Raw genomic sequence first — 45751 nt, forward strand, 5'->3', positions numbered from 1 at the left:
ACATCAGATCGCGCATGGCGCGGATGTCGGTCTCGATGCGTTCCAGCCGGTCGGCGTCGCCCTTGCGGTCCTCGGCGCGCTGGCGGTCCACGCGGTTGCGCTCGGCGAGAAGTTCGCGGTCAAGCCGGACCAGCATCGCGTCATTTGTGAACGCTTTGCGCGTCACGGATGCCAGCAGGGCGATGATCCCGCCGATCAGCGCAGTGATAGCTGCGGTCAGGCCATTGTCACGGAAGGCTTGCGCGATGGTTTCAAAAAGGTTGGGCTCGTCACTCAAGGGGTGGCCTTCGCTATCGCGGTCCTGCGGTTCAATAATCGGTCTCGACGTAGACGCCGGAGCAGTCATAGGCGACGGCTGCAGCTGCCGCGCCGGTGTTCATGTAGTTGCGGGGGCTTAAGAGCTGCGTTGCGGCAGGCATGTCGGTCGTGATGGTGAACTCGACAGCCGCGCCGCTGACCTCTTCGACCACGCGCACGCCGATGTCGGAGCCATTCGGGGCGGAGGCGATGTAGAGTGTCAGAACGTTCGTCAGGCTGTTCACCGGGAAGCTGGCACCGAGGTCAGTCAGGCTTGGCGCGCCGGAGCCGTCGTTGCGCACCAGCTGCCAGTTGGTGTGGGTGCCGCGCTGAAAGCCAATCCCGACACAATTCACCACGGTTGCCAGCGTCAGCGTGGTGGCCAAAGCCGCGACGGACCCGTAAAGCCCGAAGAACCCCATGCCTGTGGCCTGCAACGTGGTCAGCGACAGCCGGTTGACGTAATTCCAACCGCCAAGCCCATCGGCATTGCCGCGCCAGCAGACCCATCCGGCTGAACGTTCCTCGGCCACCGCGTCCGCCGTCGCGGCACTTGTGACCCGCCAGCGCCGCATGCTGGTGGAGAGGTTGGTGGTGGCCAAGGTCGGTGTCGCAACTGTACCGACAGCCGTGCGCGGCATGCCATTGGTGTTGACCGTTGTGCTGGTCGAGGGCGCCCAAGTCGCAATCCGGTTCACCCCGAAATGTGGCTGCAGGGGAAAGAACCGCCCCGAGGGGCGCTGCACATCCAGCCAACCAGCTCCGGCGCGATCACGAGCGTAGACCGCGAGTTTTCCGGCTGGTGGCGGTGAGGGCGCTGCAGGCAGGCTGGGCATCAATAGCGGTTCGGGCAACTCAACCCGACCATTTGTGCGGTCGATCCGGATCGCGTCATAAAAGGTCGACCCATTCGGGCTGACCTTGAAGCTGAAATCGTCGCTGCCCAGAAGCCCGATCAGCGCCCGGGCCGAGAACCCAGTCTTGAAGGCAAAAGCGGCATCATTGCCGGGAGTGTTCTTGTTGAACGTCGCCTCGATCCCGGCGCCTGCGTTGTTGAACAGCATGGCAGGCGCGTTGATGGACAGGCGATTGTAGCTGTCGGCTGTCGCGCCGCCAAGGCCCAGCAACTGTGCCGTCAGGTTTGCCTGCGGCATGCCAACCTGCGTGACCGCATTGGCAAAGGTCACGGTTGGCGTATTGACCACTGTGGTCCCGCCAGCCCCGGATGTGGTTGAACCGATATTGACCACCGTGTTCGATCCTGAAACACCGCCAGTGCCAATGTTCAGGGTTTTGGAGAGGCCAGTGGTCGTGGCCCCGGTACCCACGCCATAAGTGGCAGTACTGGTCGCGGTGCCTATTGTCGCTGTTGCCCCGGACGTAGTCAGCGTTCCCGAGGCTGTCAGCGTTCCGGAAAACGTCTTGTTGCCGCTGAAAGTTTGGGTGCCTGCGAGGATTGCCAACTCGCTGGATGTGTTGGGCAGGGTAAAGGTCCGCGTCGTGCCAGTGCTGATCCCCGACAGCGAAAACAACGCCCTCTTCGTCGGATCGACGGCGTTCACAAGGCTGAAGATGGCGTCTGACACATCCTGCGGTACGCCAACGGGATCCCAAGCTGTGCCATCCCAGACACCAAAAGCCGCCTCATCCGCAATCCAAGCCAGCCACCCCGGGCGCGGGACAAGGCGCATCCAGACGCCATCGACCCAGAAGGCGACGTTCAAATCCCAGCCCGTCCAAAGGCCAGTCGCGCCCGATGCCACAATATGGCGGTCGCCGTCAGCTGGGCTTGCCGGTGGTGCGGTGCGGCTGCGGTCCAGCACAGAAAGCTGCACCATGGCGTCCAGCAGCCGCAGCGCCTCGTTGTGGGTGACATGCTTTTGGGCCTGCGATGCCAGGATATATGGCAGCAGGAGATGGGTGGTGATATCGGACATGCGGGTGCTTTCAGAAGGTTAGGGTGACAAATCGCTCAGCGCCCCGGCCGATCAGGGCCGAGAGCTGGTAGATGCGGATTGCAAGAGACTGGCCGGGCCCAAGGGGTGTGCCCCAATCGGCGATCTGCTGGGCGGCGGTGTAGAGAACGCTGGTCATGGCAGTGGTCAGGGTGCGCTTGACCGTCACGCCATCGCGGATTTCGACCTCATAGGCCTCGCTGTCTTCCGCCAGAGGGACATCGCCCGCGCCCCAGCTGTCCGCGGCCAGCGACCGCGACCGGCGGGTCCATCGGATGGTCATGTCGCCCGGGCTGCGGGCGGTGCGCCATGGCTGTTCGACATGGCCGATCGAGAAGGGCCGCAGCCCAGCGCCTTCAGGGATGAAACTGAGGGCGACAAAGGTATCATCGCTGACCGGGTGCTGCGCCGGTCCAATGCGCCAGTTCCACTGCAGGCCGAGATTGGCTTCACCAATTGGCAGCGATGCCAGCGTGGCATCCAGCACAACCGCGCGCGCACCGGTCGGGACAATGCTGACCATCGCCGCTTCGGTTCCGCGCTGGCCTCGCAGCAGCCGGGTCAGGCGATAGCGCCGCGGTGCGATCAGTTCCGCCGCGCCCGCCTGAACGATTTCCCATTGCCCAGCGCCGGTCTCGACGGCCAGCGCATTCGCTCCGCCGAACAAGGCGATATCGGTGACGCTTTCCAGCGTACCGGAATAGAGATCGACCACCAGCGTGTTGCCGAGATCGAAGCGGGAAACAGGCCCGGCATAGAAGTCTGCTGCGAGCACGCCGATCCGGGCGCGGCTGCCAAATGTCGTCAGCAACGCAAAACCATCGGTCGCGGCGCTGCGATAAACCGCCATTTCGCCGGGCCATGGCTTTGCATGGGCGGCCATAAAAGGACGATGTGCAGGTTGATCTTCGCGCAGCTGCGGTAGATCCAGCAGCATCACATCGGGGGCTCCGAACACCGTAGGGGTCGACAAGGATGCGGGACGCGGGTCGCCGGGCGGCAGATCGTAAACCGCGCGGTCCTGACGCACGGCGTCTATGCTGCGCAGATCAGAATCGGCAATGGATACCAGCCGCATTTCCGTCAGGCGGCCATCATGATCGAGCAGGATGACATCGCAAGGATCCAGTGCCAGCCGGGATGGCGGCAGGCGAAACACCGCGCTTTCCCTCCCGACCCACGCCTCCATCAGCGCACGGCGACAACGACGCTCAGCCTCCTCGGGTGGCACGGCCATCGGAAAGGCCTCGGACGCGATGCGCGTGGTATCAACGGTGATGCGCCGGGCCTCGACCTGCGCTGCGTCATAATCCTCGTCGGCGCGGGCGACCTGCCATTTCAGGGCCTGGGGCAGCTCGGTTTCCTGCGCCCGGGTCAATTCCATCACGTCGCCCTGCGCCGAAGTGGGCGTGACCATGCTGTCGGGCGTGATCGTGGTGCTAGCGATCCGACCGCGCATCAGAAACTTGATGCGCCCCTCGCTCTCGACAGCATCGAAGCCGAAATGCCGCGCCAAAGTGGAAATCGAGGCCCTTGGGGCTTCCAGCGCCGAGATGACGTAACCTTCGACCGCACCCCAGAGGCCGGAGACGTCGATCAGTTCCTCGGGCATTCCGGTGCGCAGACAGAGGTGACGGACAAGGGCCGCCAAGGACACCGCCCCTAGCCGCCCGGTCAGCCAGTGCCCCAGCCGCCAGTTCGGGCCGTCGGTCCACACATCGGTCAGCCCGGGGAAGAACGGATAGGGCCGGGCATCCCAAGTCCACGCCGCGCATTCTGGCACATGCACCATGCGATTGCCTGAGACCGATGAGGTCGGGTTATTCGCCGCGGCCACCCAGTACAGAAAACTGGCTTCCAGATAGGCGCGCTGGATCGCATCGTCGCGCCAGCCGCGTGAGAAATATGGCGTGAAGCTTTCCGAGGATTTCGGGTCAAAGAACACGTTTGGCTGATTGGTGCCGCGGTCGATGGCCGGACAGCCCAATTCGGTGAACCAGATCGGTTTGGATTGCGGCACCCACACGGTCGGCGTCCCGCTCTCCACGCCGCCCGGACGATTGAAGTGGGTGTTCTGCCACCAAGCGCGCAGATCCTTGAAGCGAAACACCCATGGTTTGCCTGCAGCACCATCACTGATCGGTGTGCGGTTTTGTGCCGTCCGGTCGGCAGGGCTGGCATAGAACCAGTCAAATCCCTCGCCGCCGGTTATGTTGGATTGCAAATAGGCGCGGTCGTAAATCGCCGGGGCCAGTGCTGCATCGGCATGATCAAACCCGTCGCGCCAATCCGACAGCGGCATGTAGTTATCAATCCCGATGAAATCGATATTGGCATCCGACCACAGCGGATCAAGGTGGAAATACACGTCGCCCGACCCGTCGCCAGGATGATGCCCGAAGTATTCCGACCAATCTGATGCATAGCCGATCTTGGGCTCAGCGCCGAGGATCGCCCGCACATCGCTGGCGAGAGCCTTGAACGCGGTGACAGCGGGATAGGTCGCGGCCCCGCTGCGGGTTGTGGTCAGACCGGGCATTTCCGATCCGATCAGGAAGGCATCAACGCCCCCGGCGGCTTTGCACAAATGCGCATAATGCAGGATCAACCGGCGCAGGCCCCATTCGCCAGCGGGGCCGGTCCAGCTCACTGTTTTGCCAGAAACCGCAAAGTTCGCAGGCGTGGCAGTACCGAACAAGGCAGTGACCTGCGTTGCTGCCGTTGCGGTTTTGTCCACGCTTCCGGCGAAGCCCGCTGCTGGGGAGCATGTGATCCGGCCGCGCCAGGGAAAAGTTGGCTGACCCATCCCGGAAGCATTGGCGCTGTAAGGATTAGGTTTGGTGTTGCCGGGCGGAACATCCATCAGCAGGAAGGGATAGAAGGTCACCCGCAGCCCCCGCGCCTTCATTTCCTTAATCGCCTGCACCACCGCGAAATCTGCCGGTGTTCCGCCATAGACAGGGCGGTCTTCGGCGTCGCGGCTGACCAAAAAGGCACTGGCGCGCGAGACGCCATTCACAACCCAAGCCAAGGGCGTCGTCGTCTTGGTGGCCACCTCGACGCCGGGACGGACCTTGCAGGATCCTGCGCGCAGGTCATCCCCGAACCACGCCACCACCAGCGACACGCTTTCCACCGCCGGGGCCATGGATTGCAGACGATCCAGCGCGACCACGATGTCGGCGGTGTCTGGAATCGCGTTCAGGTTTTCTGCGACGGTTGTCCCACCCGAACCGGTGGTCTTTTTGACCGGCACGGTCGCATAGGTGAACTCGCCCGAAGCCGGGATCATCGTCACAGCCTTGACCAATCCTTCGGCAGTGTCGGGATCCGTGAGTGGCCGGAACACCTCGAAACTGATCTGCGGCAGCCGGTTGCCGAAGGCGCTGAGGTCCAGTTCTTCGAAGACGACATAAGCCGTGCCGCGATAAGCGGGCGTGCTGGCTGCGCCCATCTTGGCGGCGATGAACGGATCGGGGGATTGGACCTCGTCGCCGGGATACCAGCGCCATGTGACGCCGGTCATGTCCATCGGCTTGCCGTCGGCCCAGACCCTCCCAATGCCGGTGATCTCGCCCTCGCACAGCGCCACGGCGAAGGACGCAAAGTAGAGATACTCGGTGGTGGTAACCTTGGGCCCGCTGCCCTTGCCGCCACCCTGGCTGGTCGTGTTGACCTCTTCGCGGAAATCCGTGGCCCAGATGATGTTCCCGCCGATGCGCATGCGACCGAACAGGCGCGGGATTACCGCCCCTTCGGTCGAAGAGGTGATGCGCAGGCTGTCCAGTCGCGCGCCTTCGATGCGTTGAGCCGGGGCCAGCGAAGAGACGATCCAGTTGTCGACCACTGACCCGATGGTCGAGCCGATGAAGCCGCCGATGGCCGCACCCGAAAAGCCGAGGATGGCACCGCCAAATGCGCCGCCAATAGCGGAGCCGACGGCGCCGAGAACAAGGGTTGCCATGGATGAAAATCTCAGATGCTGCTGGGGTGTGGAAACATGAAGGCAAAGGCGATCTTGCGCGCCCATGTCGGGGTCAGGGTTTCCTCGACGACGCCCAGCCGTTCATAGGCGTGGATGAAGCGGTCGTGCGCGGTCAGGATCCCGACATGCTTGGCGATGGCGCGAGGGGCCATGCGAAACAGGATCAGAGCGCCGGAGCTGGCATCAGCCGGGCTGATTTCCGGCATCATCTGGCGCGCGCCCTCGGCCAACACCTCGCGCGGGCCGGTCTCACCCCAATCCCGGCTGTAAGGCGGAATGGGGAAAGGCTCGTCGCCCACCACCTCGCGCCAGACGCCGCGCGCCAGCCCAAGGCAATCGCAGCCGACCCCGCGCAGGCTGGCCTGATCGTGGTAGGGTGTTCCGATCCAAGACCGCGCGACGGCGATGACCAAGGCGGGATCGGCGGTCATCACAGCACGTTTCCTTCATGGCCGCCGTCCTGGCTGGCATATCGCAACACCGCGTCCTGGCCGGGGATGTTGGGGAAGCCCCTGAAATTGACGACATTCGCAAACTTGGCACTGCAGGTCGCGATGCGCTTGTCACAACCCGCCCGGGCGATGAAGCCGTCACCCTCGGCGACGGCGCGCACAGGGGCTTCCAACAGGGTCAGGGTGGCGATGCTGCCATCCAGCCCATGCGCCAGAACTTCAGTGATGCGCCCAGCATTCGCGCCGCTCGTCCAGGTCAGGGTACCGGAGGTGAACCAGCCCGCGTCAAACCCGGCGAGGCCAGACGCCATGAACGCCCGGTCGCGAAGCAAATCGGTGACAACACCCGTGCCCTTGTAGATCCCGTTTTCCAGATCGATGCCGCAGCGCGCATCGCCAAGTGCCGCATCGCATCCCGCCTGAAACGTCCGACCGACAATCTGGCCGAGGACATGCGCGAGCGACCGGACTTCCGCGACAAAGGCCATGCGGCCGCGCCGGATTTGCCCAACCGCACCCCGGCGCAACAAAACGCGCTGGCTGGTGTCTGCCCAATTGACCCGCCATAGCTCCACCGCGGCGTTGTCCCAGCGCCCATCGAGGATGTCAGTCTCGGTGATGCGATCCGAAGTCAGCACGCCGGTCGCATCCTGCGCATCGACGGCGAGATCGGAGCCAGCGCGGATTTCCGAGGCGGCGAACCCGCTTTCGGGTTCAAACTCGGTGCCATCAAAGGCCAGCGCACGGTCATGATCAGTAAAGCCCAGCGCTACCCCATCTGCGCGGCTGATCCGCCAGCACCAGGACAAGGTCGTGGTGCCATCATCAAGATGGGCCTGCAGCGCAGGGGAGAGGAATTTCATCGGAAAGCTCCGGATTTGCAGGAGAAACAAAGGGGAAATTCACCCTGCGAAACGTTAGGCGACAGTCTGGTGGCTTGGATGTAGATTCGCTTCAAAACCAGCTTGGAGGCGCAAATGGCAAAGTTCTGGACCGATGAGGAATATGAGATCACCGACACTGCCTATCAGGATGCCGTTGAAAAGAAGAAGCGCGGTAGCCGCGTATTGCGCTCCGACATCGTCGATCAATGCAAACGCGGCCTGCCCAAACGTGACCCGGCTTCGATCGGTCCACATTTGGGGAACCTCACTTCAGCCAGAAGTGAGCTTGGACTGGCGGTGCTCGACGAGGTTGCGCCTTTTGCCAACCGCCCTGAGAAGCTCATCAGCTTTCTCAAGCAAAGGTATCGACTGAGATGAAAGGCTTCGTTCAGGCTGGTGGGCCAGCACCCGGACAAGGTTGTGGTGCCATCACCCAGATGGGTCTGCAGCGCAGGTGTCAGCGTTTTCATCTGCGGATCTCCAGAAGCGGTATGGCGGTGATCGATCCCAGCCGTTCAAAATCGAGGGTCACATCCAGCGTGTCGCTGTCGAACCGCACCGGCACATCGAATTCGAAACCCGCCCGCACGATGACGCCATTGGCGGGCGCGGTGGTGAAGGTGATGACGCCGGTGCTGGCATCCAGCGTCCAGCCCGACATCTGCTCGACCATGCCCAGCGCCACGCGGACGGTTCCGGTCACGGGTTTTGTGATGGCCCTGATCCATGTCTGCGCGCCGGAGGTGTAGCGTTTTGCAAGCTGGAAGGTTTGCAGGCTGCCGGTCCCGGTGCCGATCTGCTGGTCCGTCGCGGTGATCGCCTGCGACGGCAGGGCAGATTTGTAGTCCGACCAATCCTTGTAGCGAAACCCATGCAGGCGGCCATTCCGGGCTTCGAAGAAGGCGACGACCGCCGCCAAGTCGTCAGCGCGGCGAATACCATAGGCCACATCGTAGCGGCGGCGGCTGTTGGCCCAGCTGGCGTTGCGTTCCTCGTCGCCCGAGGCCAGTTCCACTACTTGCGTGCGCCGTTCAGGGCCGCCCCGCGCCCCGCGGCTAATGTTGTCGGGGAAGCGCACCTCGTGAAATGCCATCACATGCCCCTCCGGCCAAGGGACACCGCGCGTGCGATATCCGCCGCGACCTGCGTGCGCGATTGACGGAAGCTTTCGGCGTCGCGGGCCATGATGGTGACGGACACGTTCGGGGCTGCACCTTGCCCTTGGCCGTATCCCGCCGCCTCGCGGCGTGACAGAACCCGCTCCCCTCGTTGCAGGATCGCGGGCACCTCGTCGGGCTTGATCCCGGCCCAGCCGCCCGAATGCATGCGTGGGGCACCGGCGAATGCCATGGCCGGGATCATACGACCCGGGCCTGGCGATCCGACCATGCCACCGGCGTGCAGGATGTTGGCAAAGATGCCACCCGCACCGCCCAGCGCTCCTGACAGGGCGTTGGCGATGGGGCCGAGGATGAAGCGTCGCGCGGCCAGCTTGGCCAGATCGGCGATCATCGAGGTGACAAGGTCGCGGAAATCCAGCTTGCCGGTTTTGACGAAATCGGCCACGGCGTTTTCGGCGCTCTGGAATGCCCCGACCAGTGCCTGTCCGATATCGCTGCCAATCTCGCGGGCTTTCGCGGCGTAATCGGCGAGCGCCGCAGTGACGGCGGCCCAGCCGGTCAGGGCTGTTTCCGCGCCCTCTGCTGCCGCTGCCCCGGCGTCGCGCGCCGCGCTGCCCGCGCCATCGGCTGCGGTCACGGTGTTGTTCAGTCCTGCCGCGAGGGCATCGGCTGACCCGGCAGCATCCGCCAGCGCCGCCTCGGCCTCGGCACCGGTGCCGGTCATGGCATCCTTCAACGCCTGCCAGCTGGCCAGCGGTCGACCTGCGGCATCGGCCAGCATGCCCGCAGCCTCGCGGTAGCCATCGGCCCGGCCACGCGCGTCGTCTGCCATCGCGCCAAGCCCAAGGTCAGGCGGTTCCAGATAGGTGCGCGACAGTGCCGCCGAGAAGGCATCGGCGGCGGCTGCGCCAGCAGCTGTTGCGGCCCCCTCGAACGGGTTTCCGATCCGGCTGAGTTCCACCGGATCAAGGGTCCCGATCCGCACCCCACCTTCGCCGGTGGCCCATTCGGGCAGCAGCGCCAGCGCCGCGTTCAGGCCGTTGATGAAGTTGTTGATGCGCGTGACAACGCCGTTCAGCATCGCTTCGACACCCGAGATCAACCCGTTTGCGGCTTGGAACGCGAAATCGCCGATGGCGCCGGGCAGACTACCCCAGATCGCGACGGCCGCATCATACGCTCCCTGGAAGATTGCAGCCGTCCGGTCGGCGAAGCAGACAACGCCCGCAATGGTGCCTTCGAGGGCCGATAGCCCGGCCGCCTTCAGACCCTCCCAGCCAGCTGCCATGTTGGCGAATGCGGCGTCGAGCGACAGGCCGATGCGGGACCAGACCTCCTTCGCGAGATCGCCCAGCAGGCGGAAGGCTTCGCCCACGCCGCCAACCCGGGCCACCAACTGCGAAAACTGATAGACCAACTCGCCTGCGCCGACGATCAGCGCACCAATGCCGGTGCGGATCAACGCTCCACGCAAGATGACCAGCGCCGTGGCAAGGCCGCGCACTGACAGCGCTGCAGCCGCCAACCCTGCGACCCAGCGCCCGGCCATCACGGTGGCGAAGGTGGCAGCATAAGAGGCCAGCCGCCCGAGATTTCCGATCAGCGCATCAATGGCTGTCCGCAGTATCCCGCCATCGGACGCCAGGGCGACGAAAGCGTTCGCAAGCGCCTCGACAGAAGGTGCCACGGCAACGGCGATCCGGTTGCGCAGGCCCTCGAACACCAGCGACATGGTGCCGAGGGCGACCTGGGTGCGCCGCAGGGCCTCAATGGCGTCGGTGTCCAGCACCGCGCCGAGGTCGGAGGCCTGGTCGCCCAGCCGCGCCATTTCCGCCCCGCCATTGCGCAGGAGCGGCAGGAGGCGCGTGGCGTCCGAGGCCATGGCTTCGAGATGGAAGGTCATCTCCTGCTGGCTAAGACCAGCGCGTTCCAGTGTGTCGACATAGAGCTGCAGGGCTTCCGGCCCGGAGAGCCGGGCGAATTGGTCAGCAGTGACGCCCACCTGCGGGGCCACACTATCGAAGAAGTCCGCCATCGGCCCGCCGCCGGTCTGCAGGAAATCCCCGACCCGGTCGTTCACGTCCTTCAGGATGTCGGCGAGTTTCTCCTGCTCGATGCCAACCGTGCGCGCCCCGGCCGACCAGCGTTGCAGAGCTTCGGGCGTGGCATTGGCGACCTGTGCGAACTGACGGATTTGCGCGGCACTTTCGGCGGTGGACCGGACAATAAGGCCGAGCGAAGCCGTCGCGGCCGCTGCGGCCGCAGACATCGCAATGCCAGCCCGGCGCGCAAAACCTGCTAGCCGGGTGTTGGCCAGCTCCATCTCGCGCGACAGGCGGCCAAACCCCTTTGCCCCTGCCTCGCCGACACCTTCCAACTCGGCGCGTACTTGGCGGCCGCCCTCCGCCACGAGGCGGACGGATACGCGTTTTTCAGCCATCGCGGCCACCTTCCATCTGTTCGTTCAATTTGCGCACCATCACCGCCTCGATCTCGGGCAGCAGTTCGGCGGCGATCAGGGTGTTGACGCCCAGCGCCTGCGCCATCGCGAGTGCCGCGCTCATGTCCCAGCCCAGCACCGCGCCGGGGATCACGCGCAGCTGCCCACCAAGGCGACCGACCAGATCCCAGACCTGCCAGCCCTCCGGCGTCTGGGGCCGGTTCAGTCTTGCGGGGCAATCGGGGCAGATGCCCCCGCGGCCCTCGCAGGGTGTGCAGGCCGCGCAGTACCGGTCGCCCCCGCCGAAGGACCAGTCGGCAAGGGCGCGGAGGCGTTTTTTTCGGCGTCCAGCAGTAGACCGCGCGCGACGTATTGGGTCTGGAACGTCTCGAAGACCGGCCAGATTTCCAGGAGGGCGTCGATGCCTTCCTGCGAAACGGGGATGATATTGCCTGCATCATCGCCCACACCCTCCCAATCCAGTACCGCGCGCCGGGCCACGGATTTGGCCATGGCCAGCGCCATTTCCTCCTGGGGCGCCCCATCGGGCAAGTCATCAATGGCTGGATCGGCACGGGCTGACACCATGAGCGCGGTGGTCAGTGGGCCGACCAGCAAGCGCAGGCCGGGGGCGAGGTCCAGCCATTGCGGCGTCGCGGTCAGGTTCAGTCGGATCATCGGTGGGCCTTTCTCAAAACAAAAGCGACGTGCCGGGGCACGTCGCTGGGGAGGGTGGTCTACGAAAGAGACGGTCTGTTCAGGTCATTGGAGGCAGCATTTCTTGAACTTCTGGCCACTGCCACAGGGGCAAGGATCGTTTCGCCCGATCTTGCCGGTGAAGACGCCGTTGAACGGATCACCGCTGCGGGGCATCAGGGATGATACGACGTTCAAGCGCCCTGCCGCTTTCTTCGCCAGATACTCCGGCGTGAAGCAGTACCATGGCTCGAGTTCTGCAATGGTGTCAGTGATCAGCGTGTTGCTGGAAATCTCGGTAAACCAGTCGGGCCGACCAGCAGCCACCGTCGCCTGAAGGCGCTCGGTGAAATCTTCGAATCGGCTATGATCCGGGGTGATCAGACCACTGTCGAACGCGGCGCGCACTGCCGTGTCCATGTTTGCAAGGCCAAGAGCCGCGATGCATTCCGCCCAGGACCACCAGACTTCCTCGCCCGTCAGGGTGCCGGTGAGGTCAAAGAAGTCGATCAGGAACTGCGTGATGCTCGGCCGCAGCTCCGGGTTTTCCAAGGCAACGATGGCCAGCGTGTCGAACATCTCGCCACGCAGGAAGCCATCGGCGGCATCGTCCAACAGGATGTCGAACAGCGGCTGCAGATCGCCGTCAAACACCCCTGCCATGACACGCGCGGAGGCTTCGGTGATCGAATCCCCCAGAAGCGCATCCAGAAACTCGGGATCGCGCCGGAGCAGCTTTGCCAGCGGGCGATAGGCCCGTGTCTCACGCCATTCTGCCAAAAGGAAGAAGATGAAGACAAAGGCATCCATCCGCTCGAGGTCGTCGATCTTTGCCGTTTGCAGTTTGCCGATATAGTCCAGAAACACCGGCACCATGGCGTCGCGCGATTGCCCTGCCGCCTCCAATGCTTCGCGTGGCAAGGGGCCATAGGCCTCCAATGCAGCCATGATTTCGGCGGGTGTCATGTGCGGAACCTTTCATCGGGGAATCGATGAAGGGAATACCGCCTTTCCGCGCCCGCCTCCACTGTGCGGATCGTCCTTCATGCCGAATTCAATAGGTCGCAACAGTGTTGACGAGAACGGCGGTGCACATGCGGGCGGGGCTGGTGGCCTTGGCGGCCATCCAGTCGAAGGTCGCCTGCACCCCTTGCGGCCCGGCGATCTCGATCCGGGGGATCGGCAGAAAGACGGCGTGGGCCGTGAACGTGAAGCTGGCATTGGCGCCGAGGCTGTAAACAAACTCCAGCTCGCAGGGGCTGCCGTCGATGGCTTGGGTCACCAGCGTGCTGTCGGAAAACCGCACCTCAATCCGGCCGGTCAGCGCCGCCATGGTCGGATCGGCCCCATCGATGCGACCATCGCCGCGGATGGTCTCGATCCGGTCGAGGTTGTTGGAATAGGTGATCTCGGCAGAGACGACATTCCCGAGGGCTGTGCCATTGCGTTTCACCGTGCCGTTGAAATGGCCGAAGCGTTGCAGGCCCAGCGCGGTGGGCGTGCCAGCTGCTGTTGTGGCGGCGATGGTTTCGCCTTGGGCCACCAGCCGAGCGGTGGCGGTCAGCAGGCCGGATCGCTGCATCTGCCACGACAACTGATCCAGCACACAGCCGGAATACATCGCGAAACGCGGCACCTCCGGCATGGCTGTTTCAATCGCCATGCTGGGCAGCGTCCAGTTGCCCGACTGAAAGGTGTGGGTCTTGGGCGTGGTGCCGGTCGTGACCGGCTGGCCGAAGGCCGCTTTCAGCCAGAACCCGAAGGCCTCGACATCGATGGGGATCACCACCTCACCGTCGGCAGTGACCGCATCCTTGATCGGCGCCAGCGGATCGCGGCCATAGCCCAGCAGGTCGGACTCCAGCAGCGGCTGTTCCGACCCGAGCGTCGCCCGGGCAAAGGGCATCAGCCGGAACCCACTGACCGGCGGGGTGCCGTAAACCGTCTCATACGCAAGCGCCATCTGCGCCCGCGCGCCTTGCGCACGTGCCATGGGGGTCTCCTTTATGTGGGGGTGTCAGGCCAGGGGGCCGGTGGTGGTGTAGTGCAGAACGACGGTGATCAGCGCCGCCTTCAGCGCCGCTGCGCCCTCGACCGGCAGGTCGACCGATGCCGGGGCCTCGGGTTCGACCCAGTCGCAGAGACCGCCGAGGGTGCGGTCAGCTTCCAGCGCCGTGCCGATGCTGGCGATCAAGGTGTCGAAGGCGCTGGCCCGACCGGTTCCCGCTTGAACGACAACTTCCAACTCAGCCCGGTGCTGGTAGTGGTAGCGCAGGGGCGACAGCGTCACCTCCGGTTCGCCCGGCTGGCCATCGCGCAGGATGATCAGCCCCGCCGCCGGGATGCGTTCGGGAAGTATGTCGTCGCGCCGCACGGTCGCCGGCAGTGGCGAGAGACGGGCGTATAGTGTGGACAGAATGCTCTCGCGGAGGAGTGGCATGTAGGAGTGACCCCAGATTTGACTTGTGAAGTGGTTGTTTTCGCGATCATTTGTGCAGAATAGGAGATGAGGCATGCAAATCACGGACTTCGCGCGAGCAGTTTCGCAACTGGATCCTGCTACCCCTCGGCACCGGGACCTCGAGAGTGTCCTGCAGATTGGCGTTGGCTTCGGAAACCCGTGGTACCGATCCCAAAAGGAACACTGGCTGGGTTGGCTCGGCGACTACCACACGCCTGGTGCCTACAGTCGATCCCAGATGAGCCCAACCGAAGCTCGAACCGTGTACAATCGCATCAACTGTGCCCCGATGCTATTCTGGCTTTGCGAAGCAGCGGGCATTGCGGACTCCCGGCTAAAGGAGTCTTTCGACGCCGTTGCGCAGCTTTCCTCTGGTCGCGTCGCATCGCAGTGCGCCGCGCTGCGCAGGATCATCCCTTGGGCCGACGTTGAAAAGGTGCTGTTGCAGCGACCCGAAATTTCCGCAATCCGGATTTCAGAGGCTGACGAGGCCATATGCGCGGCTCGCGAGAGGCTGAGAGAGAAGCTAGGGCTACCGTTAGAATGACGTTGATTGCCGGAGTGGCCAGTTCACCCACTCAGCAACGATCATCCCCGGCACGCCGTCCACCGCCCGCTTTGCATCCCGTGCCAGATCCAGCCGCTTGCGCAACTTGACCTGCCGCACCAGCAGAAAAATCGGAACTGTCGTCACACCGCGTCCGGTCTTGGATTTCGACGCCACGGCCCGGCCCTTCGAATTCAGCCGACCCTCCGCGACCAGCAGGCTCGGCCCACGGCGGCGATAGATGAACCGCAGGCGCAACCCGGTGCGGCGCTCCCATTCACCGGGGGTGATTCGGCCGCCTTTCGTGCTTTTTCCGGCGGCCGGGGTGGGGATGGCCAGCCAGAACCCGTCCTTTGACCGGATCAGCGGCCCAGTGTCATGCGCGCCGATGATCACCGGCGCGTTGGACCAGACGAGGGCCGCCGCGTTCAGGCTGTCGCCGGATTTCGGGAAGCTGGCGAGGCGGATGCTGTTGCCGAGCCGGGTTCCGAGGCCCGCGCCTGTGATCTGGCTCCGCCAGGCGGACTTCAGGGAGGTGCCCGCTTCGCGCATTGCGGCAGACACAGCCTTTTCCCCGGCGGCGATTTCGGCTTGCATCAGGGCGACGAGGTCGGGATCGAAGGCGATCTTCAGCTTCATGATGGGCGCAGGTCCAGCGACCAGATCAGGCGTTCGCGATCACGCACCGGCTCGCCCTGAATGGTGAAGCTGTCGGCCCCGATGACAATCAAATCGCCGGGGTGCGGATCGGGCAGGTCGGACACACGGACATCCACCATCATAGTGTCGCTGACAAAGCGCCCAGCGCCGAATTCCGTGATCCGATCCGGGGCGCGCCGAATGACGCGGATGGGGCGTTCCTCCGAGTTGGTGGCAGAAATCCAGACTGCGGCCGCCGCCATAGACGGGTTGGCATAGATCCGGTCCATTGCGGCGGCGAAGACGGTCATGACGCGTCAGTTCGAGGTGTGGATGCGGATCGCAATGCGCGGCCGCTTGTTCACCGGCAGGATTGACGCCTCGGTCATCAGGTCGATCCAGCGGCCTTTCTCGTCGAGGTGCTGGCGGGCGTAGAGTGGCAGGCCGAGGGTATTGGCCGCCTCCAGCAGGTTGGCTGGGCCGCCGTAGGTGGTGAAGGTGTCCATCGTGCCCAAGGGGAACGCGATGCCTTCGTTCGCGGGGACCAGACGTTCGGTCGCCTTTGTGGAAAGTGTGACCGTGCCCGCATATTCCTCGAACACGATGCCCGCGAAGGGGAAGTTGCGCCGCACATCCTGGCGCAAAGGCTGCGCGCCGGTGGCGGCGTAGAACTTGTAGGCTTCTTCGGTCTTGGGGTGCGCGATCAGCTTGTCGAAGAATTCCCGGCTGACGAGGGCATGAACGTCCGACATGCTTTCGCCGAGGAGGTTGTCCTCGATTGCCCGCAAAACCTCGCGCACCTTGCTTTGGACAAGGGTCCCTGCCGTGCCCAGCAGGAAATCCACCGAGATTTGCGCGAGGCCAAATTCGGTGAAGTAGTTGTAGAGGGTCGTGCCAGCGCCATCTTTGACGATCCCGCGCAGGGCGTTCATCTCCATGTATTCGCGGGTCTGGGCATGCTTGCGGCGCATCAGCTGCAGCTTGCGGTTCATCACCTCGACCAACGGGTCGGCACCATCGAAGACGCCCAGAGCGGGTTGGCCTTGAATGTCGCCCGGTAGGATCACATCGTCATGCGGGATCCAAGGCAGGGCGAAGCTGCGCATCGAGCGGCCTTCCCGCGTGCCGACGGTAGCGGGGCCGCCCAGCGGAACCGAGGGCAGCAGGTTCAGCACGCCTTCGTATTGCTCGATGATCACCGAACGTTGGGTGACGCCCTCGAAGCGGAAGAGGCCGATCTGGCCAAGGCGGGTGTAAAGGTTGGGCAGGATGTTGATGGCCTGCGTCATCTCGGCCAGCGAGTAACCGCCAGCGTCAAAGGGATTGCGGACAAGGGTCATGGGGTGCTCCGGGGGATTGAGGGGATTGGACGTCAGACGCCGTCGCGGGCGATGATGCCGACGGCGGCCAGCTGGGCGATCTTGGCGGTGATCTTGGTGCTGTCATCGACGGTGGCGCCGTAGGCAAGGCCTGCGCGCGAGACGATGGAAGGGCCACGGGCGACGATAATGCCCACGGCATCGACGAGGGTCGCATCGACGGCATAGAGCAGCACGGCGTTGGCGACCTGCGAACCGTCCGCCCCGGTCGCAGGTGACAGGGTGTATTTGCCGCTGGCGGTGATCTTCCCCAGCACCGAACCGACCGGATAGGGCAGGCCTTGCAGCAGGGTGATCACCTCGCGGGTGTAGTTCGGGTTGACCTCATATTTGAGGACATCGCCCATGCTGGGCTGTTCCGTCAGGACGGGCATTGGTCAGTCTCCATGGTTTTGGGGATGGGGAAGGTATGGGAAGCGTGCGCTGGATCAGCGTTTCGCTTCGGTCGCTGCCTTTTTCGCGGCAGCGATGATCGGGCTGTCTTTGGCGGCGGCCGCAGCCGGGGCGGTGGCGATGATGCCAGCGGCATCGCTGCGGGCGGCAAGATCAGCCAGCACGCGGGCGCGCAGGGCCTCTGGCTTCAGCCCGCGCGTGACGGCGTCCGCCGCGTCGATGGTCACGCCGAGCCGGGCGGCCTGCGCGCAAACCTGCGCCACTTCGGCCGCTTCGGCGCGAATGGCGTCGGCAGTCATCGACGATGGATTGGCCGAAGTGGCAGCATCTACAGGCGGTACTGCCGGGGCTGCTGCGACTGGTGCAGGCGTTTCGATGGGAGTTTCAGGCGTGGTGGTCATCTGTGGACCCTTTCTGCTGGGGGAAGTGGTGCCGCGAGGCGCGGCGGCGAAGGCGTGGAAGGCGGCGACGGGATCGGCGAGATCGTCGGCCAGACCAGCAGCGATGGCGTCGGCCCCGCGGAAGACCGCAGCTTCGGTGGCCACCGCGGCTGCATGGGTCAGCCGATCACCGCGACCGGCGGCGACCGTTTCTGCAAAGAGGAAGCGCACCACCTCCAGCTCGCGCTGCATCTGGTCGTGCACCGCCTCGGGCAACGGCTGATACGGGTTCGCATCGACCTTGTGCGCCCCGGCATGGATCAGCGTGACGCAATCCCCTTTTGATCCAGCGCCCCGCTCATATCTGTGTGCAATGCGACGACGCCAATGCTGCCCACCGCCCCGGTGCGGGGAAGAATGATCCTGTCGGCCTGGCTGGCGAGGACATAGCCCGCCGACAGCGCATGTTCCGCCACGAATGCGATCCGCCAGATCGAAAGCGCCTGCGACTTCGCCGCCGAAGCTGTCAATGTCCAGCGCAATGCCGCGCACACCGGGATCCGCGACAGCTGCCTGCAACTGGGCGGCGATGCCCTCGTAGGAGGTCAGGCCAGAGGATTGCCCGATCCACGCGCCACGGTGCACAAGTGTGCCCGCAATTTCGATGACGGCGATGCCATCCACCACCATGTAAGGCTGGCCGCCATTGCGCTGATGGCGTTGGGCGAGGTCATTGCCAAATAGAGAGGCGCGGGCCGGAAGCGCGGCCTTGGCTTGGTCAAGCTGCTCGACATCAAACCCCTGGAAAGTGATATCCTGCCCGGTTATTCGCGGTCCTAGCCCCGACAAGAAGGCCAGCGCCTTGGCGGGATCAACCATCAGGGGGGTGTTGAAGGCGCGCTGGGCGATCTGGGCGTGATGCATCAAGCGTCCTCCTTGAGGTCGGGTTTCTCGTCGTCGGTATCTTCGGCCGCGTCGTCGTTCTCGCTGTCCTGATCCTGCTCTTTCGCCCCACCTTCGCCGGGCCCCTGCGCAGGCGACCCTGGTCGACGGAAGTCGAGGCCCAGCGCCGCTTCGCGTTTGCGCTCGGCGGCGATCTCTCGGTCAACCTGCTCGGCGTCATAGCCGCGCTCGGACAGGGCTTGCGTGCGGGATTTTAACCCTGCTTCGATCTGGACAATCTCGGCGGAGGCGTCCTTCATCGGATCGATCCAGTCCCACTTGGTCGGCAGCCAGGCGCAGGCCTGATACTGGCGGCGCTGCAGGTCGTAACTCGGCAGGTCCAGCGCGCCCGAAAGCACAGCCGTGTCCATCCAGCGCACCCAGACGGCACGACACAGCTGATAGACCAGCACGCCATTCTGCCAGGCTGATATGCGGCGGCGGAATTCGATCAGTGAAATCCGCGTGTTCGAGAAGTTGCCCTTGGCCGTATCGCCGGTCAGATAGCCGTAAGGCATGCCCAGCGCGGCCGCGATTTGCAGCAGGGTGCGGTATTGAAAAGGCTCATACGTGCCGCCAGAGTCTGGTGTGGCAGGGGTCGAGACATCCTCGCCGGGATCCAACCGCACCACCTGTCCGGGTTCGACCTCGAGATCCTCCTCGGTCGGTTCCAGTGGGGTTTCCGGGGCGGGCGAGGTGATGAACATCGCAAACATCGCCGCGATCTTCTTCCGCTCCAGTTCGGCATCATCATAAAGGTCCAGCGTAAACAGCTTCACGATGGCGGCGGCGAACCGCGACACGCCGCGCAGCTGACCCGCCTCGACCGGGTCAAGGACGTGGATCACGTCGCCAGCCGGGACGCGGACGGTTTCGCCGGATAGCCCCGGATCGGTCAGATCGCCGGGGTGGCGGCGCAGGAAGTGATAGGCGACGCGGCGACCGATGCCGTCAAACTCGATGCCCTGACGGATCAGCCCCGCCCCGGGCAGGGTGCGGTTCATATCCAAGGGCAGCATTTCTGCAGGCAGCATCTGCAATTGCAGTGGCACGGTCAGACCGTCTTCCGCGCGACGCGGCCGGATGCGGATGAACACCTCGCCCGACAGATACACTTCGCGCGCGGCCCGGCGTTGCAGCCCGTAGAAGTCGGTCAGGCCTTCGGCGTCGGCATCATCGGTCCAGGCGAGCCACAGCGCCTGCAGCTGTTCCTTCAGCGCTGCATCCGTGATGGAACTGGACGGCTTGATGCCATCGCCGACGACATTGCTGGCGAAAGATTCTACGGCGTTGGTGGCATAGCCGTTGTTCCGGACCAGCCAGCGGGCGCGGGCGGTGATCGTATCACCCGAGGCCGCGATCAGCGTATTCACATGGGCGCGGCTGGCTCGGAACCCGCGCAAGCGACGATGGGCTTGAGCCGCGTCAAACCCGCCGAGGATCGAGCCGATGCGCTGCCGGAACGCTTCAAATGCCATGGATCACAGGCCCTTTGACGCGACGGTGCCCCAGCGCCGACGACGCGGTGTGCCGGAGGTGGCGGTGGCAATCCGGGTTTCCAGATCGGCAATGGCGTTCGCCAGTTCGACGTCCGAACCATAGTTGATGGTCTTGCCATCATAGCTAACTGAGCGGACGCCCGCGTAGCGCGCCTCTTGTAGTGCTGCCAGCAAGGCGCGCATCCGTTCCAGATCCATCTCAATCCCTCATGAAGTTTGGTGTGTAAGCCCGGCGTTTGCGCCGTGGCGTGGTCGGTGTTCCGGCCTTGGGCGGGCTTGGCGCGGTCGGTTCAGCGACGGCTGAAGTCTGATGTGCAGAACGGGTTTCAACTCCAGCCTGCACCTCCAGCCGCCGCCAGGTCGCCTCGTCCCAGCGATCCGCGCCCATGATCCAGGCCGCCGCCCTTGCATAAACCCGGCAGTCCAGTGCCTCGTTGCGCTCGCGCATCTTTTGCCATTCGGGGTGGGCATAGCCGCGCTTGTTGCGCACGGTGACCAGTTGTTCTGCCACCAGCTGCTTCAGCCATTCGGTGTCGATCCAGTCGGGCAAGTGCACGGTGCCGGGGGCATCGAGCACGCCCAGCGCCCGGTCCTCGTCGCTCGGCCGCTCCAGCCGCAGGTAGCGATAAGTCTCGGTCTTGAACGTCGCCGTGGCCACCGACCAGAGCCGTGCGCCCCGGCGCAGACGCTTGCCGCCAATGGTCGCGTCGACAAAGGTCGGGCCCGACACCGGCGTGGCGCGGTTGAACCCTTCCAGACCCTTGATCGGGGCGACCTGGTCGAACCCTTGTTTCCGCGCCCATGCGTAGACGGCCGGGGCTTCATAGCCGGTGTCGATGGCGAGCTTGCCGATCACCATCACCGCGCCATTCGCGCAGGTCCATGTCCGACCGAGCAGGGCTGTCAGCTTGTCCCAGCAGGCCGGATCGTCCGGGCCACCGGCGATGACGATGTGATCGACCAGCCAGCTTTCCAATCCTCGGCCCCAGGCCCAGACATCGACCTCAATGCGGTCCTTCTGCACATCGACACCCGCGGTGAGGAACAGACCACCATCCGGGATCTGCGCACCGGCATAGGCTTCGCGCCGCTCCGCCAGCCGCCGCCATTCCGGGGCGTCGCCACTTTCGACCCATGTCTCGCCCAGGAGCGTGTTCCGTGCGGCACGCAGCATTTCCTCTGAGCCTTGTGCCGCCAGCCAGTCGCGCGCAATCTGCTGCCAGCTTTTCCAGCCCAAAGGAGAATAGAGGGCCGAGATATGGAAGCCGATGGAATGCGGGTCGGCGGACACGGCCGTCGCGCGCCATTCGCCCTTTTCCAGCATCTGCGTCTTGTGATGCTCGGCGATGGGTTTTTCACAGCCCTCGCAATGATAGGCGGCGGTGTCGGGCCGACCTTTGTCCCAGCGCAGGCGTTCGAACTGCAGCCACTGCATTGCGCCGCAATGCGGGCAGGGCACGAAATACCGGCGCTGATCGCTGGCATCAAACTCCCGTTCAATGCGCGACAAACCCCGGATCGTTGGGGTCGAGACCATGAACACCTTGCGCCGGTGCGAGAATGTGGTGGTGCGCGCCTCGGCCAGCGTGACCGGATCACCTTCCTCGTCGGCCGAGGCGGGATAGGCGTCGACCTCGTCGAGAAAGATGTAGCGCGCAGGCATCGACCTCAGGCCGGTGGCGGAGTTTGCCCCGGTCAACACCAGAATGCCGCCGGGAAATTCCTTCGACAGCATCGAATTGCCCGCGTCGCGGGATCGGGCCGGGTTCACCCGCTCACGAAGGGCAGGACTTTCCGCGATCAGCGGATCAAGCCGCCCGCGCGATGTGCGCTTGGCCAGTTCCAGGGATGGTAGCACCGCCAACATCGGCCCGGGCGCATGGTGGATCACAAAGCCGATCCAGTTGTTGCCAGCCTCGGTCGCGCCGACCTGCGCCGCCTTCATGAACGAAATCCGCTGAGCGGGGTGGCGCGGCGACAGTGCGTCCATGATCTCGCGCAGGTAGGGCGCGCGGGCGGTGCGATAGCGTCCCGGTTCGGCCGCACCGCGTGACGACAGCCAACGATGTTCATCCGCCCATTCCGACACCGTCAAGTCCGGGTCGGGGCGCATGCCCTTGCGCCAGCTGCGCAGGATGTCTTCGGCCCCGTCAAACTCGAGGTCGAGGTCTGCGGTCAGGTCATCGCTATCCGAAGGAAACTCGGAGGTCAGCGAGGGCGTCGAGGTGCTGTCTGACATGGGCTTCCAACACCCTTTGCAGGATCGCGGCCTCGATGATCACCGGCGTGCCGGTCTGTTTCTCCACTCCCAAGGCCACTTCGGCCGCCATCAATGCCGCGACGCGGGCTGGCCAGGTGACCCATGTGTCGCGTTCCTGTCGCGCGAGGCGAAACACCAAAGCTTCGGCCCGGGCGCGATCAACCAGCGTGCCCTTCTTCTTCTGGATGCCCAGCTGCTTGTCCTGCGCCTGGTAGACGGTCAGCGCGGTGCGGGCTTTCAGATAGGACGAGCTGTCTGCCGGACCGGAAAACCCGCTATCGCCACCGGTGCTGCGGCGCTGCTGATCCGGATCGGTCATGTCGGCCCGGCGCACATCAGATGCGGCGGCGTTGATCGATCCATCGCTGTAGACCACCAGACGCCCGGCCTTGCGTGCCTTCTGGATTGCGCCGCGCGACAGGCCAGAGTGGGCGGAATACTCGCGCTCGGACATACCTTCCATGGCGATTGAGTAGACCTCAACATATTGTAATTAAACAGAAATAATGATTTTATTCAGTTGATTACACTCCCGTGTAGAGCGAATCTGGGTCCAGAACAACGATGCAACTCAGCCACGGAGCTCACCCCATGACCGCCAAGACCGCCACCCCCGCCAAAGCCCCAAGCGACGCCCTGCTGCTAGAGATCGCGACGAAGCATTTCCACAGCATCGAGACGCTAGAGACCCAGAACAGCGACCGGTTGGATTTCCACGATGTGGCGGTTTGGGCGATCCGTGCAGCACTTGAAGCAGCCTACGCCGCTGGCGTCGCCGCCGCTGCGAAACGCTGAAGGTGGGCAGGGACATGACCATGGCCACCACCACCATCCGCATCGACATCGACACGCTGCCCGACCATCTCGACCGCAGCCGCCCCAACGTGGTGGCGGAGGTGATCGAAGCCGCACTGCGCGAGGGCGGGATCAAGGCCGACTGCTCGGACCTGTTCTCACACATCAAGATCGACCTGCCGACCGCGCAGCTGGCTGCTGCCAGCGCCGTGCTGGTCGATCTGCAGCTGATCTGAGGCGTCGCCATGAGCACCCGCGCGCAGATCGCCATCCAGATCGGCCCTGAGGTATGGGCGCATGTCTACGTCCATTTCGACGGCTATCCCGCCCACATGCTGCCCGCGCTGGCGCGCTGGAAGCCGGAAGACATCCTCACCGCCATTGAGATTCGGCAGGTCACGCCCAAGGCGCTGGATTGCTTCAATCCGCCCCGTGCGCCGCGCATCCTGTCCCGCCCGACGCGCGAATTCGTGCATCTCTACATGTGGATCGGATGCCAGTGGGTGCATGTGATGCCGCAAGCCGATGCGCCCGGAGTTTGATCAGAACGCACTGATATTGCTTGCATTTACCTACACTAGCCGCCCCATCAGAGCGATGGTGATTACGCGAACACGATGCAACTCAGCCAAGGAAACCCCCGCCATGACCACCCGCCGCGCGACCGATAATTCCAAAGCCCTCGACGCATTCATGACCACCAAGTTCCAGATCGACGCGATGCTGGAGCGCCTGAAGGCCCTGAGCGACGACCACTTCGATGCTCACCCCGACGAGATCAACTGGGGCCACGTCGGCACCCTGAACCAGTATGCCAGCCTGCTGCGCCAGATCACCGACAGCGCCTTCAAGGAGGGCGAGCATGCCGCTGATCCCGTCCAGCGTCACCAGATCAAACAGGAGCCCGTCATGACGAAACTCACCGAAACCCAGACCATCATCCTGAGCGCCGGGGCCCAGCGCCCCGACAACATCGCCCTGCCGCTGCCCAAGGGGCTGGCCGGGGCGGCGGCGAAGATGGCCGTCAACAGGATGATCGCGCTCGACTGGCTGCAGGAGATTGATGCCAACCTGCGCCGGAATGAGCACCTCTGGCGAGAGACCGGCGATGGGCATGGGACCACGTTGGTGGTGACGGACGCAGGGCTGCTGGCCATCGGGATCGAGCCGGTGGTGGTCAAGGCGACGGCGGCGATCCGCGAACATGCCACAAAGACGCCCGCTGCCAAGCCGCCGACGCAGCGCGCCGGAACCAAGCAAGCGCAGATCATCGCCATGTTGCAGCGGCCCGAAGGCGCCACCATTGCCGAGATCGTTGCGGCAACTGCGTGGCAGGCCCATTCGGCCAGAGGTGTGATTTCGGGAGTGCTGAAGAAGAGGCTGGGGCTGCCAATCTCCTCCGAGAAAGTCGAAGGCAGGGGGACGGTCTACTTTTTCACGTAAACACTCTGGTGTCCGTGTTCCGGCATCCACAGCAGCAGCAATGGACGACTATCCCTTCCCATAGCGCCACATTCGTCTGGCTTTCTGTAATCAAGCCCGCCAGTTCCAATAAGGATACTGCCAGTTAGGCTTCCCCTCCATCATTCCCGCAACGGCTTCATCAATCGTTAAACGGCGATTGTTCTGGCCTCGTCCAAAGTGGAATTCGGGTGATTGGTCAGGATATTCATCCTTCCCTTTTATGTCGAACCAGAAGGGTATGATTTCCTCGCAGTCAGAAACAAAAACGCCATGTTCTTTGTAATAGGCCTGATTTTCATAGCAGAGCGATTTACCAAGTCGATTGGCTACAGGCTTGAATGGCATGAACCAACAGATTGACACACTTGATTGAGAGTACCTCAGGGTACGTGAACGAAAGTCGGCTAAGTGCTGACTCGAGAACTGAATTTCAAAAGCAAACAGCTTGTCATCCTTGCGTCGCGCCAGAACGTCGGCGATCCATGCATCACCATTTGGAGTTTGACCCGAAACCTCAAGATCTGCCTGATACCCTGTTCGGCGAAGTGCGAGCGCGATTTCAATCTTCAGGCGTGTGTGCGCGTAGCTTTCTGGTGCGGGCAGTTTATCAGGGAAACCGGGACGATGGGCGAAGAAACGTAGGCCGCGAATTGAAGTCTTCGGAATGGCGGGCCAATTTGTTCGGGGCATCAACCATGTGCCAGCGGGAGATTGGCAGATATCTTGCCATACGCTATCTGGCGCTGAAAATGCCTCAGCCATTGCTCCTGTTTCAGCATGATAAGCTATCTGTCCCACGTGCTCCGCCCAGCAACTGAATCACCTCGTTCAGAGGCACTGAAAACACAGTATTGATTGTATGGCGGTCGGGGTTCAACCTAGAACAGGTCGATGCGTCTAGTTTGGAATATGTTGTGCAGACACAGTGGCGTCAGCGCCGTTTCGCACCGCCAAATTCCCCATTGCCATCTCCCACCGCCGCACGGCCACGTCGCAATAGACTGGGTCCAGCTCCATCGCGAAGCAACGCCGCCCAGCGCGTTCGGCGGCGACGATTTGGGTGCCGGAGCCGCAGAACGGCTCGTAGATCAGGTCGCCCGGATCCGAAAACGTCGCCAGCACCGCCTCGACCAGCGCCACGGGGAACACCGCCGGGTGCGATCCAGCGGCGCCCAAGCCCCCTTTGTGGCGCATGATCCGGAAGACAGAGTCCGGGATGCGGTGGCTCTGGATCGCGTTGCCTGTGCCGGTCTTGGCGTGGACGGTGCCGTCGGCCCCGCGCAGCCCACCGCCGCCGAGGGTTTCGCCCGCGTGCTTGGACGGGACCGTCTTGTGTGGTTTGCGGGGTGCGCGGTTGAAGTGGAAAATGAACTCGTGCGACGGGGCCAGGCGGCCGTTCCAGTCGCCCGGCAGGCCCGGGCCCTGATCCCACACATACCAGCCAAACCGCCGCCAACCAGATGCGCGCATCCATTCCACCCATCCCTCCCAATATGGCTGCCATTCGCTGTCGCGATGCACGAGGCCGAGGTTGACCAGCAGCTGCGCTTCGGCGGTGACCGGCGCTGCGGCGAACACGCCCTGCATCAGTGCATCCCAATCGCCGACCTTTTCCTTGGCGGCACCATAGTCGCGCTGCTGGGCGTAGGGCGGCGAGGTGAACATCAACGTCGCCCGTTCGCCCTGCATCAGCCACGCGACAGCGGTCGGATCGGTGGCATCGCCGCAGCACAGCCGGTGCTTGCCCAGCGCCCAGATGTCGCCCGGCTTGGTGATGGGTTCAGCGGGCGGGGCAGGGATGGCATCGGCGGTGTCGTCATCGATAGAAGCGCGGTCATCAGCATCGTGCAGCAGCGCGTCCAATTCATCCTCGGGAATCCCGATCAGCCCGAGGTCGAAATCCTCGGCGAGCAACGCCTGCAGTTCCTGCAATAGCAACGCCTCGTCCCAGCCGCCCAACTCGGTCAGTTTATTGTCCGCAATCCGATAGGCGCGACGTTGCGCCTCGGTCAGATGGCCCAGAACGATGACCGGGGCCTCGGACAGGCCAAGGTGGGCGGCAGCCAGGATGCGACCATGGCCCGCGATCAACTCCCCGTCGGCCGCCACCAGCACCGGCACCGTCCAGCCAAACTCAGCCATGCTGGCGGCGATCTTCGCGACCTGATCAGCGTCGTGGGTCTTGGCGTTGCGGGCATAAGGTTTCAGCCGGGCAAGGGGCCAATGTTCGATCCGGCCGGGCAGCAGCGGCACATTCATGCTGTAAGCCTTTTGGCCTTCAGGTCGGCGAAGGTCTCGCCGGTGTCGGCCAGCACGGCGTTGGCGCCGGTGAATTGCTGCCAGCGCTCGATGGCCACATCGACATAAGCCGGGTTCAATTCGATCCCGAAGCAGATACGTCCGGTGGTTTCCGCCGCGATCAGCGTGGTGCCCGATCCCATGAAGGGTTCGAACACCCCTTGACCCGGGCTGGAGTTGTTCAGGATCGGGCGGCGCATGCACTCGACCGGCTTCTGGGTGCCGTGCACGGTGGCGGCATCCTGGTCCTTGCCGGAGATGTGCCACAGCGTCGTCTGCTTTCGGTCACCCGCCCAATGGCCCTTGCCGGTCTTTTTGACGGCATACCAGCAGGGTTCGTGCTGCCAGTGGTAGTCGCCGCGACTGAGGACGAGGCGGTCTTTGGCCCAGATGATCTGCGACCGGACGGCGAAACCCGCTGTCCCCAGGCTCTCGGCCACGGTCGAGGAGTGCAACGCACCATGCCAGACATAGGCCACGTCGCCGGGGAACAGCGCCCACACCTCGCGCCAGTCGGCCCGGTCGTCGTTCAGCACCTTGCCGGTGCGCTTGGTCTTGGCCGCTCCTGCCTGGTTGCGCCAGCTTGGGTCATACTCCACGCCGTAAGGCGGGTCTGTCACCATCAGCAGCGGCTTCACATCACCAAGAAGACGACCGACCACATCGGCGGATGTGCTGTCACCGCAGGCCAGCCGGTGCGACCCAAGCTGCCACAGGTCACCCGCCACCGACACCGGCGTGACCGGCGGTTCCGGAATGTCATCCTCGCCCTCGACCGAGCCGCCCTCGACCTGATCTGGATCGCGCAGCAAGGCATCCAGATCCTCGTCGGCGATCCCCAGCAGCGACAGGTCGAAATCCTCGGCCAGCAGCCCCGCGATCTCATGGCGCAGCATGGCCTCGTCCCAGTCGCCCAGCTCGGTCAATTTGTTGTCCGCGATGCGATAGGCGCGGCGTTCGGCTTCGTCGAGGTGGCCGAGCCGGATCACTGGCACCTCGGTCAGCCCCAGCATGATGGCGGCCAGCACCCGGCCATGCCCGGCGATCAGCTCGCCATCGTCGGCCACAAGGCACGGAACGGTCCAGCCGAACTTGGCCATGCTGGCGGCAATCTTGGCGACCTGGTCCGTGCCGTGAATCTTGGCATTGCGCGCGTAGGGGCGCAGCCGGTCGATAGGCCAGGTTTCAATCTGGCTCGGCGCAAAGACCAGGTCCATCAGGAGGCTTTCATGTAGGGCAGAGCGGACACGCCGATGCGCGCTGGGCGATGCCAGCGTCAGGATCGGGATCCGCGATGTCGGGAAATCAAAAGCGCCCGCGAGGGGGTTCCTCCGGGCGCAATTCTTCGATGATCAAGGGGTAGGTCAAGAGGGGCAGCTTTGTCAAATGAAAAATGCACGCGGATTCAATGGCTTCCCTGCAAGTGGCTTCCACTGCCTGGCTTCCGGTGGGGGTGGCTTCCGCAAACTGGATTCCGTGGATTCCGCAAAGAATCCAGCGCGCCAAGATCTTGATTCCGCAAGCCTTTGATAATGAGTCGCTTTTTCCAAGATTACCCGGCAGGTGGATTCCGCCTGGCTTCCCCGGTGAAACTGCCTGTCGCTAGCGAAATGCCGCGCTGCGCCCCCCCGCATACATTCCGGGCCCGGGAGGAACCATGCCGAGGGGGTGGGCTCGGAGACAAGACGCCCGAATGGGATTTCCTTCGATATCGTGCATTTGATCGTCGGTGTATACATCAAGAATGGAAGAGCTGTTCACCTCCAACTCAGCCCGTAGAGTGAAAAACCTTTTGATCTAGGCGCTCGGGGACAGAGCCATAGGTGTCTTTCCTTCAAACTGCTCCATAAGAAGCTTTAGATTCTCATCAGTCTTAGCCAAACGATGTAGAAGTTCCCAAGTAGCAGGTCCTCCAATGTCCTTGATTACCTTGAGGCGGGTATCTGTACCTTCGATGTCCGAAATATCTAGCATGCCTGCCAAGAGTTCCACATACACAGCCCGACATTCAGTGAAGACTTCGTGCCAGCTCTTCACTGAAATTCTCTTGTCGTTGTTTTCAAGGCCAGTCTTATTTCCCACTAAAACGCCACTGACATTTGCTTCAGAGTGATGAACCTTAATGAAGTCCATATATGCGGATAGTTGCCGGGTCTGTTCAACTCCGAGCTGGAGATCTGGCTTTTTGATCTCGACAACACTCACGTTCTTGTCATCTGATGAGGTTAGAAAGACAAAGTCAGCGCGCTGGCTTTGAGAAATGCCCTTTATCAAAAGCCCTGGATGATAGGGCTTTTCGTCCGAGAGTTCATCCGCAAGACGGTCAATCGTGGACTTCAAGGTTCGGTCCGCCGTAAGCAGATCCCCTCTTGGCTGAAGAATCCATGGAAACTCCGTAACAAGCTTTTGCAAGTCAGTTTCAGATTGTTTGTGAACAAGCTCATATAAGACCGATAATGCAAACGCTCTTTGAGAAAACGTCAGTGCAAGCCCCATTTTTTCTGGCACAGAGTGTCGCGAAAGTTCTTCAATTACCTTAGTAATGTGTTCAGGAGTTGCATTGACCTCCAAAAGACTTCCCCACAGCGAACCCAGAAGATCCCTTGTCGGTTGGTTTATCCATGCTTTTGATACGGCAATTAACAGGTCCTCTCTTGTCCTTTCAGCAGCCTTCATTTTTCCGATTTCGCGCGTCGCATCCGAAACCAGCGCAACAATTTGATCATTTTCAGCTTTTGAATATGTGTTCACAGCACCTGTAGCGCGCAGTTTCTGGGCTTGAACAGAGACCTCGCTGTCTTGTTTTGACTTTCGAAACTTTTCGTAGGCACTGATCCATTGTGAAACCTTTCCTTGTCCCCACTCATGCAATGGCTTCAGTTTTGGAGCACTCCAGTCCACTGACGTTCTGTCGGTGGAGATCAGATCTTCATGTTCCTCATCTATCCAGTCAGCTTCCACGACCGCATACAAATACCTCTGGAAAACTTCTTTACCTTTCTTGTTAAAAAAATAGGGCCTCGATTGTGCTATTTTTCCGTGTGCGAATACGCCGACCCCGGCTTCATCTGACGACCATTCGGCCCTCTCGACAAAACCCACCCAGAACCGAACATCTTGGCCATTAACAGTTTCAGTGATTGATCCTGGTGATTCTGGAATTCGGAATTCGAAAACAGGGAGCGCCTCTGCCTCGCTAATTCTTGTACCGTTGATCGAGACAACGAAATCATCACGTAATAGAACTACCGTAAATTTTGATCCCAGTTCGTACGCAATCTTCTCTCGCTCAGGTAGAAGTCCCGCATCAATCGAACTTAAGCAGATAAGTGTTCCGCTCTTCTTATTCTCTGCTCTTAGCTTCGATACGAAGCTTCCAACCATCGCTGAAGAAAATTGATCTGGGCCAGCCAGCGGTGAGTCTATCGGAGTGTCTTTTGCGTGAAATTTTGGTGGATATGCTCCACTCGATCCAACGGCCAATATTTGGTCTAAATCCAATGTGAACCAATTTATCAGGTTGTCTTGTACAGTGCAGACATCAACAATTCGAGCAATTCCAAATGGCGATAGTTTTCCTAAGCCCTTTCTGCCCATTGGTCGGCGGCCGCGAGGAGATAGATCTCTAGCATTTGTTCGCTTTGGTTTTCCGACGTGTAGATAGTGATCTTTGATCTGGGCATGTGACATTCCTATGCCATCATCAGAGATAACAATGCAGCCGTTGTTGCGAGGGCCACCAAGTTTATCAATCTTGACATCTACCCAAGAGGCGTCAGCGTCCCAAGAATTGGCTACGAGTTCCGCCAGAACATTTGCAGCCTTATTTTTATATAGCTTTATGCCGAGGTGCTCAATTACATTGTGGGCAAATTTTAATTCTGGTTGAGTGTCCGCTTCCTGATTCAACTTAAGCATCCTTTTCAATATGGCCGAAGAATCTTCGCAAGAAAACCTTTCGTTGATTTCTCTATTCGACGCTCAGGGAGCACAGCAGCAGCTTCGAGGGTAATTTTGAAGGATGCTCGCAGGTTTTTTCCTAGTTGAGGTTTCATGTCAGGATCGACGTATCGGAATGGCTTCAGAGGCCTTCTGCACCGCTCCATCCCTTAGTACTTCCGTTGTTCTGACCGTCTCAGCGCCAGCGTGCCCGACTGTGATCCTGACATTGTTCAGTTCGGAAGGAACGCCGCCGAAGCAGCGGTTGAGAGCATCAAGAAAGCCAACGTTGGCTATAGGCTGTGGAGTTGGACTCGCATTGTTTCTTGGGCTTGGTACCGTCGAAGGGAAAAGGTAGATGCACGGCGGTGGCAATCGATATTGCCCGATTTCTGTGAAACGCTCAGGATTGTTGATTACCTTGGGGCATGGTCGAGCAATTGTGCCACAGATCCAATCCCAAACGATGAGACCATCAACCCGCTGATTTCTTGAAATTATTTCTGCAGAGAGCCGCGTGTGAATCCCCGACCAAACGTTATGGCGTGGATCGGCCCCGGGGTTCGAACACACGCTCCAAAGAATGAACTCATCTGCGTGCGGAGGGCGTTCGAAAATGTTGGTGTTGTTCCCATCCAAGCACCCCTTCAATTCCACGACGGATGTTCTGCCGTCGTTCAAAGTGATGCTGTAGTCATGTCGGTTTTCGCCACCGGCTGAAATCCAATCTTCGATCAGTGCCTGATCTTGCATATGATTGAGGATGGCCGCGACAAAATCACGCTTCGGCCGCATCGTCGCGGAAAACTGGCCACGAATGCGTTCAATGCTACCGCGGAACAGCCCAGATTGGTAGAAATCGTGCTCGTCTAGGCCGTGAGTGCCGAGCGTGTGCGATTGGGTTTTCAGGACTTCGGCAAACTCAACAATTAAGTCACGGAGCGCTTCATTCTTTTCGCACGGAATCACACTCATCTGTCTCTCTTTCTTCATTATTCTTTTGAGAGACTATCGGTTCGATGATGTGCTTTGCAATATGCCGAACTACCGGCACCGCGACACCATCTCCAGTCAGATGATAGGCTTCGTTGTAGGCCTCCGGCAGCATGTATGCATCTGGCAGCCCCATGAGCCGAGCCGTTTCCCGAGTGGAAATGAGGCGCGAACGGATCAGGTTTCCCTCCACTACTAGGATGGACTGGCGAGATGATCCACCGCCAGGTGTGCGAAGACAGCCCGCGATGTCGTCGAAGCGGACTTCTGCACGTTGAACTTTAACCCCTTGTTGAAAGCGGGTTCTTTTGTACACGCCGCCAACCATCCGCACCCCCGAAGCTTGTGCGGTTTTTACCTTCGCCAGGTTGACCTCTGACATCATCGATATCAATTGTCGTGTTTCTGTCTTTGTATGCCATCGCACTGAGTTTGGTGTTTCTTCAATTACGTCGGCGAAGCGCATTTCTCGCTGATCAGGCTTTGGCATACTCCACCAAATCCAATTGCGCTGAAGTCGTTCAGGGAGTGCGCAATAGGAACGCCGAAGAGCAGTAGTATGCCATGGTTGCGTTGGCCCGTCGGACGCTCCATCGACCTGAACATCACCGCGAGTCGCGACAACGAAAAGTCTGGGTCTAGACTGCGGAACAAAGAGCTCCGCATCCACCACAACCGCCCCGTACCTGTATCCGAGTCCGTCGAGCGCTTCACAGATGGCAGTGAAGTCCTTTCCGGCATGGCTTGTCAGAGTGCCAACTACATTCTCTAAAGTTACAACGGTTGGTGCCCGGCCGTCGTCCTTCAGTGACTGGATTTGCGCGATAAACGGCCAGAATGTGCCCGACCTATCACCACGCAGACCGGCTCCGCCACCAGCCAACGAAAGATCTTGGCATGGGAATGACCCCCAAACCAAGTCCGCTGTTCCCGGGAGATCGTCAGGTGCTATGTTGCGGATATCATCGACAACCAGTTCGGCCTTACCCCAGTTACGCTTGTAGGACTCGCCTTTTTTCCGGTCGAAATCGTTGGCGAACAAGCACTTCCAGCCATCGCCTAGCCCAGCCCTTGCCATGCCCCCGCCGGCAAAAAATTCATAAAAGCTAGGCATTCATCACTCCCATTTCATACCTCTTGTGCCTTAGTCAGGAGAATATTTCAAGATTCTTGGGTTCATAATCGTCCACGAAGGTTGACATAGAGTTTGCTGAGTTACGCCAACGGCAACCCGTGAAATCCTACTGACTGCTAGTTTCTACGTGATAGCCATGGACGCACCTTTGGCATTGCGCCTGTAACGTCGATATCTCGCAGCATCCGCCCCACCACCAGCCCATCGCGCACCCAATCGAGCGCCTGCCACCAATCGTCATAGCCGCGACGAGCAGACGCGATCTGCTCTGGATGCGGCCGCCATGTGACCGGGCAGACCAGGACCTCGACTGTGCGCCATTTGCCTCGCGTCAGCACCCGTTGAGTGCCAATCACCACCGTGGTCGACCGCTCGCCGTGCTGATTGCGCTTAGTTTCCACCGGCACACATCGCGGGACGACGCCGGGCATCCAGTCAGGGGTCAGCCCGGCCCTTGCCAGTTCCGCCACGCTGATCGCCATGCGGATGCCGCCGAGGCTGTCGGGGATCCCGGCAACGGTGGCGGCGATCACCTCTGCGTCTGGGTGGGTGTAACTGCCCATTTTGTGCTGCCCGCCGTCCACTTTGCAGCCAAGTATGGCGCGCTGGAGGAGGACGTATTCGAGGCCAAAGCCAAACCCTTCCTCCGTCACGTCTTTTGGCGGCGGCAATTCCAGCTGCGCCCGCTCGACCCGAAACGCCCATTCCAGTGCCGCCTGGACGCCCAGCGCACGTTTGACCTTGCTGCCGCCCGAACGACCGATCCGTCCTTGGACGCTCATTGCAGCAGCCCCTCAAGGAAATCCATCTGCGCTGGGCCTTCCGTCCCCGCAGTAGGCCGCCAGATCCACGGGCCCGAGGCCATGGGCAGCCGCGAGAGCGCGCCACGCATGTGCTGCTGCCAGTGGGTGAACTCCGTTGCCGAGCAGACGCAAAGCGCGTGCCCGATGGGCCAGCCCATCAGCCATCCGACGAAGATCGGGTTCAGCCGCCGCCGCGACCGGCCCTTCAGGATCCGCCGACATGCGGCGCGCCCATGCGAGGCAATCATCGAAGCCCAGAGCGGGCGCGAGATCGGGGCGTGATATGAGCACCGCCGCCCATCCGGCATGATCGCCGGGGCTGGGCGGGTGAAGCCCTGCTCCGCTCGGTAGTGCAGGATGTCCATCCGGCTCTTGCCATCCGCGCGGGTCACACTGGCCGGGCTGCTGCCCTTCCAGTTCTGCGCCGCCGGGGTCGGCCATTGCAGCGCTTGCGCCGACAGCTTCGGCTCGCCCCGGCTGTTGATCTTGCCGCGCAGCCGGTCCATCTGATCGTCCGCCACCGGCGTTTGCCATTGCGCCGCCTGCGCTGGCAGGGGCGGCATCTCGCCCGAGCCATAGCTCTGGCCCGGCCCACCCTTCGCGCCGTCCGTAGCCTTGGGTGTCGACCAGTTGTTGGTGATGCCCAGCGCCAGTGCTTCGGCTTTCCGGGTGAAATCGCTGTTCCCCGCCGGATTGTACCGATCCGTGCCGGGATGTAGGCTCATCGGTGTGGGCCAGGATGAAGATGCGCAGCCGCTGATGCGGCGCGCCGACTTCTGCCGCCGAGAACAAACCCGCCGCAGGCGAGTAGCCCAAGTCCCAAAGCTCTCGCAGTACGGTTTCAAGGCCAAGGGTGACGTGACCGGGCACGTTTTCGAGGAACACCCACTCGGGGCTGCATTCCCTGACAACCCGGGCGACCTCGGGCCAGAGGTGGCGGGGATCGTCGGTGCCACCGCGCTTTCCGGCAGCACTGAAGGGCTGGCAGGGATATCCAGCGAGCACGGTGTCGAAGGCACCGCGAAAGGGGCGGGCATCGAAGCTGCGAAGATCATCCCAGATCGGGGCCGCGGCGAAATAGCCTGCGCGCTGGGCACCGATGAGAACTGCTCGGGGCCAGTCCTCCCATTCGACAAAGGCGCGGGAGTGAAAGCAGGGTTCGGCGAGCATGAGGCCCATATCCAGGCCTCCGCCGCCTGCGCAGAGGGACAATCCGTGCCGGGGACGTGACACCATGCCATTCACAGCACCCCTCGCTGGCGCAACCGTTCCGTGGTCACCAGTCTCCGCGTCAGCATCGCCCCGCACATGGCGTTGCTGATCATGCTGGGCGGCAGAAACTTGTCCGAGTTGACGATGTCCGCATAGAATTTTGCCAGTTCATCCGGGTTAAGCACCGGCTTGACTTGGGGCTTGCGGCTGCGCTTGGCGTTGCGACCAATGCCACTTGCGGCAGCTTGTGCATCGCGCTGGGCCGCGCGTTCCATGAACCGGTCCAGCGCCTTGGGGCCATCGGGCGGATTTGGATGATCGCCGCGGCTCTCGGTCGCCACCTCGATGATCCGGTCCTCGGTCAGCCCGAGATCATCGATCCAGCGCTGGACGTGTAGCTTGGCAGGCCAGCCCTGCCACCAGGCGGGCAGCGTGGCGTTGGCGGGAAAGCCCAGTGCGGTGAGCAGCTCTGCAAAAAAATCATCCGAAACTTTCGCGCGTGCGTCCTCCTCCTCCTTTACAGGTTTACTTAAGGGTTCTCTTACAAGGTTAGTCTCCGGATTTCGGAGATGGCTTTGGGCAAAATCCGGAGATGGGTTTGCCGAAAACCCGGAGATGGCCCCATGTCCAGAATCCGGAGTTGGGTTGTCGTCATGTTCCTCGTCCGTTCCATTAAACCCGTCTCCGGTTTCCGGAGTTGGCTCTTGTGGAAATCCATCCTCGAACCCCAGGATGTAGCGGGTGGCCTGACGCTTGTGGGTGCGCGGATCATGGATGCGGACGCGGTGGATCAGACGCAGATCTTCCAGCTTGGCGAGGTGGTCGTTCAGCGCCGAGATCGACATTTCCGCATCGTCGGCCAGCCGCGCCTGCGTCGGAAAGCAGCCAAAATCCGGGTTGTGCCGGTCGCAAAGGAACCACAGCACGATCTTGGTGGCAGGCTTCAACCCGCGTTGCTGGATGGCCCAGACGGTCGCCTTGTGGCTCATGGCGCGACCCTCCGTACTGGAAGTTGCGCGCGACTGGTGAAGCCGTTGTCTGCCAGCGCGCCCAGCGCATCGTCGACCGACCGCACCAGCGCCCAGCCGAAGCCTTGGGCGCAGACCGTGTCGCGAAACACCTCCTGCGATTTGCGCAATCGGCCGGTTTCGCTTTTGACCTCCAGAAACAGCACGCGGTTGCCAGAGATCACGATTAGATCGGCGAAACCCGCGTGCACGCCCATGCCGACCAGGATCGATTGGCGCTTGGCCCCGCGGGGCCCGGCCTCGGTGACCTCGTTGACGCAGTGATGAATGATGGCATCACGGGGCAGGGCAAACCGCAGTGCCTGCACGATGGCGCGCTGGGCATCGGCCTCGGGTGTGCTGCGCCGGTTCATACGACACCGCCTTTCGGGAAGGCGGCAGTGGCGATAGCGTGGAGAGGGCGTCGGTCCAGCAAGCGCAGCATCTCGACCGCATCGGCGCATTCACCGGCATCGCCGGTTTGCCCGACGACGACACGTGCCGCAAGGATGACCAGCGTGTCCGGATGCTGCGTGGTATCGGCCAAGACGCCGCGCGCCTCGGTCAGTCGATCCAGCATCCAATTGCTAGCGGTTGGCGCAGCAGTAAGCGGGTGGGACAGGGCTTGGGTCATTTCCGCCCCCGTCGTGTCTTGGCCGGGCGGCTTTGTTCCTGTGCGCTGATCCAGTCTTGGACCGACGCGCGCCGATAGAGCACCTTTCGCCCAATCCGGGTGCAAGGCGGGCCAAGCTGGCGGGCCTCCCATCTGGCGAGGGTATCGCTGGCAAGCCCGAGTTCACCAGCCAGTTGTTCGCGGCTGATCCAGTCGGCCAAGAGGTTTAGAGGTTTGTCCTGCGGGGCAGGGACCGTGGTCTGCATATCAAGCTCCTATCCTGAACTCGGCAGATGCCGGATTCGGAGATAGCCAAGCAGATGGTCAGGGGCGGAACCTAGGCGGAGACCGGAATTGAAACGCCGGAACCAATTCCGCCCTTATTTTATTGATATTTTACGCTTTGTCCGGAAGGCAGACAGGAAAAGCTGCCCAGCGCCGTTCCGCTGTTTCCGGTCACGCCGGGCAGATATGTTAGCATGATCGACGTGGTGGCCGATTTACTCTGGCTTTCGACACCATGGATCGGAGCAGAGCGGCTGAAGCCCGGCAAAGGCTTGTTCCGGTTGAGGGTCGGGCGACCGCGCCGGTTCAGGGAAGTGCCGGAAAATCGCCGCGGCGATGGGCATCCACCATGGCACGCAACTCAAGAGGCGCGACTACTTCAACAGCGTTGCCCCACTGGTACAAATGCCAGGCCATCTCCAGCCAACCGCCCGCTGTGAAGCGAACGATCAAGCTGCCGTCCTCTTCGGTTTCTACATGCTGGTCTGGATGGAAGACGAAATCGCGCGCGACAGGTGCCGCCGAGGGTGCGAACCGCCAAATCACTGGGCCGTATTCGGCTGATGAATGATAGGATCCAAATGCCTGTGCGGCATGGGTGGCAAGATCAAAGGCCTGGTCGCGTTTGAACGAATCCGGCAGTACTTTAATATGACTGATCCGGTCGAGCCGGAAATGCCGGTACTTCGCGTCGATGGCGGGCTCGCGCGCGATCAGATAGCTACGCATGCCAACCAGCACGCCGTAGGGTTCGATCACGCGCGATCGAGGGGCCGCATCCTGCGCGCCGGTATAGTCGAACGACATCATGAAAGGCCCTTTGAGGGCAGCTTCGATAGACACGATGACCTGTGGGGTATTTTGCGCGCGTGGCCCCGGACGACAGGCGTGGCCCCTGGCTTCCAGCACCGCCTCTGCATCGACCTCAGCGCGCCGGGCGAAGGGAGCTGGCATGGTCGCCAGCAGGCGACTGCGCAATGCTTTCAAAACCGCTACCTCGGTTGCCGCCCCTTCGCGGTCGGCACGCCGAATGCCCATCTCTAGGGCCGACAATTCACTGTCGCGGATCCCCTGCATCTGCAGCAGCGGGTGGTCTCTCAGTTGCCACCATTTGCGCCGGTCCTTGTCGACGCGGGTTTGTACGGTCGGAAAGGCAACCTCGAGCGCGCGCGACATACGCTGGGCCGTGCGAAGGTTCACGCCGAAGGTTTCGGTGATCTGCACCAGCGAAATTCCATCCGGCCGGGCAGCGGCTTCTTCGGCTAAACGCATGATATTGAGGGCTTTGCTGAGACGCATTTGATCTATCTTTGTTCACTGTCCGTTCTTGTCGGGGATGGGTAGTGCAAATGCATCTAAAAGGCGAGTAGCTTGATGGGGTCAGATCGAGACGATTCTTCCAAGCAGGGTTTTAGAGCACCGGGGCGCATGCCACCCGGCTCTGAAGGCATGGCCGGAGTGGACGCCTCGATGCGCAGTATCGAACCAATAACTTGTTCGCAAGTAACTGTTTCATAATGCGATTTTAAAGGCCGGTCGCTGACACCGCCGTCGCGAATTGCCAAAAGGATCACCCCAGATGAACATGCCACCGAGAGCCTTTTATTCCATGACCGAGATTTCTAACCGCTGGGATCGTAGCCTTGCGGATATCGCGGGCTGGGCCGCGACGGACCACTTTTGCCTGGTTACCAGCATCGCTTCGGTGATCTGCGGCAAACAGCCGATAGCCGGAATCGTAGCAGTCAACGCCGCCGACATGATGCGGATGTTCCGCCGTCACGGTGCGAGCGATGAGGAGTGCCGGGTCTTCCGCGTCCGAATCCTGGGCAGTGTCGAATGGCAATACATCACCGAACCAGCGGATGGCGTGTTGGTCAAGCTGAGCGATTTGATGCTTCTGGGCGACGAAGTGGGGAAGTTTGAAGAGGAGCGCGATGTGATGCGTCGCCCATCCCCCTCGGCCGGGGCTGCACCGCGCTATGATTGGGAAGGGGCCAACATCATGCTGTTTCGCCGCATCAACGACCACGGCCTGCCCGCGACCCAAGGTGAACTGATCACTGAAGTGCAGGACTGGTTCGCCCAGAACTCGCCAACGGGTGAAATCCCCGAGGAAAGCACGACGCGCAAGAAGATCGCACCGATCTGGCGTGCATTACGCGAACAGGAGTAACGGGCGTTGGAAAAGGGGGCCAAGTGTGGCCCCCTTTCAGGCTGTTTTCTGTTCTTGATCGGCATCATGTACCAGCTGTGGCCGGGGCCGGAAGATGTTGGCGACAGCATTGACCCCCTCGCGCAGGGGGGAATCCATCAGGTGGGCATAACGCTGGGTCGTCTGCATTTGCGTATGACCCAGCAGTTTGCCGATCATCTCGAGCGATGCACCGCCGCTGACCAACAGCGATGCAAAGGTGTGCCGCAGGTCGTGGATCCTAACCTCCGGCAGCTCAGCATCCTTCTGGATCGCTTTCCAGAACCGGCGGATTTCCTGTACAGGCTGGCCGGGGGTATCGCCGGGGAACAGCCACGGATTGCCGCGTGGTACCAGTAGACCACGTTGGCGTATGATCGCCGCCACGTCGCCTGATATCGGAATGCGGTGAATTTTGCGCTGTTTGGTGGTGGCGGCAGGTTTTGACCAGCTGCCAAGGTCCAGATTGAACTGTTCAAACCGCGCCTGCCGCACCTCGCCAACCCGTGCGCCGGTTAGCATGCAAAGCCGAATGATCCCCGCCGCGCGCTGGTCCTTCGCGGCGTCCAGCGCTTTGGCCAGACGGCCGATCTCTTCCGGCGTCAAGAACCGTTCGCGTTCATTCTCGACCCGGCGGCGAAATGCAGCGGCCGGATTATCGTCGCGCCAACCCCAGCCAATGGCCAGCGTGAACATCTTGCGCAGCACCTCGCCCACGCGGTTTGCCCGCACCGGTGTAGGTTTTGGCCCTTGCAGCTTGCGGGCGCGATTGTTTGGCTTGGCCTTTGACGGCCTTGCACGCCCTGCCGCGATCTTGTTCAACAGCTTTTCCACATCGTATTTGGTGATCTCGGTCACCAGTTTTTTGCCCCAGTCCGGAGCCACCAATTTGTGCATGATCGTATGCTGGTCGGCGGCATTGCGCGGGGCAAGGTGCGGAGTATGTTCGGCCAGATAGCGCGTGATCATGTCACTGACCCGCGGCGCCTCGCGCGCAGATTCCTTTTGGCTGAGCGGATCGATCCCCTCATCGATGTCGCGCCGCAGCTCCTTCGCCCGTTCGCGTGCGGCCACTGTGTTCCATTCCGGCCAGCGCCCGATGGTCATCCGCCGCTGCCGTCCACCGACCCGGTAGTCGAGGGTGAATGATCTGTTGCCCGAAGGGTAGATGGTGATCGAAAACCCGCGCACGTCGGTATCGAAGATCTGGTAGTCGCGCCCCAGGTTTTCAGCCTCTCGGACGGTTTTCTCATTCAGTTTCAGCCTGTTGACCATGGATATCTCCCCATCTGCTCGTCCGACACAGGCGTAGATTCGCGCCCTTATCAAGCAAAGCATGGCGAAAGGGCCGGAATGCAGGCGGAGACCGGAATTGGGGAGGGGAGGGGTATTCCGGAGCCGACCTCTAAAGCGGTTACTTGCAGAATGATGCTCAAGCTCCGGTACAACTTTGCGCACGCAGGATACTTCGCAAGCGGTCAAAGCCGCGTCGCGGCACGTATCAATTTTTCCACGCCCCGAAAGCAGAATACTCATTTAGGGTGGACGATTTACAAAATTATGAAAAGGTTGCCATGCGGCCACCCGATCTGCGATAGAAGCCGTGGTTATTGATGCGAGGATATCGGATTGAACACACTGAAATTGGCTCTTTTAATTATATTTGCCGCGGCTGAAGGTGCAGCTGCTGATTGCTCCAAGCTCAACGCGCGTGAGTTTTTGGAAAACGCACTCCGGGAGGACGTCATTGAGTGTGTGGAGAAGAGCCCGGAGGTCATCCGTAAAACGGATGGACGGGGCTATAACCTGCTCATGACTGCGGTTTCGTCAGATATCGACCCATTGGTCTTGGACTACCTGATTGAAAGCCTTCCAGATGGAGTGAACGACATTGCCCTGTCGGAGAGGGACTCGCGGGGATGGACCCTAGGTCACATCGCTGCGGCAGAAGCGCTAAACCCTATAAATATCTTTGTTCTGTCAAAGAATGTCGGCGGTCTGACGGATACAATTGAGCCGGAAGTAAACCCACAAGATGCCGGGAAAACGCCAATGCACTTGGCTGCTGCGCGAGAAGATGGCTGGCCTTTCGTCGCTGCTTTACTTGCAACTGGCTATTGGCAAGACGTTGATGAAAAGGATCGCACTCCGCTCGATATCGCTTTGGGTAAGCCAGAAACGGTGATCAATGCGATCCTGCTTTCCGAAGGGACGTGGCCAGACATCTATTTGGAGCATTACGAGCATGAAAAACCCGCTGAGAATGCCAATTGCGATAATTTTCTAACAGCGGCGTTCTTCGCAAAAGCGGACGAGGCGTTGGTAGTTGCGTGCTTGACTGATGCTAACCAACTCATTGCTGTCGATGAGGATGGCAACTCCGTGCTGCATCTCGCATCCGCACACGCGCAGGATGCTTGGATCATCGACCATATTATTGCAACAGCAGATAGCCCCATGACTCTGCTAGAGAAACGAAACTCGACGGGTAAAACAGCACTGCATCTTGCTGCCGAAACAAGCGTCTCACCTGGCGTTCCCCTTCATCTCTTAGCCTGGGGAGCTGATCCCAACGCGCTGTTCAAAGAAGAAAAAAGAAGATTGAGAAAAAACCGTGGCATCACCGCCCTGCAAATGGCGGCGGACCGGAAGGATGAAGTGCGCGAGACGTTCATTTTGAGTTTGCTTGCTTTTGGTGCGGACACGATGGCGCAGGATGTCAGCATCGGGGTGGTAAATAACGCAACAACAGGCGGACGCACGGCTTTGCACAGGGCGCTCATTGCCCCAGAGCCGAAGACCTTGCTGATGTTGCTTGAAGCACAAGCTTCGCAAGAGAATCTGGTCGGGTATGTGATGCGTGCGTTGAGGGGGCGGTTTGTGAAGCAGATTGGTGATGATATGGGCCGTACAGCGTTACATATGGCCGCTTCACGCACTTCCGACTTTGACACGCTTACTTTCCTTATAGAATATGGGTTTTCTGCCGATGAGCAGGACGACGAAGGCAACACGCCGCTGATGTTCGCCGCAGGAAACTTTGCAGACGCAGATGCGTTCTTGTATTTGTTGGAAGATTCGAAAAAACCTTGTGGCCAATCCAAATCCGGGGTGACGGTTGAAGCGGCACTTCGCTCTAACAAAACGTTAATGACAGAATCTGTCAACGATAAGAGCGGCAAGATATTATCTCCGCTGGCAATCCTAAAGCAGCGGTGCCCATAATGACGCATTACTTCCTGATGTTTTTTGCGCGTTTAATTCGTTTCGTCCGTAAATGGGTTCTTGGACTCTCGCTTGTCGTTTTCCTGTTTGCATTGAATATTGCCACGCTGGTTTCCAACACAGTCTACGATGTTTTGGGACGGCTCGTTTGGGGAGCAGCGGAACTGGTCTCAGACGAAATAAGCGTACATCGGCCAAAAAGCCGGACGGAGATGGAAGCCGAAACAGCGCGGACACGGGCACAGGCCGACGCGGCGACGACTGAAGCTCGCAAGGTCAGATCTGATCTCGGCTCAGCTAGGACCGAGACTACCCATGTGCGCGCTCAGCTTGATGAGGCAAATATCCGCAGCCGAGCGCTCATTGCCGATTTAGAACAGAAGGATCGCCGGATCGCAGAAATGGTAATAGATATTGATGACACGCGGAAAACCCGCCAACGGGCGATGGAAGCGGTGGGAGGGCTCAGGGGACGTATAGTGCGGTCGATCCGCCGCGATGCTTCGACTGAGGCACTGGAGGCAATCCCCTTCGTTGGGACGGCCGTTTTTCTAGGTTCAGTTGCGTATGATCTGAACGATGGATGTCAGCAGTTGCGCGACCTCGAGGCGCTGGATGCAGCCTTGCGCGGAAAGGAGCCTGCGCAAGTTAGCGAGGCTATGTGTCTGATGTCATACGAGGATATGGTTGCTGCCTTAACTGGCAAAGATCGCGCGTATGCGCGATGCGTGTCGGATCGGGTATTGATGAACGATCTCTCTCCACCAAGTTGTGCTGGTTACGATCCAGCGTTGCCTGAGATCAAGGACAGCACTCTGATTACCCCTGTGGACGCCCCTCTGCTTCCCCGGATCGAATAACATGCGATTCTCTTTGGTTGCGCCGGGAGAAACAGTCTGGCGCGCCTCATTCACCGATACTGCATAGTTCTCCAATATTGCTGCCAGTCTTCTCTGAGACGTGACATGAGGCTAGGTATTTCTGATCTATGGATAAAGGTGCAGATTCCGAATTCGGACATGGGTCGTCGTGATTGCAAAATGATCAGGAAACCTTTTTGCCTCAACGTCACCTCAACCAACGTATGCCATTTTGCTCCATTCCAGTCCGCTCCGATACTCGAAAATCCGCCCAATGCAGCCGAACGATGACCGCAAGAGTTTGCTATTTCAAAGGCTTGCATTCTAAGCTACTGATTTGAAAAGACTAGTGAAAATCCGGGTCCATAGGCTCATAACCTGAAGGTCGTAGGTTCAAATCCTACTCCCGCAACCAAATTTATTAAATAATACAAACGCTTACCCTGTGGTATCTTTATACCGTAGGGTGTTTTGCGTTTTACATCAACGCCACATCAACACCGCGCCTAAAAAACGGCATTGGCGCGCAGTCAGCGGCATTCGACGACATTGGGCAGCATTCGCGGGGTTTGACGCGCCCGAGATGATGCGAGCGGATGGCCGAGGCAAAGCCAGAAAAGATTATCCAATAAGGTAAACCGTGTCCGCGCCTAGCCCAATCTAATTCCGTTTTACCGATAACGATAAGAACTCTTGAGCGATCCCACACTTTGATCTATCCTTACCGAGAAGGGTAAGGAGCCTCGCCATGTCAACCGAAAACGATCAGAAGCTTCTTGCCGATGTTGGGCGGCGCATCAGGGCGATCCGTGCTGAGCAGAGCCTCAACCTCGACCAGCTTGCGCGCCTCACCGGGATCAGTGCTCCGGCATTGTCACTGATCGAGACGGGGAAGCGTGACGCCAGGCTGACGACGATGGCCAAGATTGCGGCGGCGTTGCGCGTGTCTCTCTCGACCCTGTTGGATGATACGCCTCCCGGCCCGGACGCCAAGACGAAAGACGCGTCGCAGGGCTATGACCTTGGGGATTACCAGTGACAGTTTCGGTTCCGATCTGGTTTGATGCGCTTCAAGTGGGACATGTAGATGTTGCCGCTGATGGCACGCTATCTTTGCGCTACGATGAGAGGTGGCTGCAGACCGCAGGGGCGTTCCCACTCTCGGTCACCATGCCCTTGCGCGCCGAGCCCTATCCGTCCGAGGTCATCTCGCCCTGGCTTGCCAACCTTCTCCCCGAGGAAGAACAGCTTCAGGTTTTGACACGCTCGCTGGGGCTGGATCAGGCCGATGTGTTGGCCGTGCTGAAAGAGATTGGCGGGGACACCGCGGGGGCTCTGTCCTTCGGGGAGCCTGCGGACCGCATTCGTTGGGCCTATACGCCGCTGACGCAGTTCTACGGCACCGACGATGCGCCTGAAGCACTGGAACGCCACTTCGCAGACCTTGGCCGGAGACCATTTCTGGTGGGTGAGGAGGGGGTGCGCCAGTCCCTCGCGGGTGGCCAGAAGAAGTCGGCTTTGGCTGTCCTTGACTCGGGCGGCGTGCCTGTGCTGCGCTTGCCCGGCCCGAATGACGTGCTCGCTATTCCCCTCAACGGTGCCCCGTCCACACTGATCGTAAAGCCGGACAATCGCAATCTGCCGGGCATCACCGAGAACGAAGTCTGGTGTCTGCGAATGGCGCAGGCCATCGGCATCGAGGCTGCGCAAGCGACGATCCTCAGGGCATCCGGCCGCACGGCAATCGGCGTGTTGCGCTATGATCGCAGGCTCGGGCGGAATGATCAGATCCTGCGGCTTCACCAAGAGGATTTCGCACAGGCCAATGGTTTTCCTCCGGGGCGGAAATATGAGCGTGGTACTTTGCGCGGGCTGGACCTCAAGATGCTGTTGGAAACTGGGCGGAACGTCAGCGCAAATGATGCCCTTGCCCTGCTTGATCAGGTTATCTTCAACATTCTGGTCGCCAACACTGATGCCCATGCCAAGAATTATTCGCTGATCCTGCCGGTCGCAGCCGCGCCGCGCCTTGCCCCGCTTTACGATGTGTCCTCTGTCCTGCCTTGGCCGCATGTCGTTCAGAGTTACGCCCAGGGTATCGCGGGCAAGAAGCGCACCCCGGACATGATTGCGGGACGGCATTGGGAAAAGGTGGCGCGCGATATTGGCTATCGCCCGACCGATGTCAGAAACCGGGTCCAGGAACTTGTCGACAAGCTGGTGGCATGCAGGGTGAAGGTAACAGCCGAGGTGGCAGCACTTCAGGGTGCGACAGAGGGCTATGTCACGCAAACCGCGGAAACTGTCGAAGGAAATGCGCTGCGCATGGCGGGGAGGCTGTAGATGGCCGGCAAGGTGACACACAAATGGGCGTTCAAACCGGGTATGCGCGCGGGCGCGTACAGCTGGAAGTCGTCAGCCAAGGCCATTGAGCGGTTAAAGTCTGCAAGCTCCGAGATCCGCGCGGTCGGCCGCACAGACCCGACCGCCGCCGCCGAAGGCGTCATCGCGCTGGCCCAGCGAATTTGGCCCGCTTTTGAGCATATCGACACCTCCTCGGGCGCGCTTGGCAATGCTGTGCGCCGGACGCTCGAAGAC

44 protein-coding genes and 4 pseudogenes are annotated in these 45751 nt (G+C 61.2%); 12 read left to right on the forward strand and 36 right to left on the reverse strand.

All coding sequences use genetic code 11. The features are described from left to right. From AKU94_RS10355 to AKU94_RS10375, 5 genes are all read right to left on the reverse strand, one after another. Positions 1 to 277 (reverse strand): hypothetical protein (locus tag AKU94_RS10355; protein ID WP_050527209.1); only part of this gene is annotated, 277 nt, incomplete at its 3' end. A 31-nt stretch (positions 278 to 308) separates the two neighbouring features. Next, positions 309 to 2234: a DUF2793 domain-containing protein gene (locus tag AKU94_RS10360; protein ID WP_050527210.1), complete on the reverse strand. Its 1926-nt coding sequence runs from the start codon at positions 2232 to 2234 to the stop codon at positions 309 to 311. A gap of 10 nt (positions 2235 to 2244) precedes the next feature. Next, positions 2245 to 6216, reverse strand: a complete 3972-nt coding sequence (locus AKU94_RS10365) for a baseplate multidomain protein megatron (protein WP_050527211.1) — start codon at positions 6214 to 6216, stop codon at positions 2245 to 2247. A gap of 11 nt (positions 6217 to 6227) precedes the next feature. Continuing rightward, the gene (locus tag AKU94_RS10370; protein WP_198144890.1) at positions 6228 to 6668 is read right to left on the reverse strand and encodes an NlpC/P60 family protein; all 441 of its coding nucleotides are present in this window, start codon (positions 6666 to 6668) and stop codon (positions 6228 to 6230) included. Continuing rightward, on the reverse strand, positions 6668 to 7552 hold the full coding sequence (locus AKU94_RS10375; RefSeq protein ID WP_050527213.1) for a DUF2163 domain-containing protein: 885 nt from the start codon (positions 7550 to 7552) through the stop codon (positions 6668 to 6670). Before AKU94_RS10375 ends, AKU94_RS10370 begins: the two co-directional genes overlap by 1 nt. Before the next feature lie 114 nt (positions 7553 to 7666). On the opposite strand from AKU94_RS10375, the gene AKU94_RS10380 reads away from it, so the two are divergent. Then, positions 7667 to 7951, forward strand: a complete 285-nt coding sequence (locus tag AKU94_RS10380) for a hypothetical protein (protein WP_050527214.1) — start codon at positions 7667 to 7669, stop codon at positions 7949 to 7951. An 88-nt stretch (positions 7952 to 8039) separates the two neighbouring features. Here AKU94_RS10380 and AKU94_RS10385 read toward each other — a convergent pair whose 3' ends face one another. The 16 genes and pseudogenes from AKU94_RS10385 to AKU94_RS10460 all read right to left on the reverse strand — a co-directional run bounded on the left by AKU94_RS10385 (position 8040) and on the right by AKU94_RS10460 (position 22793). Beyond that, positions 8040 to 8666, reverse strand: coding sequence for a DUF2460 domain-containing protein (locus tag AKU94_RS10385; protein ID WP_050527215.1), 627 nt, complete (start codon positions 8664 to 8666; stop codon positions 8040 to 8042). After that, entirely contained in the window at positions 8666 to 11134 is a 2469-nt protein-coding gene (locus AKU94_RS10390) for a phage tail tape measure C-terminal domain-containing protein (protein ID WP_050527216.1), read from the reverse strand. The genes AKU94_RS10385 and AKU94_RS10390 overlap by 1 nt, the downstream gene beginning before the upstream one ends. Then, positions 11127 to 11288, reverse strand: a complete 162-nt coding sequence (locus tag AKU94_RS20660) for a DUF7697 family protein (RefSeq protein WP_456300037.1) — start codon at positions 11286 to 11288, stop codon at positions 11127 to 11129. The genes AKU94_RS10390 and AKU94_RS20660 overlap by 8 nt, the downstream gene beginning before the upstream one ends. Positions 11289 to 11356: 68 nt before the next feature. Then, positions 11357 to 11812 carry a hypothetical protein gene (locus AKU94_RS10395; RefSeq protein WP_050527217.1) on the reverse strand — a complete coding sequence of 152 codons (456 nt, stop codon included), beginning with the start codon at positions 11810 to 11812 and terminating at the stop codon, positions 11357 to 11359. Positions 11813 to 11896: 84 nt separating this feature from the next. Beyond that, positions 11897 to 12796 carry a DUF1186 domain-containing protein gene (locus tag AKU94_RS19715; protein ID WP_050527218.1) on the reverse strand — a complete coding sequence of 300 codons (900 nt, stop codon included), beginning with the start codon at positions 12794 to 12796 and terminating at the stop codon, positions 11897 to 11899. Between the two features lie 88 nt (positions 12797 to 12884). Then, positions 12885 to 13823 carry a phage tail tube protein gene (locus AKU94_RS10405; RefSeq protein WP_050527219.1) on the reverse strand — a complete coding sequence of 313 codons (939 nt, stop codon included), beginning with the start codon at positions 13821 to 13823 and terminating at the stop codon, positions 12885 to 12887. Between the two features lie 24 nt (positions 13824 to 13847). Continuing rightward, positions 13848 to 14270, reverse strand: a complete 423-nt coding sequence (locus AKU94_RS10410) for a hypothetical protein (protein WP_050527220.1) — start codon at positions 14268 to 14270, stop codon at positions 13848 to 13850. A gap of 559 nt (positions 14271 to 14829) precedes the next feature. Beyond that, positions 14830 to 15477, reverse strand: a complete 648-nt coding sequence (locus AKU94_RS10420) for a DUF6441 family protein (protein ID WP_050527221.1) — start codon at positions 15475 to 15477, stop codon at positions 14830 to 14832. Next, on the reverse strand, positions 15474 to 15788 hold the full coding sequence (locus AKU94_RS10425) for a head-tail joining protein (protein ID WP_050527222.1): 315 nt from the start codon (positions 15786 to 15788) through the stop codon (positions 15474 to 15476). The genes AKU94_RS10420 and AKU94_RS10425 overlap by 4 nt, the downstream gene beginning before the upstream one ends. Positions 15789 to 15794: 6 nt before the next feature. Further along, positions 15795 to 16817, reverse strand: coding sequence for a major capsid protein (locus AKU94_RS10430; RefSeq protein WP_050527223.1), 1023 nt, complete (start codon positions 16815 to 16817; stop codon positions 15795 to 15797). Positions 16818 to 16849: 32 nt separating this feature from the next. Then, positions 16850 to 17230 (reverse strand): head decoration protein, encoded by a 381-nt coding sequence (locus tag AKU94_RS10435; protein ID WP_050527224.1) that lies wholly within the window; start codon positions 17228 to 17230, stop codon positions 16850 to 16852. Between the two features lie 54 nt (positions 17231 to 17284). After that, positions 17285 to 18553: pseudogene (locus tag AKU94_RS10440) on the reverse strand (S49 family peptidase). Further along, positions 18553 to 20049, reverse strand: coding sequence for a phage portal protein (locus AKU94_RS10445; protein ID WP_050527225.1), 1497 nt, complete (start codon positions 20047 to 20049; stop codon positions 18553 to 18555). Before AKU94_RS10445 ends, AKU94_RS10440 begins: the two are co-directional and overlap by 1 nt. Positions 20050 to 20052: 3 nt before the next feature. Then, positions 20053 to 20268, reverse strand: a complete 216-nt coding sequence (locus tag AKU94_RS10450) for a phage head-tail joining protein (protein WP_050527226.1) — start codon at positions 20266 to 20268, stop codon at positions 20053 to 20055. A gap of 1 nt (position 20269) precedes the next feature. Beyond that, positions 20270 to 22309, reverse strand: a complete 2040-nt coding sequence (locus AKU94_RS10455) for a phage terminase large subunit family protein (protein ID WP_050527227.1) — start codon at positions 22307 to 22309, stop codon at positions 20270 to 20272. Further along, entirely contained in the window at positions 22257 to 22793 is a 537-nt protein-coding gene (locus AKU94_RS10460) for a hypothetical protein (protein WP_050527228.1), read from the reverse strand. The genes AKU94_RS10455 and AKU94_RS10460 overlap by 53 nt, the downstream gene beginning before the upstream one ends. Positions 22794 to 22921: 128 nt before the next feature. Here AKU94_RS10460 and AKU94_RS10465 point away from each other — a divergent pair, with 128 nt between their 5' ends. The 5 genes and pseudogenes from AKU94_RS10465 (at position 22922) to AKU94_RS10480 (ending at position 24568) form a co-directional block, all read left to right on the forward strand. Beyond that, entirely contained in the window at positions 22922 to 23125 is a 204-nt protein-coding gene (locus AKU94_RS10465) for a DUF6900 domain-containing protein (protein ID WP_050527229.1), read from the forward strand. 20 nt (positions 23126 to 23145) lie between these two features. Further along, entirely contained in the window at positions 23146 to 23361 is a 216-nt protein-coding gene (locus AKU94_RS10470) for a hypothetical protein (RefSeq protein WP_332307226.1), read from the forward strand. Between the two features lie 9 nt (positions 23362 to 23370). After that, positions 23371 to 23667 (forward strand): hypothetical protein, encoded by a 297-nt coding sequence (locus AKU94_RS10475; protein WP_050527231.1) that lies wholly within the window; start codon positions 23371 to 23373, stop codon positions 23665 to 23667. Between the two features lie 103 nt (positions 23668 to 23770). Further along, positions 23771 to 23992, forward strand: a pseudogene (locus tag AKU94_RS19220) (hypothetical protein); the annotation flags it as partial. A gap of 42 nt (positions 23993 to 24034) precedes the next feature. Continuing rightward, positions 24035 to 24568, forward strand: coding sequence for a DUF3489 domain-containing protein (locus AKU94_RS10480; RefSeq protein WP_050527252.1), 534 nt, complete (start codon positions 24035 to 24037; stop codon positions 24566 to 24568). Between the two features lie 90 nt (positions 24569 to 24658). Here the strand turns inward: AKU94_RS10480 and AKU94_RS10485 are convergent, their stop codons facing one another. From AKU94_RS10485 to AKU94_RS10555, 14 genes and pseudogenes are all read right to left on the reverse strand, one after another. Then, positions 24659 to 25351, reverse strand: coding sequence for a competence protein CoiA family protein (locus AKU94_RS10485; protein ID WP_050527232.1), 693 nt, complete (start codon positions 25349 to 25351; stop codon positions 24659 to 24661). 135 nt (positions 25352 to 25486) lie between these two features. Next, positions 25487 to 26848, reverse strand: a complete 1362-nt coding sequence (locus AKU94_RS10490; RefSeq protein WP_050527233.1) for a site-specific DNA-methyltransferase — start codon at positions 26846 to 26848, stop codon at positions 25487 to 25489. Continuing rightward, positions 26845 to 28104, reverse strand: a complete 1260-nt coding sequence (locus AKU94_RS10495) for a site-specific DNA-methyltransferase (RefSeq protein WP_050527234.1) — start codon at positions 28102 to 28104, stop codon at positions 26845 to 26847. Before AKU94_RS10495 ends, AKU94_RS10490 begins: the two co-directional genes overlap by 4 nt. A 580-nt stretch (positions 28105 to 28684) precedes the next feature. After that, on the reverse strand, positions 28685 to 30796 hold the full coding sequence (locus AKU94_RS10505; RefSeq protein WP_198144891.1) for an ATP-binding protein: 2112 nt from the start codon (positions 30794 to 30796) through the stop codon (positions 28685 to 28687). 147 nt (positions 30797 to 30943) lie between these two features. Next, entirely contained in the window at positions 30944 to 31801 is an 858-nt protein-coding gene (locus AKU94_RS10510; RefSeq protein WP_050527237.1) for a hypothetical protein, read from the reverse strand. Further along, positions 31773 to 32933 (reverse strand): DNA cytosine methyltransferase, encoded by a 1161-nt coding sequence (locus AKU94_RS10515; RefSeq protein WP_050527238.1) that lies wholly within the window; start codon positions 32931 to 32933, stop codon positions 31773 to 31775. The genes AKU94_RS10510 and AKU94_RS10515 overlap by 29 nt, the downstream gene beginning before the upstream one ends. A gap of 137 nt (positions 32934 to 33070) precedes the next feature. After that, a complete protein-coding gene (locus AKU94_RS10520) occupies positions 33071 to 33736 on the reverse strand; it encodes a hypothetical protein (protein WP_050527239.1) in 666 nt (221 codons plus the stop codon). Then, on the reverse strand, positions 33733 to 34482 hold the full coding sequence (locus AKU94_RS20415) for a hypothetical protein (RefSeq protein ID WP_050527240.1): 750 nt from the start codon (positions 34480 to 34482) through the stop codon (positions 33733 to 33735). Before AKU94_RS20415 ends, AKU94_RS10520 begins: the two co-directional genes overlap by 4 nt. Continuing rightward, positions 34475 to 34993: pseudogene (locus AKU94_RS20905) on the reverse strand (DNA cytosine methyltransferase); the annotation flags it as partial. The pseudogene AKU94_RS20905 and the gene AKU94_RS20415, both read right to left, overlap by 8 nt. A 5-nt stretch (positions 34994 to 34998) precedes the next feature. Continuing rightward, entirely contained in the window at positions 34999 to 35958 is a 960-nt protein-coding gene (locus AKU94_RS10535; RefSeq protein ID WP_050527242.1) for a helix-turn-helix domain-containing protein, read from the reverse strand. Beyond that, positions 35955 to 36350, reverse strand: a complete 396-nt coding sequence (locus AKU94_RS10540; RefSeq protein WP_050527243.1) for a VRR-NUC domain-containing protein — start codon at positions 36348 to 36350, stop codon at positions 35955 to 35957. The genes AKU94_RS10535 and AKU94_RS10540 overlap by 4 nt, the downstream gene beginning before the upstream one ends. Continuing rightward, on the reverse strand, positions 36347 to 36610 hold the full coding sequence (locus AKU94_RS10545) for a hypothetical protein (RefSeq protein ID WP_232295747.1): 264 nt from the start codon (positions 36608 to 36610) through the stop codon (positions 36347 to 36349). Before AKU94_RS10545 ends, AKU94_RS10540 begins: the two co-directional genes overlap by 4 nt. Further along, positions 36607 to 36855 (reverse strand): helix-turn-helix transcriptional regulator, encoded by a 249-nt coding sequence (locus AKU94_RS10550; RefSeq protein WP_050527244.1) that lies wholly within the window; start codon positions 36853 to 36855, stop codon positions 36607 to 36609. Before AKU94_RS10550 ends, AKU94_RS10545 begins: the two co-directional genes overlap by 4 nt. A gap of 325 nt (positions 36856 to 37180) precedes the next feature. Next, on the reverse strand, positions 37181 to 38173 hold the full coding sequence (locus AKU94_RS10555) for a helix-turn-helix transcriptional regulator (RefSeq protein ID WP_050527245.1): 993 nt from the start codon (positions 38171 to 38173) through the stop codon (positions 37181 to 37183). A gap of 280 nt (positions 38174 to 38453) precedes the next feature. Here AKU94_RS10555 and AKU94_RS10560 point away from each other — a divergent pair, with 280 nt between their 5' ends. Further along, a complete protein-coding gene (locus AKU94_RS10560) occupies positions 38454 to 39050 on the forward strand; it encodes a hypothetical protein (protein ID WP_232295748.1) in 597 nt (198 codons plus the stop codon). A gap of 36 nt (positions 39051 to 39086) precedes the next feature. Here the strand turns inward: AKU94_RS10560 and AKU94_RS10565 are convergent, their stop codons facing one another. Further along, the gene (locus tag AKU94_RS10565; protein ID WP_050527246.1) at positions 39087 to 40343 is read right to left on the reverse strand and encodes a tyrosine-type recombinase/integrase; all 1257 of its coding nucleotides are present in this window, start codon (positions 40341 to 40343) and stop codon (positions 39087 to 39089) included. A 354-nt stretch (positions 40344 to 40697) separates the two neighbouring features. Between AKU94_RS10565 and AKU94_RS10575 the strand changes: the two genes are divergently transcribed. The 5 genes and pseudogenes from AKU94_RS10575 to AKU94_RS10595 form a co-directional block, all read left to right on the forward strand. Further along, positions 40698 to 42293 (forward strand): ankyrin repeat domain-containing protein, encoded by a 1596-nt coding sequence (locus AKU94_RS10575; RefSeq protein ID WP_050527248.1) that lies wholly within the window; start codon positions 40698 to 40700, stop codon positions 42291 to 42293. Next, entirely contained in the window at positions 42293 to 43153 is an 861-nt protein-coding gene (locus tag AKU94_RS10580; RefSeq protein ID WP_050527249.1) for a hypothetical protein, read from the forward strand. Before AKU94_RS10575 ends, AKU94_RS10580 begins: the two co-directional genes overlap by 1 nt. Positions 43154 to 43901: 748 nt before the next feature. Beyond that, positions 43902 to 44192 carry a helix-turn-helix domain-containing protein gene (locus AKU94_RS10585; RefSeq protein ID WP_050527250.1) on the forward strand — a complete coding sequence of 97 codons (291 nt, stop codon included), beginning with the start codon at positions 43902 to 43904 and terminating at the stop codon, positions 44190 to 44192. Then, positions 44189 to 45496 (forward strand): HipA domain-containing protein, encoded by a 1308-nt coding sequence (locus AKU94_RS10590; protein ID WP_050527251.1) that lies wholly within the window; start codon positions 44189 to 44191, stop codon positions 45494 to 45496. Before AKU94_RS10585 ends, AKU94_RS10590 begins: the two co-directional genes overlap by 4 nt. Then, positions 45497 to 45751, forward strand: a pseudogene (locus AKU94_RS10595) (hypothetical protein); the annotation flags it as partial.

The sequence above is a fragment of the Pseudorhodobacter aquimaris genome (assembly GCF_001202025.1).
Lineage (GTDB): Bacteria > Pseudomonadota > Alphaproteobacteria > Rhodobacterales > Rhodobacteraceae > Pseudorhodobacter > Pseudorhodobacter aquimaris.

Excerpts from the sequence above, each read along its gene's own strand:
- AKU94_RS10385 (WP_050527215.1), bottom strand. The coding sequence starts at position 8,666 with ATGGCATTTCACGAGGTGCGCTTCCCCGACAACATTAGCCGCGGGGCG.
- AKU94_RS10560 (WP_232295748.1), top strand. The coding sequence starts at position 38,454 with ATGAACATGCCACCGAGAGCCTTTTATTCCATGACCGAGATTTCTAAC.
- AKU94_RS10455 (WP_050527227.1), bottom strand. The coding sequence starts at position 22,309 with ATGTCAGACAGCACCTCGACGCCCTCGCTGACCTCCGAGTTTCCTTCG.
- AKU94_RS10545 (WP_232295747.1), bottom strand. The coding sequence starts at position 36,610 with ATGACCCAAGCCCTGTCCCACCCGCTTACTGCTGCGCCAACCGCTAGC.
- AKU94_RS10580 (WP_050527249.1), top strand. The coding sequence starts at position 42,293 with ATGACGCATTACTTCCTGATGTTTTTTGCGCGTTTAATTCGTTTCGTC.
- AKU94_RS10550 (WP_050527244.1), bottom strand. The coding sequence starts at position 36,855 with ATGCAGACCACGGTCCCTGCCCCGCAGGACAAACCTCTAAACCTCTTG.
- AKU94_RS10520 (WP_050527239.1), bottom strand. The coding sequence starts at position 33,736 with ATGAGCGTCCAAGGACGGATCGGTCGTTCGGGCGGCAGCAAGGTCAAA.
- AKU94_RS10405 (WP_050527219.1), bottom strand. The coding sequence starts at position 13,823 with ATGGCACGTGCGCAAGGCGCGCGGGCGCAGATGGCGCTTGCGTATGAG.
- AKU94_RS10465 (WP_050527229.1), top strand. The coding sequence starts at position 22,922 with ATGACCGCCAAGACCGCCACCCCCGCCAAAGCCCCAAGCGACGCCCTG.
- AKU94_RS10425 (WP_050527222.1), bottom strand. The coding sequence starts at position 15,788 with ATGACCGTCTTCGCCGCCGCAATGGACCGGATCTATGCCAACCCGTCT.
- AKU94_RS10485 (WP_050527232.1), bottom strand. The coding sequence starts at position 25,351 with ATGGCTGAGGCATTTTCAGCGCCAGATAGCGTATGGCAAGATATCTGC.
- AKU94_RS10380 (WP_050527214.1), top strand. The coding sequence starts at position 7,667 with ATGGCAAAGTTCTGGACCGATGAGGAATATGAGATCACCGACACTGCC.
- AKU94_RS10470 (WP_332307226.1), top strand. The coding sequence starts at position 23,146 with ATGGCCACCACCACCATCCGCATCGACATCGACACGCTGCCCGACCAT.
- AKU94_RS10490 (WP_050527233.1), bottom strand. The coding sequence starts at position 26,848 with ATGAATGTGCCGCTGCTGCCCGGCCGGATCGAACATTGGCCCCTTGCC.
- AKU94_RS10555 (WP_050527245.1), bottom strand. The coding sequence starts at position 38,173 with ATGCGTCTCAGCAAAGCCCTCAATATCATGCGTTTAGCCGAAGAAGCC.
- AKU94_RS10515 (WP_050527238.1), bottom strand. The coding sequence starts at position 32,933 with ATGCCTAGCTTTTATGAATTTTTTGCCGGCGGGGGCATGGCAAGGGCT.
- AKU94_RS10585 (WP_050527250.1), top strand. The coding sequence starts at position 43,902 with ATGTCAACCGAAAACGATCAGAAGCTTCTTGCCGATGTTGGGCGGCGC.
- AKU94_RS10435 (WP_050527224.1), bottom strand. The coding sequence starts at position 17,230 with ATGCCCGTCCTGACGGAACAGCCCAGCATGGGCGATGTCCTCAAATAT.
- AKU94_RS10360 (WP_050527210.1), bottom strand. The coding sequence starts at position 2,234 with ATGTCCGATATCACCACCCATCTCCTGCTGCCATATATCCTGGCATCG.
- AKU94_RS10375 (WP_050527213.1), bottom strand. The coding sequence starts at position 7,552 with ATGAAATTCCTCTCCCCTGCGCTGCAGGCCCATCTTGATGATGGCACC.
- AKU94_RS10565 (WP_050527246.1), bottom strand. The coding sequence starts at position 40,343 with ATGGTCAACAGGCTGAAACTGAATGAGAAAACCGTCCGAGAGGCTGAA.
- AKU94_RS10395 (WP_050527217.1), bottom strand. The coding sequence starts at position 11,812 with ATGATCCGACTGAACCTGACCGCGACGCCGCAATGGCTGGACCTCGCC.
- AKU94_RS10510 (WP_050527237.1), bottom strand. The coding sequence starts at position 31,801 with ATGAGTGTGATTCCGTGCGAAAAGAATGAAGCGCTCCGTGACTTAATT.
- AKU94_RS10475 (WP_050527231.1), top strand. The coding sequence starts at position 23,371 with ATGAGCACCCGCGCGCAGATCGCCATCCAGATCGGCCCTGAGGTATGG.
- AKU94_RS10410 (WP_050527220.1), bottom strand. The coding sequence starts at position 14,270 with ATGCCACTCCTCCGCGAGAGCATTCTGTCCACACTATACGCCCGTCTC.
- AKU94_RS20415 (WP_050527240.1), bottom strand. The coding sequence starts at position 34,482 with ATGAGCCTACATCCCGGCACGGATCGGTACAATCCGGCGGGGAACAGC.
- AKU94_RS10365 (WP_050527211.1), bottom strand. The coding sequence starts at position 6,216 with ATGGCAACCCTTGTTCTCGGCGCCGTCGGCTCCGCTATTGGCGGCGCA.
- AKU94_RS10390 (WP_050527216.1), bottom strand. The coding sequence starts at position 11,134 with ATGGCTGAAAAACGCGTATCCGTCCGCCTCGTGGCGGAGGGCGGCCGC.
- AKU94_RS10460 (WP_050527228.1), bottom strand. The coding sequence starts at position 22,793 with ATGGAAGGTATGTCCGAGCGCGAGTATTCCGCCCACTCTGGCCTGTCG.
- AKU94_RS10420 (WP_050527221.1), bottom strand. The coding sequence starts at position 15,477 with ATGAAGCTGAAGATCGCCTTCGATCCCGACCTCGTCGCCCTGATGCAA.
- AKU94_RS10445 (WP_050527225.1), bottom strand. The coding sequence starts at position 20,049 with ATGGCATTTGAAGCGTTCCGGCAGCGCATCGGCTCGATCCTCGGCGGG.
- AKU94_RS10450 (WP_050527226.1), bottom strand. The coding sequence starts at position 20,268 with ATGGATCTGGAACGGATGCGCGCCTTGCTGGCAGCACTACAAGAGGCG.
- AKU94_RS10495 (WP_050527234.1), bottom strand. The coding sequence starts at position 28,104 with ATGGACCTGGTCTTTGCGCCGAGCCAGATTGAAACCTGGCCTATCGAC.
- AKU94_RS10430 (WP_050527223.1), bottom strand. The coding sequence starts at position 16,817 with ATGACCCTTGTCCGCAATCCCTTTGACGCTGGCGGTTACTCGCTGGCC.
- AKU94_RS19715 (WP_050527218.1), bottom strand. The coding sequence starts at position 12,796 with ATGACACCCGCCGAAATCATGGCTGCATTGGAGGCCTATGGCCCCTTG.
- AKU94_RS10480 (WP_050527252.1), top strand. The coding sequence starts at position 24,035 with ATGACGAAACTCACCGAAACCCAGACCATCATCCTGAGCGCCGGGGCC.
- AKU94_RS10535 (WP_050527242.1), bottom strand. The coding sequence starts at position 35,958 with ATGAGCCACAAGGCGACCGTCTGGGCCATCCAGCAACGCGGGTTGAAG.
- AKU94_RS10370 (WP_198144890.1), bottom strand. The coding sequence starts at position 6,668 with ATGACCGCCGATCCCGCCTTGGTCATCGCCGTCGCGCGGTCTTGGATC.
- AKU94_RS10540 (WP_050527243.1), bottom strand. The coding sequence starts at position 36,350 with ATGAACCGGCGCAGCACACCCGAGGCCGATGCCCAGCGCGCCATCGTG.